Consider the following 56538-nt stretch of genomic DNA (forward strand, 5'->3'; position numbering starts at 1 on the left):
GCGGCGAGGCCGCCCGCGACGACCCCGAAGACGGGAATCACGAACGGCGCGGCGAGGACGAAACAGACCGCGAACATCGCCGCGAGCGTCCGCGCCGACTTCAGTTCGCCCACCGGCGCGGAGCCCATGAGGCCGCTTATCGGGTCGCCGATGGTGAGCATGAGCATCCCCGGCACCGCGATGTGTGGGCCGAACACCAGCGCGACGGCGGTCTGGCTGTAGACGTACAGCGCGTAGCCGGCGACGTTGTCCTGTTCGTACTCGCGGGTGAGCTCGTCGTAGACGACCCATTCGAGGCCGCCGAACAGCCGGAGCAGTTCGAGGACGCTGACGACCGCCGCGAGGAAGACGAACAGATACCCGAGGGTACGCCACTCGACCAGCCCGAGGAGGTACAAAAGCGGCATCCCCGAACCGCTCGCGTGGACCAGTCGCCGCTTCACCTCGGCGGTGCTCGGTCGCCCCACGGCGGGTTACGCCTCGACGACCTCGTTCTCGTCGAGCACGTCGTCGAACGAGGCGGTGCCGGCGCGCAGGCCGACGAGCGTTCCGACGAGGTCGTCGACGGGCAGTCGGACCTGCTTGCCGCTGTCGCGCTCGCGGATGGTGACGGTGTCGCCGCCGTCGCCTTCGAGCCCGTCGCGGTCGATGGTGATGCAGAACGGCGTGCCCACCTCGTCCTGTCGGCGGTAGCGCCGACCGATGCTGCCGGAGTCGTCGTAGACGACCGCGAAGCCGGCCGCGCGGAGTTCTTCGGCCACGTCGTCCGCGAGGTCGACAAGCTCGTCGACGTTGCTCACGAGCGGGAAGACGCCGACGTTCGTCGGCGCGACCGACGGCGAAAGCGAGAGGTAGCTCCGCGCCTCACCGTCGACCTCGTCGGTCTCGTACGCGTGCGCGAGGAGCGTGTACACCGTGCGGTCGATACCGAACGAGGGCTCGACCACGTGCGGCGTGATGTGCTCGCCCGCCTCTGTCTGCGTCTCGACCGAGAAGTTGGCCACGTCGGCGTCGACGGTGATTTCCTCGCCGTCGACGTCGAGGGTCACCTCGTCGGCGTCGAAGGCGTCGGGGTCGCGCTCGGCGAGCGTCTCCAGCGCCTCGGCCACGTCGGCGGCCTGCGCGCCGAACTCGGGGCCGAGCGTCGCCATGTCGGGGTCGACGACGGCGCGCTCGACCGTCTTCGGCTCGTCGTACTGCTGGAAGACGGTGAAGTCGTCGTCGCCGTACTCGCCGTGCTTCGAGAGGTCGTAGTCGCTGCGGTACGAGAACCCCGCGATCTCTATCCAGTCGCCGTCGACCTCGCTCTCGGCGTCCCAGCAGTCCGAGGAGTAGTGGGCGCGCTCGCCCGCGAGGTGCTGGCGGAAGCGGAAGCGGTCCATGTCGACGCCGACCGTCTCGTACCACTCCTGGGCGATGCCGAGGAAGTAGCCGAGCCACGCGTTGCCGATGATACCGTCTTCGACGGCCTCGCCGATGGTCGTCTCGACGTAGTCGCCGCCGTCGGCCTCCTGTTCGGTCGCGGGGTACAGAAGCACCTCGACGTCCTCGACCGCGGAGAGGTCGGCCTCGTCGCGCTCGGGGTCGATGAAGTGCTCCAGTTCGGCCTGCGTGAACTCGCGGGTGCGGACGATGCTCTTCCGCGGCGAAATCTCGTTGCGGTAGGCGCGACCGACCTGCGTCACGCCGAACGGGAGGCTGTTTCGCGCGTACTCCTTGATGCGCGGGAACTCCACGAAGATGCCCTGCGCCGTCTCGGGCCGGAGGTAGCCCGGCGTCGACGAGCCGGGGCCGATGTTCGTCTCGAACATGAGGTTGAAGTCCTCGACCGACTGGCCGGCGAGGTCCGCGCCGCAGGTCGGACAGACGAGGCCGAGGTCGGCGATTTTCTCCGCCGCTTCCTCGGGCGACAGCGTCTCCGCGTCCTCTAGCTCGGAGTTGTCCTCGATGAGGTGGTCCGCGCGGTGGGACTCGCCGCACTCGGCGCACTCGACGAGCATGTCGTCGAAGCCGTCGAGGTGGCCCGACGCCTCGAAGACGGGTTCGGGCATGATGGTCGGCGCTTCGATTTCGAGGTTGCCCTCCTGGACGGCGAAGCGCTCGCGCCACGCCTCCTCGACGTTGGACTTCAGGGCCGCGCCCTGCGGGCCGTAGGTGTAGAACCCGCCGACGCCGCCGTAGGCCTCCGAGGAGCCGAAGAAAAAGCCCCGGCGCTTTGCGAGTTCGGTGAGCGCGGCGGACTCGTCGCCCTCACTCATACAGCGCCTCCAGCAGGTTGACGTCGCGGACGACGCCGATGAGTTCGTCGCCGGACACCAGCGGAATCTGCTCGATGTCCTCGCGAATCATCGTCTGGGCGGCGTCCTTGGCGGTGACGCGCGTCGCGACGCTCACGAGGTCGTCGGTCATGAACTTCGAGACCGGCTCGGCCGGAATCTCGACGTTCCGGGTCGGGATGTAGCGGTTGCCCACCGCCTTGATTCCCTCCCACATCCACTCGTCGTCCTGGTTGGCGACCGAATCGCCGGTGCCGGCCTCGCCTTCGACGACGCGGGCGACCTCGATGATGTCGACTTCGGTCACGATGCCGGCCAGCGAGGCCTCGTCGTCGAGGACGATGGCGTAGGGCACGTTCGCGTAGAAAATCTCCCGCTCGACGATGTGGAGCGGCACGTCGACGTACGTCGTGTTCACGTCGCGGGCGGCGACGTCGCCGACCTCGGTCTCGCCGTCGATGTCGCCGCGGGCGATGGCCCGGACCACGTCGGTGACGGTGAGGATGCCCTCGATGGCGTCGCCGTCGACGACGGGGATTCGGCGCGCGCCCTCCGAGACCATCGTCGCGGCCACCGCTTCGAGCTCGTCGTCGGCGCTCGCGGTCGGCACCTCGCGGACGAGCACCGCCAGTTGGTCCTCGTCGGGGTGCTCGATGAGGTCCTCCCGAGAGATGAGCCCCCGGTACTTCGTCCCCTCGTCGGTCTCTTTCACCACAGGAACAGAAGAGAACCCACGCTCTTGGAGGTATTCCAGAACGTCGTCGCGGGTGCCCGGCAGGGACACCGTCACGACCTCCTCGCCGCGGGTCATCGCGTCGGCTACTTTCATACACCCGCTTTCTTTCCCCCGCCTAATGTACTCTGCGAACGCTTTCGCCTCGTTGGCAGGCGTCCGCCGCCGCTCACGGGCGCGTCCACGACGCGGGCGACGACCCGCGGACGGCGCGGCCTCCGGCTCAGTTCTCGCCGGCCGCGTCGTCGCCGCTGTTCGGCGCGTACCGCCGAATCGCGTCGAGGTTGGGGAAGAACTTCTCGGGGTCGTCGTGTTCGACGACGCCCACGACGGTGCCGTCGAGTTTCTGGAGGTAGGTGTACATCCGCCCCTCCTCGACGGCGACGGTCGCGCACTCAAGCGCCTCGCGGAGGTCCCACGCGCCGGCGATGAACACCGCGGTCTCGGCGTCCGGCGAGAACAGCGCCGTCACCATGTAGACGCGGCCGTCGTTCTCCGCGCGGTACACCTCGTACTCGGGGAACGAGGTCGCCTCGAACAGGTCGGAAACCGTCTCGGCCTTGTCGCCGGGGATGACGTACGCGAGGCCGAACGCCCCCTCGTCGCCCTTCCCGCTGGAGGGACCGAACGGGCCGCTGTCGCCCGCGGCGATGCGGACCGTCGTCCACCCGTCGTCCTCGAACTCGTCGGCCATCGCGGTCATGTCGTCGAGCGTCGCGCCCCACGCCTCGCGGCGACGGTCCGCCTCGCCGGCGATGCGTTCGACCTCGGGCGTCTCGTCGTCTCCGAGTTCGGCCATACCCGTTCTGGACGACGTGTATGGTAAAAGGCATCGAAGGTCGCGGGCGGTCCGGGGCCGGTCAGTAGTTGATTTCGAAGACGACCTCCATCGCGTAGGAGGTCGCGAGGATACAGACCGACGCGAGGAGGAGTTTCACCCCGCTCGACGGCCGCTCGTCGCCCGTCGCCGGTCGCAGTCGCGGCGGCAGTATCGCGTCGAGGGCGTCCCCGACGAGCTTCTCGACGCCGACGGGCTCGTCGCTCCCCGAGAACAGGCCGCCGTCGCTGTCGCCGTTGCCGCCGTTTCCGCCGTTTCCGTCCCCGCGTTTCCACGCCGCCTTCGGGCGGACTTTGAGCGACGCGTAGCCGAACATGGCGAACCCGAGAAAGAACATGAGCCACTTCGCGCCGGGCAGTCCGTTGCCGGCGAGCGTGCTCACGACGGCGGTCACGACGAACACCACGCCGGTGAGCGAGACGGCGTAGACCACGGCGTCGATGGCCTTGACGCCGAGTCGGCGTGGGTCGAACTCCATGGCTATCGGACGAGCGTCTCGAAGACGGTCGCCGGCTCCTCGTACTCGGCGTCGTGGCGGTGACAGAGGCTCAGTCGCCCCCGGTCGCCGACCGCGAGCTGTTCGGGCCGCTCGTGGTCACAGACGCTTCCGAACTCCTCGCGGAGGTAGGTCCGCGCGGCGTCTTCGTCGTCGTTTTCGGCGTAGTCGGCGGCCTCGCGGACGTGGGTCATCACGTCCGACGGCACGTCGAGGTCGCCGAACAGTTCGGGGATGATTTCGTCCATGCCGGCGCGGTGGCTCTCGCGGCCGAGCAGTTCTCGAACGCGGTCGCCGAGCGACGGGTCGGCGCGCGAGCGCTCCCGAAGCACCTCGCGGAAGACCTCGATGCGCTCCCAGACGTCGGGGTCCATGTCCCTGTACGCCGCCGGGCGAATCTTCACCGGACAGCGCGTCGAGAACGGACAGCCCGCCGGCGGGTCCCGCGGGCTCGGCGGCGTCCCGCGAAGGGTGATGCGGTCGCGCTCGACCGTCGGGTCAGGCTCCGGAATCGACGACAACAGCGCGTGGGTGTACGGGTTCGCCGGCTCGTCGAACAGCTCGTCGGCCGGGCCGATTTCCATCATGTTGCCGAGGTACATCACGGCGACGCGGTCGCAGATGTGGCGGACGACCGCGAGGTCGTGGGCGATAAACAGGTACGTCAGCCCGAACTCGTTTTGCAGGTCTTCGAGCAGGTTGAGAATCTTCGCCTGCACGGACACGTCGAGCGCCGACACCGGCTCGTCGAGGATGATGAACTCCGGTTCGAGCGCGAGCGCGCGGGCGATGCCGATGCGCTGGCGCTGGCCGCCGGAGAACTGGTGGGGGTAGCGGTAGTAGTGCTGTTCCTGCAGGCCGACGGTTTCGAGCAGTTCGCGGACGCGCTCGCGGCGTTCGGACGGCGTCTTCCAGTCGTGGACGTCGAGCGGCTCGCGGACGATTTCGCCGACGGTCATCCGCTCGTTGAGGCTCGAATCGGGGTCCTGGAACACCATCTGCACGTCCTTGCGGAACTGCTTGAGGTCGGAGCCGGACAGCGTGGTGATGTCCGTGCCGTTGAGTTTGACCTCGCCCGCGGTGGCCTCTTCGAGGCGCATCAGCGTGCGGCCGAGCGTGGACTTCCCACAGCCGGACTCGCCGACGAGCCCGAGCGTCTCGCCGCGCTGGATGTCGAACGAGACGCCGTCGACCGCCTTCACGGGATTGCTCCCGAGGAGGCCGCCGTCCTCGTAGTAGGTCTTGAGGTCGTTGACTTCGAGAATGGTCTCTCCGCGCGCCGTCGTGGGTCGCTCTTCTTCAGTGGGTGTGGTACTCATCGCGTGTCACCTCCGCGCTGTCCGCCCTCCCGGTGGACGGCGACCGCCTCCTCCGTGGGGAGGTCTTCGGGGTACAGCAGACACGACGCGCGGTGGTCGCCCGCGCCGTCGCCGACGTCGACGGGTTCGGGGTGGACCGTGTCGCACTCGGCGAACGCCTTCGGACACCGGGGGGCGAACCGGCAGTACGTCGGGTCCTCGTTCGGCGTCGGCACGTCGCCCTCGATGGTCGCGAGGCGCTCGTTCTCGTCGAGTCCCTGTCCGGGGATGGAGTTGAGAAGCCCCTGCGTGTAGGGGTGTTTCGGCGATTCGAACAGTTCGACGACGGGGGCGCTCTCGACGATTTCGCCCGCGTACATCACGTTGACGCGGTCGGCGATTTCGGCGATGACGCCCATGTCGTGGGTGATGAACATGATGCCGAGGTCGCGCTCTTCTTGAAGCTCTTCGAGGAGCTCCAGAATCTGCGCCTGGATGGTCACGTCGAGCGCGGTCGTCGGCTCGTCGCAGATGAGCAGTTCGGGGTCGCACGCGAGCGCCATCGCGATGACGGCGCGCTGGCGCATCCCGCCGGAGAACTGGTGGGGGTACTCGCGGACGCGACGGTGGGCGTCCGGAATCCCGACCGCTTCGAGCAGTTCGATTGCCTCCTTCGTTGCCTTCGACCCGCTCAGCCCGCGGTGGAGGCGAAGCGCCTCCTTGATCTGGTTGCCGACGGTGTAAACGGGGTTCAGGCTCGTCAGCGGGTCCTGAAACACCATGGCGATACTGCCGCCGCGGATGGAGCGCATCTGCTTCGGCGACTTGTCGAGGAGGTCCTCGCCGTCGTACATGATGCGGCCGTTCTCGATGCGGCCGGGGTTCTCGACCAGTCGCATGATAGAGCGGGCCGTGACGGACTTGCCGGAGCCGGACTCGCCGACGATGCCCACGGTCTCGCCGCGGAAAATGTCGAACGAGATGCCGTCGACCGCTCGGATGACCTCCTTGTCGGTGTAGAACGACGTCCGGAGGTTCTCGACGGAGAGCAGGGGCTCGCCCCCGGTGCGGGTCGAACGCGCCTGTTCGGTGCTCATGCGCCACCTCCCGTGGCGGCGGCCTCGTCACCGGTGTCCGCCTGCGGGTCGATGGCGTCGCGGATGCCGTCGCCGAAGGCGTTCAGCCCGGTCACGACGAGCGTGATGAGGAGGCCGGGAACCAGCGAGATGTGCCACGAGGGGCTCGCGACGTACTGCTGTCCGTTGGCGATGAGCCGCCCCCACTCGGGGGTCGGCGCGGTGATGCCGAGCCCGAGATACGAGAGCCCGGCGACGCTAATGATGATTCCACCGAGACTGAGCGAGGCGTAGATGAGCATGTAGCTGAACACGTAGGGGGCCATGTGCTTGCGCATGACCTGCGTCGGCGTCTGTCCGAACGACTTCGCGGCGTCGATCCAGTCCTCCTCGGACACCTGGAGCGCCGGGCCACGTATCGACCGCCAGATGAACGGCCAGTAGACGACGCTGAAGATGAGGATGATGAGCACCGCGCCGTCGTACAACTCCCTGACCCAGGTGTTCTGGAAGATGACGAGCATCAAGATGAGGACCATGATGACCGGCAACGCCTGTACCGAGTCGGAGACTAACACCGTCGCCAAGTCCGCCAGCCCCTTGTAGTACGCCGTTATCATGGCCAAGCCGAGTCCGATGAGCCCGGCGATGCCCATGGCGACGACGGCGATGGTCAGGGATATCCTGGCCCCGAACACCACCTGTGTGAACAGGTCCTTCCCGTTCGTCGCCGTGCCGAACGGATGGAACCGCCCGTAGTCGTCGTACGTCAGCGGCGCGACGTTCTCGTCACCCGCGCCCTGCGACCCCGAGCCGAGGTTGGCCTCGCCGACGAGGACCGTCTCGGTGCTCTGGGTGTCTTCGCTCCAGTAGGTGACCTCGTAGTCGTACGGCTGGAGGATGTTCCGCTCCATCGTGGTCGGCCCGAGCGCGGGCGCGAATACCGCCATGACCACAAACGTGATGACGATAACGAGCCCGAACTTGCCCCAGGAGTGACCCCGGAAGCGGTTGACCACGTCGTCCCGCGGCGTCCAGTCGACGCGGCGGTAGTGGCGGCGGAATCGGGTGTAGCCGTTCCACGCCCACGCCAGCACTGCGAAGGCGTACGCGTAGACGAACGCGACCCGGATGAACCACGCGACTGCGGGCGAGAGCCCGAGGAAGGTGTTCTCGTAGCCCGTTCCGTTCCAGTAGCCCTGGTTCGGAATCACGTCGCGGGAGACGAGCGTCGGAACCGCGTTGAACGCCGCCTGCAACGACTGGACGGCGGACGCGCCGGGGTCACCGGGGAGGAGGTTGACGACCACGCCGGCGACGGCGCCGACGACTTGGAGGATAGCGCCCAGCTCGACGCCGATGAGGACGGCACCGACGGCGGCCCAAATCAGCGCTGGCTGGGGGTTCTCAGCGACTCGTTGTCGGAGCGGAATCTCGGTTTCGGTTGTCGTGCTCACTGTGATTCACCCGTCGTACCCGACGCGCGGGTCGATAATCGTGTACAGGAAGTCCTGCAGGATGTTCGTGCCGACCAGGATGAGGATGAAGATGAACATCAGCGTCCCGATGAGCGGCAGGTCCCCGTTGATGGCGGCGTTGAAGAACAGCCACCCGAGGCCGTTGATGGCGAAGACCGTCTCGACGAACACCGACCCGCCGAGAAGCAGGAACGCCTCGCCCGTGATGATGGGCACGAGCGGGATGAGCGCGTTCCGGAAGATGTGCTTCCAGACGAGCGAGCGCCCGGAGACACCCTTCGCGCGGGCGGTCTCGACGTAGTTCGAGTTGATGGTTTCGAGGACGGCGGTGCGGCCGATACGCATCTCGTTACCCATCGACGCCGACCCGAGGACCAGCGCCGCCGGGGCGATCTGCTTCGTCGCCCGGATGAACGACTCGGTCCACCCGCCGGGGTCGGCGAGGAACTGCTCGACCGGCGATTGGAAGAAGCCCAGCGCCGGCGGCGTGACGACGTTCGTCCTGACGATCCACGTCTGCCACGTGAACAGGCCGTTCGTCCACGTCCCGAGCTGTGAGAGGGCCGTGACGAGCATGATTGCCAGCCAGAAGTTCGGCATCGCGCGCCAGACGATTCCGCCGAAGGAGGCGACGTAGTCGGACGGCGTGTTCGGGTTCAATCCGGCGTAGAAGCCGAGCGGAATCCCGACGAACAGCGCGATGAGCACCGACCAGAAGCCGAGCCAAATCGTCCGGGGCGCGTAGATCTCGATGAGTTCGTACGCGGTCGTCCCGGGCGCGATGACCCACGACTGGCCGAGTTGGAAGGTGAACAGCTCGTACATGAAGTCGAGGTACTGACTCCAGAGCGGCTGGTTCAATCCGAGGTTCGTTCGAATCTGTTCTGCCGCCTGCGGGTTGTATTGCGTCCCCAGAATCGCCGACACGGGGTCGAGCGGCCCCAGGCGGATGAGGGCAAACGTAATCGTCGTCCCGAAGATGACGACAGGAATCGACATCAGTACCCTGCGGAGGAAGTACTGCCATCGACTCATGGCATCACCTCGCAGACCGTTCGAGCGGACATTATTGTAAGGGTTTACTGAGTGGTATGGTTATGTCTTGCGCTTCGAAGTCCCAATACTGCTGTTTCAGCAACTCTAACGCCAGATTATGCCACATAGTAGCGACTAACTATACGCTTGTCAAAAATATCCGGGAGTTCGATTCGGACGGGACGCGAGGGCGTGCCCGTGTTCCCCGGCGTTATCGGTTGAGGGTGACGTTGTTGAGCTTCTGACGGCTCGGACCCATCCCACCGAACGGCTCGATTTCGACGGTGTCGTACCAGAACGCCTCCTCTTTCTGGTTGTAGATGGGCAGCATCGCAACGTCCTCCCAGTTGGCCAGCTCGATGTTGACGTAGGCCTCGTCGCGGACCTGCTGGGCCTCGTCGGTCGGAGCCGGGTTGTTGACGACCTGCTGGTAGGCGTCGGTCGCCTGTTGGGCCGCGTCGCCGTTCTCGCTCGTCCAGTTGACGTACGAAATCGGACCCTGCTTGGACGTGTCCGTCTGCGGCGGGTTCATGAGCTGCAGGAAGTTGTCCGGGGCCGGCCAGTCGGCGATCCAGCCGAGGGTGTACGCTTCGAGCTGGCCGTTGCGGCCGCGTTCGAGGAGCGTCGAGAAGTCGGCCTTCTGAATCTGCATGTTGACGTGGGCGGACGCGAGCTGGTCGCGGAGGATGCTCGCCATCTCCTCCCACGCGTTGGAGTTGTACTGGGTCCACTGGACCTCGAACTGGTTGTCCGGGCCGTAGCCGGCCTCCTCCATGACCTGTCGGGCGGCCTCGATGTCCGTCTCGCCCGCGCTGTACGGGTAGTCGGAGCTGACGAGGTCGCTCGCGGCCTGCGCGCCGCCGGGGAAGATGGTCGGGGGCGTAAAGAGTTCCGCCGCGGAGCCGCGGCCCTTGAACACTTCCGAGACCATCTGGTCTTGGTTCAGGACGTAGGCGAACGCCTGACGGACCGCCTTCGGGACCTTGTTCATGTTGAAGCCGACGTAGTAAATCGACAGCGTCGGGACGCCGACGTAGTTGAGCGTCTTCCCGTTGCGGACCGGGCCGTACGTCCCGATTTCGCGGCCGTACTCGTCGGTCGACTCCACCTGGGCCAGTCCGGGGTCGTACTGCGCGGTGGGCAGCGTGAAGTAGTCCGCGTTCTCGTTCATCGCGTAGTTGTAGCGGGCCGTGTCGTCCTCGATGACCTGCCAGCGGACGTTGTCGACCTGCGCGGCCTGCCCGTAGTAGTCGTCGTACTTGGAGACGGCCGCGGCGGTGCCCTGTTCCCAGAAGGCGAACTCGAACGGACCCGCGCCGATGGGGTTGTTCGACGCGAACTCGGTGTACTCCATCTGGCCGTCGTGGCCCTCGATGTCGCCGAGGACGCCCTCGGGGAGGGCGGCGAAGGAGGTGTAGGCGAACATCTCAAGGGTGTCGTGGAACGGCTCCGAGAGGTTGACGACGAGTTCGGTCTCCGTCTCGCCGACTTCGAGGCCGAGCGAACCGGGTTTGTACACCTCGGTCTCCTCGCCGTCCTGCGTGACGGTCTCCGTCTCGTGTTCGACGCCGACGGAGTCGAGGATGAAGTAGGCGCGGCGGCTGTTCTCGGAGGCCGCGAGGCGCTCCCACGAGTAGATGAAGTCGGAGGCGGTGACCTGCTCGCCGTTGTGGTAGGTGGCGTCGGCGAGCTCGAACGTGTAGGTCGTGAAGTCGTCGGAGACCGTGTAGTCCGCGGCGAGTTCGTTTTCGACCGTCGGGAGGGCGTTCTGGTAGGACATCAAGCAGTCGAAGACCTGCTGGATGAGGATGCCCGACGACGTGTCAGTCGCGGCGACGGGGTCCATCGTCGTGATGGTCCCCGAGAGGATGCGGTTGAACACCGAACCGGACAGCTCCGTGCCCGTGTCCTCTTGGGTCGTCGCGGTGGTGGTTCCCTCGCCACCGGATTCGGTCGTCGTCTCTTCACCGTCACCGCCGGTACAACCGGCGAGGGCGGCGGCCGTGGCGGCTCCACCCGTTGCCTTCAGAAAGCGGCGACGCGAGAGTTTGTTAGTGTCTGGCATTCAGACCAAAATTTTCGGGGCGCGTGGATAAACTTACCGTATTCGATTTGTTTGATATAGTGTAGCGTGGAAGGGATGTAGTTCCATACCCAAGCGGCGAAAACTGCCACGAGAATCCCTATAGAACTCGTTTGAGGTTTCACCCTCAGTTTTGGGGCTGAGCCGGCCGTCCCGGTCCGTCTCGCCCCGTCGTTTCGGTCCACTTATATAGGGGTGTCACTATGTATCATACATGACGCCGGATGCGACGGCTTCCGTCGACGACTTGGACGCCGAGGTCATGGCCTCGGTGGATCGCTCTCAGACGGGCCAGCGTCTTATTATCGCGGATATCTCCCGCGACGACGCGTGGCTCGCTTCTGACGTAGCCGACGCGCTCGCGCTCGACGAGTGGCGATAACCGCTCCGGCCCCGCTCGCCTCCCCGGCGAGCAGACCATTCACATTTTAGTCCGACTCGCTCGTGGTACGCTACATGAACGCTCGAGCGGTGACGGTGAGCGAGGAGTACCTCGCCCGCCTCGAACACGGTGCGGACTGGCGCGAGGAGATCGAGGAGTTCTGCGCGCGCAAGGGCATCGAGTCCGCGTGGTTCAACGCCATGGGCGCCGTCCAGGACGCCGAACTCTGGTTCTACGACCAGACGGACCAGGAGTACCAGTCCGTGACGTTCGACGAGCCGCTCGAAGTCGCCGCCTGCGTGGGTAACGTCGCGCTCCTCGACGGCGAGCCCTTCGCACACACGCACGCGATTCTCTCCCGACGCAGCGGACAGGCGCTCGCGGGTCACCTCGACTCGGCGACCGTCTTCGCGGGCGAACTGAACCTCCGCGCCTTCGAGGAACCGCTCGAACGCGACCACGACGCGGTGACCGACCTCGACCTCTGGCTGTAACCGTGCGCGAGGAGGACTCCCGGTACTTCCGTCGCATCGAAGCCCGCCTCGACGAGGCGTTCGACCTCGCGGAGGCCGCGAAGGCGACGGGGTACGACCCGAAGACCGAAGTCGAGATTCCGGTCGCCAAGGACATGGCCGACCGCGTCGAGAACATCCTCGGCATCGACGGCGTCGCAGAGCGCGTCCGCGAACTCGAAGGCGAGATGTCCCGCGAGGAGGCCGCGCTCGAACTCGTGACCGACTTCGTCGACGGCAACGTCGGCGACTACGACTCCCGCGAGGGCAAAGTCGAGGGCGCGGTCCGCACCGCCGTCGCCCTCCTCACCGAGGGGGTCGTCGCCGCGCCCATCGAGGGCATCGACCGCGTCGAAATCCTCGAAAACGACGACGGCACGGAGTTCGTCAACGTCTACTACGCCGGTCCGATTCGCTCGGCGGGCGGCACCGCGCAGGCGCTGTCCGTGCTCGTCGCCGACTACGCCCGCTCGCTTCTCGACATCGACGAGTACAAGGCCCGAACCGACGAGGTCGAGCGCTACGTCGAGGAGATAAACCTCTACGACAAGGAGACCGGCCTCCAGTACTCGCCGAAGGACAAGGAGTCGCGCTTCATCGCCGAGAACATGCCCATCATGCTCGACGGCGAGGCCACGGGCGACGAGGAGGTCTCGGGCTACCGCGACCTCGAACGCGTCGACACCAACTCCGCCCGCGGCGGCATGTGTCTCGTCATGGCCGAGGGCATCGCCCTCAAGGCCCCGAAGATTCAGCGCTACACCCGCCAACTCGACGAGGTCGACTGGCCGTGGCTCCAAGACCTCATCGACGGCACCATCGGCAAGGACGACGGGAAGGCCGCGAAAGCCGACGACGCGGGAGAGGGCGAAGCCGAGGGCGACGAGGCGGACGCCGACCCGGACGCCGACGACGCCGAGAGCGAGGCCCCCGACGGGCCGACTCGCGTCGAACCCGCGACCAAGTTCCTCCGCGACCTCATCGCGGGCCGCCCGGTGTTCGGCCACCCCTCCGCGCCCGGCGGCTTCCGCCTGCGGTACGGCCGCGCCCGCAACCACGGCTTCGCGACCGCGGGCGTCCACCCCGCGACGATGCACATCGTCGACGACTTCATCGCCACCGGCACGCAGATCAAGACCGAGCGCCCCGGCAAGGCCGGCGGCGTCGTCCCCGTCGACTCCATCGAGGGGCCGACGGTCAGACTCGCCAACGGCGACGTGCGCCGCATCGACGACCCCGAGGAGGCCGAGGAGCTACAGAACGGCGTCGAGAAGATTCTCGATCTCGGCGAGTACCTCGTCAACTTCGGCGAGTTCGTCGAGAACAACCACCCGCTCGCGCCGGCCTCCTACGTCTACGAGTGGTGGATTCAGGACTTCGAGGCGACCGAGGCCAACGTGCAGGCGCTCCGCGACGACCCCGCCGTCGACCTCGAAGCGCCGTCGGTCGAGCGGGCCCTCTCGTGGGCGACGGAGTTCGATGCCCCGCTCCATCCCACCTACACCTACCTCTGGCACGACATCTCGGTTGACCGGTTCGACGCGCTCGCCGACGCCGTCGCGGCCGGCGAGGTCGTCGCCGCCGAAGCCGACGGGGGCACGGCCGCCGCGCTCGAACACGAAAACGAACCCGAGCGCGGACTGGAGGGCACGCTCGTCCTCGACAACACGCCCGAGATTCGGGAGGCGCTCGAACACCTGCTCGTCGCCCACCGACAGACCGACGAGACGCTTCGCGTCCCCGTCTGGCGACCGCTCGCCCGGAGCCTCGGCCTCACCGACGACCGCGAGCGGACGTGGGAACTCGCCGACCTCTCCGAGCGCGCCCGCACGTGGGACGGCGGCGACAACGCCGTCGAGGCCGTCAACGAGGTCGCGCCCTTCGCCGTCCGCGAGCGCGCGCCGACCCGCATCGGCAACCGCATGGGCCGCCCGGAGAAGTCCGAGCGCCGCGACCTCTCTCCTGCGGTCCACACGCTGTTTCCCATCGGCGAGGCCGGCGGGAGCCAACGCGACGTAGGCGACGCCGCCAGACACCGCGGCGAGTCCGGCAAGCGCGGCCAGATTTCGGTCCGCCTCGGCCGGCGCAAGTGCCCCGACTGCGGCGCGTTCGGCTTCAAGTCGAAGTGCCCCGACTGCGGCGGCCACACCGAACCCCACTACGAGTGCGACGACTGCGGGACCGTCCTCGAACCCGACGAGTCCGGCCGCGTCTACTGCGAGCGCTGCGACTGGGACGTCGAGAGCGCCGAGTGGCAGGACATCGACCTCAACACCGAGTACCGAAACGCTCTCGAACGCGTCGGCGAGCGCGAGTCGTCGTTCCAGATTCTCAAGGGCGTGAAGGGGCTCACCTCCGCGAACAAGACGCCCGAACCCATCGAGAAGGGCGTCCTGCGCGCGAAACACGACGTGTCGTCGTTCAAAGACGGCACCGTCCGCTACGACATGACCGACCTGCCGGTCACCGCGGTCCGCCCCGAGGAACTCGACGTGACGGCCGACCACTTCCGCGAACTCGGCTACGAGACCGACATCGACGGCGAACCCCTCCGGTTCGACGACCAACTGGTCGAACTCAAAGTCCAGGACATCGTCCTCTCGAACGGCGCGGCGCAGCACATGATGCAGACCGCCGACTTCGTCGACGACCTCCTCGAACAGTTCTACGGCCTCGACCGGTTCTACGAAATCGAAGAGCGCGACGACCTCATCGGCGAACTCGTCTTCGGGATGGCCCCTCACACCTCCGCCGCGGTCGTCGGCAGAGTTATCGGATTCACGACAGCAGCGGTTGGATACGCGCATCCGTACTTTCACGCCGCGAAACGCCGGAACTGCTTCCACCCGGAGACGAAGGTCTGGTACCGAGACGAGACCGACCGGTGGCGATACGACGAGATTCGAACGCTCGTCGAGGAACGGCTCGATGACCCGGAGACCGACGATTTCGGGACGCTCGTTCAGGAACTGGACGGGGACGTGTACGTTCCGTCTCTGACCAGAGATGGTCGAGAGACGATTAAACCGGTCGGAGCCGTCTCCAAGCACGTCGCACAGGACCACCTCGTCCGCATCGAGACCCGCGGCGGGAGAGAACTAACGGTCACCCCGGACCATACGGTGATTCGAGCCGACGACGGCGGATTCACGCGCATTCCCGCGCACGAACTCGCCGAAGGCGACGCGCTTCCGTCGCCCAAGCGCGTCGACATCGACGCGGACCCGGCCCAGTTCGACTTGCTCGCGGAGTTCCTGCACGGCGAGTCGATACCGGCCGAAGACCTGATGATTCGGGGGCTCGGCCCGGACCGAATCCGGTCGCTCTTCGACGAGCATACCGAAGCGAGCGGCTACCTGAAACCGGTCGCCGAGCGACTCGGACGGAGCGATTCGACGGTTTACAACTGGGTCTCTCGCGACAGCGTTCCGGCCTCGGTATTCGTGGAGATCCTCGGAAACGTCGAAACGGTCGTCGACGTGCTTCCGCGTGAGCTTTCTCTCGGTGTCCGTCGCGACACCGCGACCGTTTCGAGAGTGCTCGATATCGACGAATCATTCGGAACTGTACTGGGGTACTACGCCGCAGAAGGATTCACGAGGGCATCGCCCGGAAACTTCTACCAGACGACAATCTGTATCCCGGACGAACCCGCCCGCGAACGCATCCTCGATACCGTTAGCGAAGCACTCGGCGTCGACGCGTTCGAGGAAAACGAGTGGAAGGTCACGGTTTCGAGTCGACTCGTCCAGTCGCTGTTTGCGGACGTTATCGGATGCGGGTCGCGTGCCGAGGACAAACGCGTCCCGGACTCGGTACTCACCGGCCCCGAGCCGGTTCTTCGGTCCTTCCTGTCGGCGTACTTCTCCGGCGACGGAAGCGCGTCTTCGGACCGCGTGGAGATTCGCGCGCACACCGTGAGCGATGACCTCAAACGCGACCTCGTTGCCGCGCTCAAACGCTTCGGCATCGCCTCGAAGACCTACTCCGAGCGCCGAACGCCACAGACGGGTGCGGTGGCGGAGTTCTACGACGAAGACGAGGTCCCGACGTTTGACTCGTGGGTCCTCAAACTCACGTCGGAGAACGCGGTTCGATTCGCCGAGGAAGTCGGTTTCCACCTCCCCCGAAAGAGCGAGGCGCTGGCGAGCGCGCTCGACGACACGGACGTCCGAGGCCAGCGCCTCTTCTCGGACGGCGGGGATACGTGGCTCGACGAAGTCGTCTCGGTCGAATACCTCGAAAGTGACGTCGACCACACCTACTCGTTGACCGTCGAAGACACCAACTCTCTCGTCGCCAACGACCTCCACGTCGCGCAGTGCGACGGTGACGAAGACTGCGTCATGCTCCTCATGGACGGTCTTCTCAACTTCTCGAAAGAATATCTCCCCGACAAGCGCGGCGGGCAGATGGACGCGCCGCTCGTCATGTCCTCGCGCATCGACCCCTCGGAAATCGACGACGAGGCGCACAACATGGACATCGTGCGGCAGTACCCCCGCGAGTTCTACGAGGCGACGCTGCGGATGGAAGACCCCGACGACTGGGAGGACGAGGTCACCATCGCCGAGGAGTACCTCGGAACCGACCGCGAGTACACGGGGTTCGACCACACCCACGACACGACGGATATCGCCGCCGGCCCGGACCTCTCTGCGTACAAGACCCTCGGGTCGATGATGGACAAGATGGACGCCCAGCTGTTCCTCGCGCGGAAACTCCGCGCAGTGGACGAAACTGACGTGGCCGAGCGCGTCATCGAGTACCACTTCCTCCCCGACCTCATCGGGAACCTCCGCGCCTTCTCGCGGCAGGAGACGCGGTGTCTCGACTGCGGCGAGAAGTACCGGCGGATGCCGCTTTCGGGCGATTGCCGGGAGTGCGGCGGCCGGGTGAACCTCACGGTCCACCAGGGCTCCGTGAACAAGTACATGGACACCGCGATTCAGGTGGCGGAGGAGTTCGACTGCCGCGACTACACGAAACAGCGGCTCGAAGTGCTCGAAAAGAGCCTCGAATCGGTCTTCGAGAACGACAAAAATAGGCCATCGAGTCTTGCGGAATTCATGTAATCTACGCCGCCCGGGAATTGTTAATATCTGGTGAAAAAGATTTAATATCCCTGTCTGCTAATGGAGTAATGAATCAAGGACCTAGTGGGGGCACGCTTTGAACGTGTCCCCCGTGCAAATAGGTATGTCTGTGTATTTGTGCCGCTGTTAAAAGCGGCGGTGCGACAGACAGCCTAAGCGTTGTTCACTGGAGCGTAGTTGATGACTACGCTGCAACTGAACAGCCATGCATAGGTTGGCAACGCTGGGGTAGTGCGCTCCGCCCGTGCTACTACCGCTTGACAGTCTCAACGTTATTGCATCACGTTCGTTCAAGAACGTGGTGTACTGACAACGGTTGTTCATTCATCGTATCGTGCGCCACTGGTTGCACGGCACTTCATAGCTGCTTCTGTGGCGAGATTTCTTCATCCCGACCACCTGACACCCGGTCGGTTATCCGAATCCGCAGAGACGGAGGTGTCGAAACTAACTAATCAACCATGTCTGCCAAAGAAACAACCACAATCACCGTGAGTACCGACTTTAGGGACGCTATTTATAATCAAAAGTGTCCGGGTGAATCGTACGAGGATGTGCTACGTGCGCACCTCCCCGCCGACCTGATCGAAACCGAACAGTAAGCCGTGTGCGTTTTGCTAAGCCAATAACCGAACACAAAGTGGATAGTATAGCAATCGCCGTCCGGGTGTGGATGTGTAGGAGCAACCACCCGTTTGACGGCGTCACACAACTACGCGGGAGTGACCCCGCGCATCTAGCGAATTAACTGCTTTAGAAATGAGTTCTTCGACAACTACGACGAGAGGCATCGACGCGATAGACCAACACCGTGACGACCTCGCGGACCTTGCTAACTCCGACCTCCCCTGTGCCTACCTTGCTGAGGCGTTGCTGGAGGTGAGTGAGTCGTGAAGGGGTACAGGAATGGGGATTCCGTCGAATACACGTACGAGAGCGACCCACAAAGTCGTTACGGTCCTCGGTTTTGTGACGGGTGTTTCACTCCAGCGTTCACTCACGTCGACGGCGTCGCCTTGTGTCGAACCCACGCAAACCGGGTGATTCGTGATGAGTGACCGGGACGTCCTCGCGGAGCGATTACAGGACGCGGGCTTACTCGAAAAGCGTCTAATCCCTGTTAAGGACGGCGAGAAGCGGTCGCCCGTCTACCACAATGACGCTTCAAACCGCGAAAGTGGGTTTGGATCCTTAACTGGAAACTACGGTGTGTATGCCGGAGCAACGCCCGACGGCGGGCGCTGGTTAATCGACGTGGATATTGACGACTACTCTGACTCGGCGGATTCTGAGGCCCTTCAAGCCGTCAATGAGTTGCCTGAGACGTTCACCGTTGCAAGTCCACACACCGACGGTGTGACGGGCGGGCACAGGTACTACTACATTGACTCGAAGGACGTTCACAAGTCCATCGAGACTGTTGCCAACGCGAAGAATCCCGGCATGAGTTGGGGAGAGATTCGCGTTCACAACCAGTACGTGGTCGGTCCCGGTTCCCAACTCGATGGGTGTGGGAAAGACTGGTGCGATGAGTGTTCCACGCCCGACGGCGGTCGATACGAAATTGCAACTGACGCGCCGATTGCTGAGATTACGCTTCCCGAGTTGTTCGACGTACTACGGGCGGACCAAACGCCGGAGGATGCGTCACAAGGCGCTGGTGGTGTGGATACGACGCGAGACACACCTAATGCTGACGGCGACACCTCACGGGCGCGCGCTGTCACTAAACACTACGACAACATCAGCGATTATCTGTTGTATGGTGCGTCTGACCGGAGCGAACAGGACTTCCACGTGTGTTGTCGTATGATTGAACACGGGGTTCCTAAGTCGGAAGTCTATCAACTTCTTGCGGACAATTCAAACAGCAAGGTCGACTCTCCAGACGCCTCACGAAACTACTGGCAACGGACGTGGGACCGTGCGCGCAAGTCTGTTGGGTCCGATGCGAATACCGAAACGCTCCCCGGTGAAACACGTTCTGACGGCGGTGTTGCAACGACGGCGTCACCAATGAATGGTCCACAGAACGCCGTGAGTGGCGGCGAGTGGTCGCACGTGTACCAGCAATACGTCAGTGCATCTGACGCAGATGAACGCAAACCTGCCCGATTCGCGGCCACAGAACTACTGTCTGAGGACCACCATTGGGCTAACCTCGAAGAAAATGACGTCCTGTACGGCTACGATTCCGACCGGGGAATCTACCAGCCTACGGGCGAGAAACAAGTTCGGGAGTTGTTGGTTGCTAACCTTCGGGAAGAATATAATAGAACAGAGAAGTCTGAGATCCTAGACCAACTACGCGGCCGACACACCGTGAGTCAGGACGAAATGGGTGGCCCGGCGGACCACATCCCCGTACGGAACGGTGTTGTGAGGGTGCAACCCCAAGGGTTGGGACTACAAGAACACAATCCAGAGCATCTATTTCTTGGGTCGGTCGAAGCCGAATACGACCCCGGTGCCGAGTGTCCGCAATTCCGTGACTTCTTACGTGACGTCGTTCCGCGTGGGAGTGATAGAAAGAAGCTCCAAGAATACGCGGGCTACACGTTGCACCATTGGGGCTTGCCGTACCACAAAGCCCTGTTTCTAGTCGGACCAACCGCAAGCGGGAAGTCCACCTTCCTCGATACGATCCGGGCGGTCTTAGGGTCGAATACTGTGGTGAGTCTCACACCACAGGAATTGACTGGAGAACGGTTCGCCGGCGCGGAGTTGTTCCAGAGTTGGGCTAACTTCCGAAACGACATTCCTAGTTCGCTAATCACCGACACAGGCGCGTTCAAGGAGATAACCGTTGGTGACAGTATCAAGGCCGAACAGAAATTCAAGGACCCATTCCGGTTTGAACCGACGGCGAAACATCTGTTCTCTGCCAACCAACTCCCCGACGCCGAAACAGATGATGAGGCGTTTTACCGCCGTATCCTGTTGGTTCCGTTCCCGTCGACCGTCCCGAAGGCCGAACGTGACCCACACCTCGACGAGAAACTCCAGTCGGAACTCTCTGGTGTGCTTAACTGGATGCTTGAAGGCCTCCAGCGATTGATGCGACAAGGAACGTTCACCGGCGACAGAACGCCCGGAGAGACACAGAGAACGTGGGAGAAGTGGGGCAACACAGTCGATCGGTTCCGTGAATTGTGTCTGGAGGAATCCAGCGGTGATTCCCTCCCCAAGAGTACGGCGCACAAGGCATACCATCGGTTCTGTGAAGCTGAAAGCCTCCCGGCTGAGACTCAGCACAAAATGACGCGCCGACTCAAGAATGAAGGCATAGCCGACGGCAGAGCCACAGTCAATGGCAAACAACAGCGCGTCTTTGTCGGGGTCCAACTCACGAGCAAAGGTGAGAGTTACTTGAACGACACAGGCGACGACTCACGGAACAGCGGACTTAGACACTTTGACTAACCCGAAACAAAAGTGTCTTTGGGGTCTTAACCCATTCAAACCCTTCTAAACCACAGTATCGGGTGGTCCGTTAGACACTTTTGTCTCATTAATCGCGTACGCGGGTGTGCGTGTGCAATGGTTCAAAGTAAAGTGTCTAATCAAACCGGAGGACGTGGGTGTGAAGGGCTGAGACGGCTACAAACCGCAAAGACACTTTGTTTTAGCGGATTGTGCAATGACCCTTCGTGGCGAGCACTTGGTATCGTGTGAGAACGAACCGGCGGAATCCGGGTAGCTAATTGTACTAAGATGAATCCGAATTCGAAAGCGAACGCAGTAGCAAAGGCAACGAAAGATGCGACGGCGGCAGACGTGAAGGCGAGAGTGTGGAAATCAATCGCCAAAAATGCGGTTGGCGGGGTCGACGCCGAACGCATTTTCGAGGAAGCACTTACTGACCTTGTCGAGGACGTCGACCAGCGACAGAAACAGGCCGACGTGCAGGCAAACACGAAGGAAACGCTTCGGGCGGCTGACTTCGGAACGGGGGAGATGTTCTAATGCGTGTAGGGACTGGTGACAAGCGGGCTGTGGACTCACTTCCTGATGAGACGGAGACGGCTGTGTGGGCTGGTGACAGCGGCCTCCGATGTACGAATCCGACGGATTACGAGGATTTCTTCGGGGACGACGTCGATCTCTCGCCGGTCACGAAACCGGACGGCCGTGAGGGGCCACCGACTGTCGTGTTTGAACCGGGCGATGAGCTTCCGTTGGAGATGGCACAGGGACTTTACTCGTCGTTCTCGGACCGTGTGATTGCGTTCGACGGCGATGGAAACCGGCTTGATAGGCCGGACAAATCTGAGAACGAAACAGCGGTAGCACAGTGGACAAGCGGCTTAGCAGTCCGATGATGCCGAACGTTCCGTTCACCGGCCGGGAGTTGCTTACGGTCGGTATGCTCGGATTGTTCTTGTGGGCATCGCTGATGTACGTTTCAGCGGCGATTGAAGTCTCTGCCTCGCCGGTTGTGACGCTTATCCTCACGATGCATATCGTGACGAGTGTTCTGGTGTGGGGAGATGAGGCCGCAGATACGGCGTGACTATCCGCACCATTGCCCTTCGAAAAGCGCACAGAACAGCCACAGAACGGCTGAATTGAGTTTTCCCCACGGGGGGTACGATGAGTCAAAGCAAACCAGAAAACGAACCAGCGGTTCCAGCAATCCCTGAGAACGCGAATCGTGGCGAAGTCCTCGATTTGCTGGAGGACGCGATTAACGAAACCCACCGGAAAATCGAATCCGGACGTGTGTACGACCCTGAGAACGAGAAAGTTCGGCAGGGGTGGATGCGTGTCTTAGGGTATCTTGCTGGTCAGTATCGACAATTGCTGAAAGACAAAGACCTCGATGAGTTGGCGGAACGCATCGAGGCGTTAGAAGAAGACCAATGAAGAAACACGATATTGAGAATCGAGTTGAAGACCTAGAAGAGTCCGAGGAATCAGAGAAAAGCATTGCAGAGCTGTGGGCGGAAGTCTTGGCTGAGGCGGACGGACGTGAACCCGTGGAGTCAACTGAAACCACGACGGACATGAGTGAAATTCTAGACGAGTAACACCGCGTTCCAATGACCCCACGCCGGGCGAGGATTGTGTTGCTCATGGTATCGTTTCTGCCGCGAAGTTACTGATGTCGTTGTCCGAGAGTGACAATGAGGGTTAGCACTTTTTCATAATCGCAAGATGGCGATACGGTGTAGCTACTAAGCGGTCTTTTCATACGCAAATACCCTCGTTCTTCGCCGGCTATACTGTCTAGAATCTGACGGATTCTATTCGTTCAGTTTCTCCAGTAGGGCTTTCTTCACTTCGGGGTCCTCCAAGAGGTGGTCTAGCGTATCTATCTTCCCTTGTGTGTCGGTATCTTCGGGGTCAGTTTGCGCATACGACTGTTTCACGTCACCGCCAATCTGTTGCTGTGCCTGTTGTGCATCGGGTGTGTAGACAGTCCCACATTTCGAGCAGGCCTTCGCACCGGGCGCAAGAGGGTTGTTGCAGATCCGACACACGTCCGGAGTAAACGACGATTCTTCCTGTGGTTCACGGATTCCGAAGCCTTCCTCAGCCTTTCGGGCGTGGTCATCACCGGAGAGGTGTGCGTACGTGGTCTCCATGACCGTACTATCAGCGGCGTGTCCGATGAGATACTTGATTGTGTCATTGGGGAGGTCATGGTCCCGCTTTGCGATAGTCACGAAGTTGTGACGCATCATGTGCGGGTGCATTGGTTTTGAGATCTCACTTGCCTCTTTGATATTCTGCATAACCTTCCGAATAGTCTCACCACTAACCGGCGTGGTTGGGTCGACGGCAGAATAACTGGGACGGGCGGTGATTAGATAGTGCTCGTCATCACTGGGGTCCGGGTGGTAGTTGTTCAGCCAGTCTTGGACTGTGGCCTTTGCCGCAAGGAGTGGTCGCTTCCCATTCCGCTCGTCAGCCCCTTTCAGTCCATCCACGTTCGGGTTTAGACGGAACGTACCTTCTTGTGGGTTCACGTCCCGGATTCGGAGCGTCCGAAGGGCCTCGCGGCGCTGACCTGTGTAAATCAGTAGGTCGAAAATCAGCAAGTCGCGCGGGTTTGAAATGGAATCACGGGCGGTGTGGATTTCCTCGCGCGTCAGCATATCGTTAGGGTCGACCGACGTGTCTTTCTTGTCGAATAGCGGAATCTCGGCTGGTTCAATCCCGAAGTCGTGGTACCCATAGAACTTGCGTAGTGCGGCCTGATAACTCCGGAGCGTTCCTTTCTGAAGGCCTTTGTCCTGAACGCTAGGGTGGCTCCCGTCGTACATCTGCTGAACCGCCTGCTTTAATTCATCCACAGACGCCGTTGTTAGGTTAGCATCCCGTGCAAAGACGTTCAGGCGGTACAACCACGATGTGAGGGTTCCGGGTTCACGGTAACTCTCCCCGGCCGGCTTAGCGACCATGACATTGTGCTCGTCGTACGCATTGATTAGTTCACGAATCGCCTCAGCGGTATCTTGGTCGACTTCCCCACGTTCGACGTAGTTCTCAAAAGTCTGTTTCCGACGTTCGTACTTCTCTCGCGGTGTGGTTCCCATGCCTTCACCAACGGGCTATCGACTTAAATAATATGGGAATTCACCAAACGTCAATACGCTATTCGACAAAAACAAACAGTCCGGCATCGCGGACTTCATGTGAGTCTACGGTCGGTTTTTCCTCCAGGTTTTGCGAGTCGAGCGGCGTAGTCGCTCGGCGTCTCAGTCCCGAGCAGGTCCCAACCCGTGGAAGCCGTCGGCGGCGACGACGTACACCGCGCCGTCGACGGGGACTGCGGCGGAGACGCCCCGTGAAATCACGTCCGCCACCTGCACTTCCGGGGTCTGATGTGCCCACAATTGACGTTCTTCCCCGGTGTCGTACGCTGCTAGCCGTCCCTGTTCACCGGAGACAACCATTGTTTCTCGTGCGCGCGCGTGCGGAGCGCCGGAGAAGCGCGCCGCCGCCTCGCGTCCGTCGTCGCGCGACAGCGTCGCGGTCTCTCCGTCGACCGCGACGTGGAGCACGTCGTCGGCGACGACCGGCGCGCCGCTTCCCGGCGACCGCCATCGTTCGGTGCCGTCGGTCGGGGCGAGCGCAAGGAGTTCGTCGTCGCGGGTGGTCAGGTACGCCGCCTCTGTCGTCGCGACCGGCGTCGTCCACTCGCTCGTCCGCGCCTCGACGCGGAAGCGCCGCTCGCCGGTCGCGAGGTCGACGGCGTGGACGGCGTCGCCGGTGACGACGAACACCGCCCCGTCGGCGACGGCGGGCGCGCCCTTCGCGTCGCTTTCGAGGTCGTAGCGCCAGCGTTCGCTCCCGTCGGCGAGTTCGAACGCCCGAAGCTGGGTCGGGACGCCGTCGAACCCGCCGCCCGAGACGACGGCGACGCCGTCGCCCACCGCGGGCGGGCCGTGGATACCGTCCATCTCGGGGCCGCGCCACAGCACTTCGTCGCGGTCGGCGGCGAGACAGAACGCCTCGATGAAGGTCGTGACGACGACCCGGTCGCCCGCGACGACGGGCGGCGAGTTCACGCCGTAGCCGACAAGCGGGGTCGCCGCTCGCTCGGCCATGGTCGCCGGGTCGCGTCGGACGAGCGCTCGCCTGTCGCGCCCGCGCCCGTGGAGGTTGTAGAGACGGTCGCCGTCGAGGACGGGCGAGCCACCGGCGTTCAGTCGCCAGTACTCCTCGGCGTCGGCCGGAACCGAGACGTCGGGGTTGTAGCCGGTGTTTCCCGCGTCGAAGCGGTACTGCGGCCACGCCCCCGACGGCGAGAGCGAGGGGTCGCCCGGCGGCGTGGCCGTCACGCGCTCGTCGGGCCCGGACGTCGGACCGTACGTCGTGGTCGGTTCGTCGGTGGTCGTCGCCTCGGTCGTCGGACTGGGTGACCCGCCGTCGCGGCCGAGGCAGCCGGCGACACCGAGCGACGCGCTTCCGAGCAGTTGGAGGTATCGGCGACGGCTCCGAGGACGGGACATACTGCCGAATCTATGACGGGACGGTAAGTGCTTTATCGCATCACGAAATTCTATATCGCGGTATCGGATTTATCATTTATATATACGGGCGTCGTTGCTCCATCCCGTCGACGGACGGTTGGTCGGCGTCGACGCCGATTCGGCCGTTCCTTTTTATTCGCTCGCGCGACGATTAGTCGCACATGGCTGACGAGACAGAGCCGACGGTGGGAATGACGGTGTACGCGGAGGACGGTAGCGAACTCGGGAGCATCCGCGGCTTCGACGACGACGGGTTCTACGTCACGACCCGCGAGGGGCTCGCGGGGATGTCCGTCGAGCACGAACGCGCCGGCGGCGAGTTCGGCGAGGCCGAGTTGATGTGGCGGTGTAGCGACTGCGGCGAGATGGGCGACCTCGACGAACTCCCCGACACCTGTCCGAACTGCGGTGCCGAACGGGAGAAACTCTACTACTGGACCGAGGACTGAGGTCTCGGACCGATTCGACCGCCGCGCCCGCGAAACTCGCCATTTTTGTCGTCCGCCGAGTACGGGTAGCCATGCGTATCCTCGTCTTCGGCGCGGGCAGTCTGGGCACGCTCGTCGGCGGCCTCCTCGCGTCGGTCCACGACGTGACGCTCGTCGCGCGCGACCCGCACGCCGCGCGGGTGTCGGCGGCCGGTCTCGACATCGTCGGTGCCGAGTCGGCGCACGTCTCGCCGGCCGCGACGACGACCGAGACGGGCCACTCGGCGGATCTCGCGCTCGTCACGGTCAAGTCGTTCGACACCGCGGCGGCCGCCGACGCGCTCGCCGACTGCGACGTGGGCGCGGTGCTGTCGCTCCAGAACGGACTCACCGAGGAGACGCTCGCCTCTCGCCTCGACGCGCCCGTCCTCGCGGGCACGGCGACCTACGGAGCGCGGCTCGTCGAACCGGGTCGCGTCGAGTGTACCGGCGTCGGCCGAATCGTCTTGGGCGCGCTCGACGGCGGCCCCGACCCCCTCGCCGAGCGCGTCGGCAAGGCGTTCCGCGACGCGGGGCTCAACGCACTCGTCGCGACCGACATGCCGCGGCGGCGCTGGGAGAAACTCGCCGTCAACGCCGGCATCAACGCCGTCACCGCGCTCTCGCGGGTCGAAAACGGCGCGCTCCGGTCGGGCGACGCCAACGACCTCGCGCACCGAGCGGCCCGCGAGACGGCCCGAGTCGCCCGATTAGAGCGCGTGTCGCTCCCGAACCGCGTCGCCCGCGAGGCGGTCGACCGCGTCGTCGAGAAAACCGCCGCGAACCGCTCGTCGATGCTACAGGACGTCGCGGCCGAAAAGCGGACCGAGGTGGACGCCATCAACGGCGCGGTGGTCGATATCGCCGCCGACCACGGCTTCGAGGTTCCGACGAACCGGACGCTCGCGGCGCTCCTCCGGGCGTGGGAGCGGGGTGCAGGGATACGTTAAGCATTAGGACCGGCTCCGGTCGCTATTCGAGGTAGCCGAGGTCGCGCAGTCGGTCCTGCGCCTCGTCGTCCATCTGGTCGACCGAGTCGTCCGACACGTCGGTGTCGAGCGCGTCGGTCCACGCGCCGCCGATGGCGTCTTCGAACTCCGCGAGGGCGGCTTCGGTCTCCGCGATTGCCTCGTCTTCGGCGTCGGCGACGTTCTCGGCCTCCTCGGGGTCGGCGTCGATGCGGTAGGCCTCGTCGGGGATGCGGTCGATTCGAACGTACTTGGCGTCGGTCCGCCGCGCCGCCCGCATTCGGGAGTAGAACCGAGAGTCCTCTGGGAGCGTGATGCCGGCGCTCGACGCCTTCTCCTCTAACTGCTTGAGTTCGACCACGGGACGAGAGTACTCGACGAAGGCGTACTCGCCGTCTCGGAGCTGGCCGGGGTCGTCGTTCGATGCTTGCGCGAACTCCCGGTAGTCGGCCGACAGGAGCGAGCGCGTGCGGTCGAGGCCGACCGCGTCGTCGCCGGGGTTCGCGGGCTCTCCGCCCTCGACGCCGAGCGAGTCGAGCACCGTGTGATAGAGGTCGACCAGTTCGACCTGGTCGTCGCGGCGGTCCGCGTCGAGGTCGGGGTGTTTGACCATGAGCGGGACGTTGATGAGCGGGTCGTACAGGCAGAACTCGTGGCCGTAGAGGCCGTGTTCGCCGTGGAGTTCGCCGTGGTCGGCGCAGACGACGACCATGGTGTCGTCCCAGCGGCCGGTCTCTTTCAGGTGGTCGAACAGCCGGGTGAGCTGGTCGTCGATGTGGGCGATTTCGGCGTCGTAGAGGCCGCGGATGTCACCCCACTCGTCGTCGTCAATCTCGTAGGCTCCGGCGTTGTACTCCTTGGAGTTCTGGCAGACCTCGGTCGAATCGACGCCGGGCGCGAAGCGCTCTTTGTACTCCTCGGGCGGGTGGTACGGCAGGTGCGCGTCCATGAGGTTGACGAACGCGAAGAACTCCTCGGAGTCGTCGACGAAGTCGATGGTCTGGTCGATGACCGCGGGCGTCTTCGAGTCCGCGCCCTCGCCGCCGGCGAGGTACTCGTGGGCGGTGTTGCCGAGGCTGACGAGCTTGTCGGCGAGCGTCCGGAGCGCGTCGCTGTCGTTCATCGTCTTCCACGCCTTCGCCAGCGGCCCCGACAGGAACTCGCCGGGCATGACCTCGAAGAAGTTGTCCTGCTCGGAGAAACCGTCGGTCAGGTGCGTGTACGGCGTTATCCACGCGTTAGAGGAGTAACAGGCGGTGTCGTAGCCGGCCGCCGAGAGCGTCTCGGCGAGGGTTGTCGCGCCTTCGAGATAGGGGTTCTCCTGGTCGGCCCCGTGCTGGCTGGGGTACATCCCGGTGAAAAGCGAGGCGTGGACCGGCAACGTCCACGGCGCGGGCGCGACGGCCTGCTCGAAGACGGTCGCCTCGTCGGCGAAGCGGTCGAGCCCCGGCGTCGTCGGGCGGTCGTAGCCGTACGGCGTGAGGTGGTCTTTTCGGACCGTGTCCATGACGACGAAGAGGACGTTCTCGGGCGACTCGGCAGTCATACCCGTGGGTGGGGAGTAGTCGCCGATAAAACTCCTGTTCTCGGCCGCCGCCGCGACGAAAACGCCCGAACCGTCGAGTTAGAACGGAGCCTGCGGGCCCTGGTCGTCCTCGATGTCGGTCGTGTCGTCGCTGGTGTCGCCGGGGAACGACGGACTGCCGCCGCGGCTGTCGCCGCCCATGCCGCCGTCGCCGCCCATGCCGGTGTCGGCGTGGACTTCGTTAATCTCGGGAATCTCCTTGACCATTCGGGTCTTGATGGCCTGGATGGTCATCGGGGAGATACCGCACCCGGAGCAAGCGCCGCCGAGGAGAACGGTGACCTCACCGGTCTCGCGGTCGAGGTCGCGGATGGCCGCGCTGCCGCCGTGCATCTGGATCTGCGGGAAGTTCCGACGGAGGAAGTTCACGACACGCTCTTTGAGGTCGTCCTCGCCGTCCTGCGTCTCCGTGCTCATGCACGCGGCTTCGAGGTGAACGTGCTTAGGCCTTTGGTTCGGGGTTACGCCTCGACGCCGAAGACCCGCCGAAGCTCGCCTTCTATCTCGTCGACGTAGCGGTCGAGGACGGCTTCGAGTTCGTCGTCGTCGATTTCGACCGCCGTCAGTCGCTCCGCGGGGTTTTCGGGGAGCTGCACGGAGAAGTCGCCGTCCTCGTAGAACGGTTCGGACTCGTTGAGAATCTGCTGGTCGACCCCGTGGATGAGCGACGAGTCGAACTCGTCGTTCATCGTCTCGAAGGCGTTCTTGTACGCGCGCTGGAGTTCGGGGAAGTAGTTGGCGTACTTGTCCTCGAACTTCTCGGGGTCGAAGTCGGTCATACTCGGAGCTTTCGCGCTCTGAGCAAAAAATCGGACGATTGGCCGGTGCGCTCCGCGGGTCCGGTCACACCGATGTTACCTGAGACTTTTCTATCTATTAGATAAATATAATAATATATGGAATTAATATGCAATCTAACGTACAAAACAATCGCCCCCGCGGACTTCGGAGTGAGCTAACCGTGTCGCAACAATCCGTCGCTTCGCTCACGCGGTGGAGTCCGGTCCTCGTTCGACTCGCGGTGGGAATTCCGATGGTCGTCTCGGGACTCGGTAAAGTCCTCGCAATCGGGCCGAAAGCGTCGGGAATCCCCGGCTTTTCGGGGTTCTTGGTGAGCCTCGGCGTCCCGCTTCCCATCGTCGCCGCGTGGGGTGTCGGCCTGGTCGAACTCGTCGGCGGGTTCCTGTTGCTCGTCGGGTTGTTCGTCCGCGTCACGGGCGCGCTCGTCGCCGTCAACATGCTCGCCGCCACCGCCCTCGTCCACCTTCCGGAGGGCTACCAGTCCAGTGAACTGACCTTCGCGCTCGCGCTGGTCGCCGTCTCGCTCGTCCTGAGCGGCCCGGGGTCGCTCTCGCTCGAACGGGCGCTGTTCGGCGGCGAACTACTCGCAGACGGTGCGAACCCGGCGGCACGGGCGGACTAAACCGAAGACGCACCCGTTTTTTCTGGTACTCCCTGCTTACGTGGACGCCGACTCGGTTGGTCGCGCTCCCACCCCAGATTCTGTATAGCAACTTCTGGTTCATCGTAGACACTCGGCAGAATCGCGATTCTACGGGGAGAGCGGTTCAGATACAGAAATTTGAGTGACGCGGGGCGTCACTCGATGAGCGGACTGTCCACGCGCGCGGCCGAGAGTTCGCTCGCCGCGAAGATGGACGCTAGTTCGGTTATCAGTTCGTCGTACGACTCGTCGTCCTCGCGCAGCGCGTCGAGTCGCTCGACGGTTCGACGGTCCAGTTCGACCGTCTCTGTTTGTACCTCCGGTTCGTAGCCGACCGGGTAGTCGTATTCGGCCTCGTTCGATCTGGCAGTCGCCATCGTTCACTCCGCTCCGGCATGCGTGCCGGTATCATGGCATACACACGCATACGATATGAGGATTTCGCGGATTTCGCGCCCGAGACCGAACGCGAACCCGGTCTGACGCCGATTCAGCTCTCCGTCCCTGCTCCAAAAATAAACTACACTCCGCTATATCGAATTATCACTGCGGCCGAATCAGGCAGTCATCGCCAGTCTACTGGATTGTTTAAGGACAAACGATTTTATGCTCGATAGATTGTCGAATACTGGATACATGAGCGACTATACACTCGAATCTGGGTCAAATTCTCTCGGAAGTAGAAGCAAACACAACTTCGGACTCGCGGCCGGCTCGATTAACCGGGATTGCGGGCCGCACGAACCCGACCGGTCGCGCTCTCCCGAGGTGTCCGCGCCCCCGTGATGTACGACCGTCGCATCCTCATCGACGCGCTCGCGCACCGGCCGTTGCTCCGGCGGATGGTCAGACCGCTCGTCGCCGTCGCGGCGTTCGTCGTCGCCGGCGTCGGCGGATTCAGCGTCCTCGGCGGTGCGGGCCTCGTCGACGCGGCGTTCTGGCTACTCGACCCGACCAGCATCGAACTCCACTACCAGACTCACGAGGGGCCGGCGACGCTCGTCAAGGCGTACGCCATCGTGATTCTCACCGGCCTCATCGGAACCGGACTGTGGGCCGGCGAGACGTTCGTCTCCGCGGCCTTCGGCGGACAGATACGCGAGGAACTCGACCAGATGAAACTCCACCGAGAGATAGCGGAACTCGAATCGCACGTAATCGTCTGCGGCTACGGAACCTTCGGAAAGACGGTGGCGGCGCGGCTCCGCGAGATGGGCCGCGACGTGGTCGTCGTCGAGAGCAAGGAGGCGGGGTACCAGCGCGCCCGTGACGCGGACCTGCTCGCGGTCGAAGGCGACGCCCGCCGCGAGGACCGACTCACCGACGCGGGCGTCGAGCGCGCCGCGACGGTCGTCGGCGCGATAGACGACTCCAAGGTGAACATCCAAATCGCCATCGCGGCGAGTCGGCTGTCCCCCGACGCCAAACTCGTCGTCCGCGCCGGCGACCAGATGGACGAGGCGCTCGCGCGCCGCGCCGGAGCCGACGAGGTCGTCGTCCCGGAAATCGTGAGCGGCGAGCAGGTCTGTTCGGGCCTCTGAGTCGCCGCGCCGCCCCCGCTCTCGCCCCTGTCCCTCCGTCTGTTATTTGTTCACAGCGCACGCAGTCTTCGTATGCCCACCGACGAGTCCCGCTACGACGACGAGGGCGTCCTGAAGAAGAAACAGTACAAACGCGAGCTAAACCGCCTGCAGGAGGAACTGGTGAAACTCCAGTACTGGATAAAGGAACACGACCTGCGGGTTTGTGTCGTCTTCGAGGGCCGCGACGCCGCGGGGAAAGGCGGCGTCATCAAGCGCATCACCCGCCGGCTCAACCCGCGGGTGGCGCGGGTCGTCGCGCTCGGCAAGCCCACGGAGCGCGAACGGGGGCAGTGGTACTTTCAGCGGTACGTCGAACAGCTTCCGACCGAAGGCGAGATGGTGCTTTTCGACCGGAGTTGGTACAACCGCGCGGGCGTCGAGCGGGTGATGGGCTTCTGTACCGACGAGGAGTACGAGGAGTTCTTACGGACCTGCCCCGAGTTCGAGCGGATGCTCGTCCGCTCGGGCATCGTCCTCATCAAGTACTGGTTTTCCATCAGCGACGCGGAACAGGAACGTCGCTTCCAGAAGCGAAACGAGGACCCGAAGCGCCGCTGGAAACTGAGTCCGATGGACCTCGAAGCGCGCTCGCGGTGGGCCGACTACTCGGAGGCCAAAGACCGGATGTTCGAACACACCGATACCGACGAGGCCCCGTGGCACGTCGTCAACGCCGACGTGAAGCGCCACGCCCGACTCAACTGCATCTCGCACCTGCTGGACCAAATCGACTACGAGGACCTGACGCCCGACCCCATCGAACTCCCGTCCCGACAGGACGATACCGGATACGAGCGGCCACCGATCGACAGTCAAAACTGGGTTCCCGCGCGGTTCGGGTCAAATCCGGTCGACGACTGAGCGTCGCCCTCCATCGCCGGTGGCCGGCTACCAGTGGTTCGCGCCGCTGTCCCGCAGTCGCGCCTCGCGCCAGCACGTCACTTCGAGTTCGTTCCCGTCCGGGTCCGCGAAGTAGAGACTCGTCTCCGCGTCCCGGAACTCGACGCCCGCGCCTGCGAGTCGCTCTCGGAGCGTTTCGAGAAACGACGCCGGCGCGGCGAAGGCGACGTGACCGGCGCGAACGCCGTCGCCGCCGACCTCCGAGAGGTTGAGCGACGCCGCTTGGCCGACGCGAACCCAGTGATACGTCCCGTCGGCGGGGTTCCGCCCGTCGACCGACGGGAGACCGAGCGTCTCCGTGTAGAACGAGACCGCCCGTTCGAGGTTCGAGACGGGGAGTGCGACGTGGTCGAAACCGAGGACGCCGTCTGACATACGCCGGCTTCGGGCGGGCGAGAGATAGGTGTTTCAGTCGTCGTCGCCGTCGGCGTCACCCAACTGCTCGCCGACGATGCGGTCCGCCTCGGCGATGAACGCCTCGACTTCGCCTTTCGGAATCGTCGCGCCCGCGGCGACGTCGTGGCCGCCGCCGTCGCCGCCGACCGACCGCGACGCCTCGCGCATGACCGCCGAGAGGTCCAAGCCCTCTCGGACCATCACGTACGACCCGCGCGAGGAGACTTTCACCTCGCCCTCCTCGGTGTCGGCGAACGCGAGGACCGGAATCCCGTTTCGGGTCGCGTCGGTGCCGACGGCCATCCCGGCGACGATGCCGACGATGGTCTCGCGTATCTCGTCGCCCGCGTCGAACCACTGGAGGTTGTCCTCGACGCGGACGCCGTGTTCTTTCACCCACTGGAGGCCGTTCGAGAGGTTCTTGCGGTGGTTCCGCAGGAGCCTGCGCGCCCGGTCGAGCGCCGCGTCGCGCTCGCCGAGACAGACCGCGAGGCCCACGTCGGCGCGGTCGTAGCGCGCGGTCGCGTTCAGGAGCGTCGAGAACTCGCTCACGTCGCGGAGTTCGGTCCCCTCGGCCTCCGCGGTGAGCACGTAGGTCGTCCCCACGAGGTCGTCGATGCGGGAGGCGGGGACGCCGCTGGCGATGGCGCGGCGCATCAGGGCGCTGGCGAGCGTCTGTCGCTCGTCGCCGGTGAGGTCGACCCACCGCTTCCACTCGCCGTCGTCGCCGCGGCAGGGAACGTCGAGTTCGGTGAGGAACTCGATGGCACCGGCCTCGTTGTTCGAGATGCCGGGGATGCGAACGTCGGTCGCGTACTGGAGGAGTTTCGGGAGCGCGCGGGTCTGGCGGCCGTAGATGCGGAGGTCGGTGCCCTCCTCGACGACGCCGGCTTCGACGCCCTCGTCGACGATGCCCGCGTTGGCCCCGCGGAGTTCGCCGTTCGTGTCCTGCATGTCGCCGACCGCGCCGACGACCGCGAGGGCGGCGAGGTCGCGGTTATCGATGCCTTCGGGTTCGAGCGCCCGCGCGAGGACGTAGGCCGCGCCCGCGCCGGAGAGTTCGCTCGCGCCGTTGAGGCCGAACCGGAGCGGGTTGAGGTGGTGGTCGGTCTCGACGCCCTCGGCGGGCTGGTGGTGGTCTGCGATGACGGGGTGGAAGTCGCCCGCCGCCTCGTGGTCGGCGACGATGTCGAGTTGGCCGCTCCCGAAGTCCGTGAACAGCACGGTGTCGTAGTCGGTCGCCGCGATGTCGGCCACGGCGGCCGCGTCGAGTTGGCGGCAGAACACCGTCTCGAAGGGGATTTCGGCGCGTTCGAGCGCGGTCGAGGCGATGCCGGCGCTCGTCAACCCGTCGGCGTCGATGTGCGAGGCGAGGAGCACCCGGTCGGCGTCGCGGAGGCGGGCCGCGCAGGCCGCCGCGTGCTCGGTGAGTTCGGGGACGGGTCCGTCCATTGGTGTGGTACTCACGCCCTCTCCGGCATAAACGCTGGTAGTCCGGCCACGCGACCCCTTCGTTTCCACTCCAGTTCGGCGGGGAGCACGTGTCGTCGTTGCCGCGGTTCGGTATAAGAAGGCTCGCCCGCGGGGCGCGGGGCTGTTCGACCGCGACGGGCGGTCAGATTCGCCGCCGGACGACGAACAGGAGGACGGTCGCCAGCACCGTCGAGCCGGCGACGAGCGCCCAGCCGGCCCCGTAGCCCGTCGACTCCACGACGAAGCCGAAAAGCGGCGGGGCGACGAGGCCGCCGAGGTTGAGCGCGGTCTGGCCGCCGGCGGTCGCCGCGCCGATGTCGCCGTCGTCGACGACGCCGCTCAGACAGGAGTAGAAGACGCCGGTCGAGCCGTGGATGGTGAGGCCGAGCGCGACGGAGACGGCGACGGTGAGCGCGAACGAGCCGCCGGTCCCGACGAGGAGCGAAAAGAGGGCGACCGCGCCGGCCAGTTGGACGAGCGCGACGGTGGCCGCGCCGCGGGGGTCGCCGAGGCGGTCCGCGAGGCTTCCCGCGCCGATGCGGCCGACGCTTCCGGTCACCTGCGTCGCCGCGAGGACGCCCCCGGCGAGGGCGGGACCGGTCCCGACCACGTCCTGCACGTAGAGGACGGTGTAGCCGAGCATCGAGAAGATGGATGCGCCGATGAACAGCGCGGCGGCGACGAGCGCGACGTAGGCGCGGTTGCCGCCGAGCCCGGCGAGTCGGGGTCGTTCGAGCCGTCCCGTCCCCGGGTTCCCGCGGTAGCGCGTCGCGAAGACGAGCGCGTAGCCGGCGGCGAAGACGGCGATGGCCCAGAACCCCACCTGCCACGCCGCGATGACGGCGACGCCGGTGACGACGAGCGACGACGCCCCGCTACCGAGGGTGACGCCGACCTGTTTCAGCCCCATGGCGAGGTTCTTGCTCCCGGCGGGCGCGGCCGCGACGATGCCGCGGTTTGACGCCGGCATCGCGGTCGAGTAGGCCGCCCCGAGGAGCGCCACCGTCACGAGCAACAGCGCGTACGACGGCGGCGCGAACGTGACGCCGACGAGCGCGACCGACAGCGCCAGCAGGCCGACGACCATCACGGGCTTTTCGCCGTAGCCGTCGACGGCCGCGCCGCTCGGGAAGAGAAACACCGTGTAGCCGAGCAGGCCGGCGGTCAGAAAGAGGCCGACCAGCGACTCGGAGACCGAAAACGCGTCGCGGACGAAGCCGGTCGCCGCGAAGATGGCGTAGTAACAGAGGCTCGCGGCGGTCTGCCAGCCGGCGACCGAGCCGACGGCGCGCCACGAGCCGTCTCCCGTCTCGGCTCCCGTCACGCCGCTCCCTCGCTTCCCGTCACGTCACTCGTGATACGTCGGCGCGGCGGTCTCGACCGCGGCGACCGCGAGCGCTTCGAACGTCGCCTCGTCGGGGACGACGGTCACGTCGATGCCGTGGGATTCCGCGGTGTCGCGGGTCGGCGGCCCGATTGCGCCGACGACGGCGTCGTTCAGGCCGGCGATGGCTTCCTCGCGGATACCCCGCTCCGCGGCGGCGTCGAGGAAGTGTTCGACCGTGAGCGACGAGGTGAACAGGGCGGCTTCGAGGTCCCCGGCGGCGGCCATCTCGGCCGACTTCCCGGCTCCCTCGGGGCGGACGAGTCGGTAGAGAACCGTCTCGTGAACGTCCGCGCCCGCGTCGCGCAGGCCCTCGGTGAGGACCGGACTGCCGTGGTCGCTCCGGGCGACTTCGACCGTCGCGCCGTCCACGTCGGGCGCGAGGTGGTCGACCAGCCCGGCCGAGGTGTACTCGTCGGGGACGCGGTCGACCGTCCAGCCGGCCTCGCGGGCGGCGTCGGCGGTCGCGGGGCCGATACAGCACAGCACCGCGTCGCCGGGCTCCCAGCCGGCCTCGTCGAGGAGTTCGACGCCGGTCTTGCTCGTCAGGACGACGAACGCGCCGGGTTCGGGCGTCGCGCCGGTCGGCTCGATTGCGAGCATCGGGTCGGGCACGGGAGTCGCGCCGAGCGAGTCGAGGAGTTCGACGGCGCGCTCGATGCGGTCGTCGTCGGGGCGGAAGACGGCCGCGCGGACCTGCTGGCTCATTCGTCTCCTCCAGCACCTCCGTCGGTCGCGTCGGCCTCAGCGATGGCGTCCGCGCCGCCGCCCCGCAGGAACTGCTTGACGCGGTCGCGGGTCGCCGCGACCTCGCCGATGACGGTGATTGCGGGCGGTTCGATGTCGGCCTCGTCGCGCACGTCGACGACGGTGTCGAGCGTGCCGGTGGCGACGCGCATGTCGGGCCACGTCGCCCGCTCGATGAGGGCGACGGGCGTGTCGCCGTCCATCCCCGCCTCGCGGAGTTCGGCGGTGTACAGCGGGAGTTTACCGACGCCCATGAGGACGACGAGCGTCCCGCCGGTCGCGGCGAGGGCGTCCCAGTCCACCGCGGACTCGTCTTTCGCCGGGTCCTCGTGGCCGGTGACGAACGACACCGACGAGACGTGGTCGCGGTGGGTGACGGGGATGCCCGCCGAACCGGGGCCGGCGACCGCCGAGGTGATGCCCGGCACGACCTCGAACGGAATCCCGTTGTCGGCGAGGTGCTCCATCTCCTCGCCGCCGCGGCCGAACACGAACGGGTCGCCGCCCTTCAGGCGCACCACGTCGTTGCCCTCGCGGGCGAGTTCGACCAGTCGGTTGTTCGTGTACTCCTGCGGCGTCCACTCGCCGCCGGCGCGCTTGCCCACGTCCTCGCGCTTTTCGGCCGGAATCATCCCGAGAATCTCCGGGCCGGGGAGCTTGTCGTGGAGCACCACGTCCGCCTCGTCGATGAGGCGGGCGGCCTTCATCGTCAGCAGTTCCGGGTCGCCCGGGCCGCTGCCGACGAGGTGGACCGTGCCGACGCCCTCCGCGGACTCCCCCGAGTCCCCGTTCGAGCGGTCGTCCCCCGTCATCTCACTCCTCGGCCTCCTCGCGGGCGGCGTCGACTAACTGGCCGGCACCGCGGTCCCGGAGCGCCGCCGCGAACTCGCTGGCGGCGTTGGCGTGGTTGCCGACGGGGAGGTCCCGAGAGGCCTTGATGGACTCCGAACCGTCGGTCGCGAGCACCTGCACGTCGACGTGGACGTGTTCGCCCTGCAGGAGGGCGTGGACGCCGACCGGGGCGATACAGCCGCCGCCGAGTTCGGCGAGGATGGTCCGCTCGACGGTCGTCTCGACGCGGGTCCGCGGGTGGTCGAGTTTGTCGCGGATGAGGTCGATGACCCCCGAGTCCGCGGCGGTCACGGCGATGGCTCCCTGTCCGGGCGCGGGGACGAACGTCGCCCGCGGCAGGCGCTCGTAGTTCACCTTCTCGGTGAGACCACTGCGCTTGAGGCCCGCCTCGGCGAGGACGATGGCGTCGTACTCGGTTTCGACCTTCCGGCCGAGCGCCTGCCGTTCGAGCTCGGTGAGGCCCTCGAACCACTCGTCGGCGGTCTCGTCGAACGCCTCGTCGTGGTCGGTCTTGCCCTTCTTTTCCTGCCGCTCTTTGTCGTTTTCGACGCGGGCCTCGTGTTCGCGCTGGAGGTGCGTCGCCAGGAGTTTCTCGATGCGGGTGTCGACGTTGCCGCGGAGCGGTTCGACTTCGAGGTCCTCGCGGTAGTTCAGCAGTTGGGCCTGTCGGCGGAGCGACGACGTGCCGACGACGGCCCCCTCCGGGAGGTCGTCGATGTCGTGGCCCTCGGCCGTCACGAGCACGTCGCCGGCCGGCGCGCGCTCGGGCACGCCGGCGACGACGAGGTCGGCGGGCTTCTCGGTCGGCATGTCCTTCATCGAGTGGACCGCGGCGTCGACCTCGCCGTCGAGGACGCGCTCGTCGAGCGCGCGGACGAACGCGCCGGTCTTGCCCAGTCGGTGGATGAGCTCGTCCTGAATCCGGTCGCCCGTGGTCTCGACTTCGACGAGTTCGACGTCGAGTCGGCGGCTCGCGAGCGCCCCCTGCACGCTCGCGGCCTGTGCGCGAGCGAGCGCCGACCCTCGCGTCGCCAAGCGAAGTGTTGTAGTCATACGGGTCAGTCCGGCCCCCGCGTTGAAAAGCCCACCAGTTCGCTCCCGCGCGCCGGGTCGAACCCGAACGGAAGACCGATACGGTCCCCGCGCGACGACCCGGACGATGCCCGCCTTCGATTCGGCCGTCCGGCAGGTCGGCGACCTCGTCGTCGTCGCGCTCCTCCTGTTCGGCCTGACCTCGGTCGTCGCGCCCCTCGACGTGTTCCTCTCGTCGGTCGGCGTCGAACCACCGTGGTTCGCCGGCCTCGCCGCGGCCGCGCTCGTCGCGCTCGCGCTCCTCCTCGCGCGCCCCCTCCGCCTCCGACTCGTCGCTCGCGTCTGGGGCGTCGGCCTCGTCGTGACCGCCCTCTGGATTCCGCTGTTGATTCTCCTCGAACTCCGCGGGAACCCGGCCGGCGTCCTCGTCTCGTGGGCGGTCTGTCTCGGCGTCGGCGTCGCCCTGACCTACCCGCCGCTGTGGCGGGCGGCCGAGGCGCGACTCCGGGTCGAGTGAGCCGGGTCCGCGTCGGGGTCACGTCGGGGTCGCATCGGCTTGCATTTGCGCGAGCGAACGCCGGTCGCTCGGGCCGGCTCGCCCCGTCGCTCGGCGTGCCGAACGGTTTTCGGTCTCCGCGGCGACGACTCGAACGTGAACAGGTCCCTCCACCCCGCGCTCGTCTTCGGCGTCGCGTTCGTCGTCGCGCTCCCGCTCGGATTCATCTTCGCGCCGGACCCGACCGGCGTCGCCCCGCTTTTCCTCACCGCCGGACTGACCGTCGTCATCGGACTCCCGGCGTACCTCGGACTCTCTCGGGCGACCGGACCGGAATCGTGAAAAAAGCGCGCGGCCGGTGAATCGTCGATTCGGGTTATAGCGCCGCTTTGTACGCTTCCAGCGTCTCCTCGATGTCCTCGTCGGTGTGGGCGTAGGAGACGAACTGCGACTCGAACTGGTTCGCCGTGAGGAACACGCCGTGGTCTTTCATCTCCTGCCAGAAGACGCGCTCCCAGCGGTCGGTCTCGGCGTTCGACACGTCCGCGCCGGTCTTCGGACAGGCGTCGTAATTGGGACACGACTCGACCTGCGCACAGCCGTCGGCGCAGGCGTCGGCGCGCTCGGCCGCGCCGTGGCGCGTGAACACCGTCTTGAACATCGAGTCCGTGCCGACGACGGTGTACTCGGGGGCCTGGTCTTCGAGGATGTCGGTGATGCCCGCCCGAAGCTTCTCGCCGAGGCGGTTGACGTGCCCGTACACGTCGTTTTCGGCGGCGTACTTCAGGTACTCGTGGCCCGCGGCCATCGTGACCGGGTGGCCCGAGAAGGTGCCCGACTGGAACACGTCGCCGCCGGGGGTGAACTGCTCGACGAGCTCGGCCTTCCCGCCGACCGCGCCGACGGGGAAGCCGCCGCCGATAATCTTCCCGAACGTCGTGAGGTCGGGCGTGACGCCGAACTTGCCCTGCGCGCACTGGAGGCCGCCGACGCGGAAGCCGGTGATGACCTCGTCGAAGATGAGGAGCGCGCCGTGGTCCTCGGTCACGTCGCGGAGGGCTTCGAGGTAGCCGTCGACCGGGTGGACGATGCCCGTGTTCGCCAGAATCGGCTCGGTCAGCACCGCCGCGATGTCCTCGCCGTGTTCCTCGAACACCTCGCGGACCGTCTCCTCGTCGTTGAAGGGGACGGGGATGGTGTGGTCGGCGAACGACGAGGGGATGCCGGGCGTCGAGGGCTTCGCGCCGCCGGGGCCGCCCTCGACGAGCGTGGACTCCTGTGCGCCGTGGTAGCCGCCCTGCATGACGACGATTTTGTCGCGGCCGGTGACGCCGCGGGCGAGGCGGACCGCCGAGACGGTCGCCTCCGTGCCGGAGTTGACGAACCGGAGCATCTCGACGGAGGGGACGTGCCGCGCGACGAACTCGGCGTGTTCGACCTCGATTTCGGTCGGCGCGCCGTACATCGGCCCGGCGGCGGCGTGCTTCTGGACAGCCGACTGGACGGGCTCGGGCGCGTCGTGGCCGTAGAGGAGCGGCCCGTAGCCCATCACGTAGTCGACGTAGCGGTTCCCGTCGGCGTCGATGACGTGCGCGCCGTCGCCGCGCTCGACGAAGAACGGGTACGGTTGCGTCGCCCGGACCGAGGAGTTCACGCCGCCCGCGAGCACGGACAGCGCGCGGTCGTACAGCGCCCTTGACTCGTCGTGGTTCATGCGCGGCGGTTCGGCCGCTCGCGGGAAAGACCTTACTGGGCCGGCCGCACCTGCCACCGGCGAACCACCGGACGGGGAGACGCCCGCTCGACTGGAACTCGGGACCGTGGCGACCTCTCGGCTCGCTCCGGCGGCGACCTATCGGGCCGTCCCGTCGGCGGCGGCGTCAGCGCCCTCGGCGTCGCCGGCGTCCTCGACCGACCCGGCCAACAGCAGACCGACCGCGTCGTTGAGCGCGTGGATGCAGACGAGCGCCACCACGTCGCGCACGAGGAGGTACATGACCGTCGTCAGGAGCGCGGGGACGGCGATTCTGGCGACCGCGCCGCGCTCCCAGCCGACGGCGTGGCTCGCGGTGAACGCGGCGAACGAGACGCCGCCCGCGAGGAGCGGGCTACCGGTGAGTTCGAGCAGGCGCTCGATAGCGTAGCCGTGGAACAGCACCTCCTCCGTAATCCCGGCGGTCCCGGCCACGAACAGCCGGTGTCTGACCGACAGCGAGGCCAGTCCGGCCATCCCCTCGTCGAGACCGCCCACGCCGAGTCGGTCGAAGACGGGCGTCGTCACCGCGTTCGCGACGAAGAGGACGAAGACGCCGCCGCCGACCACCGCCACGAACGCGAGGGGGGCAAGCGAGCGGCCGGTCATCGACGACAGCGGCCGCCCCTCGACGACGAGGACGTAACCGCACAGGAGGGCGAAGACGGCCCACTTGTTCGCGTCGCTGACGAGGAGGTCGGCGCGGAGGCCGTCGGGTTCGGCGAGGTACCGGTCGGCGAGCAGGCCGACGGCGGCCATCCCGAACAGCGCGACGGCGAGTCCGCCGAGGACCGCGACAGTCACCACGTGGAGCCACCGCTCATCGTCACGACGCTCGGTGCGGAGCGGAAAAACGGTTTCGCGTGGGGTCGGCGCTCGGCCCGCGAGGGGCCGCGGGTATCTTCGACCGAGGGAGGACGCCCGTCGACCGCGACCGACGACGAGAGACCGGGACGACCGCGACCGACGACGAGAGACCGGGACGACCGCGACCGACGACGAGAGAACGGCCGCGAGATTCAGACGGCGTCGCGTCCGGTCTTGCCGGTGCGGACCTGAACCGCGCTCTCGACCGGGAGGGTGAACACCTTTCCGTCGCCTTTCTCGCCCGTCTGGGCGGCGTCGGCGATGGCGTCGACCACGTCGTCTGCGGGGATGTCGGCGACGACGCACTCGATTTTGACCTTCTGGTGGAGGTCGACGGTGTACTCCTCGCCGCGCCACTGGCTCTTCTTCGCGGGCTGGGAGCCGCGGCCGGAGACGTTGGTGACGGTGAGCGACGGCGCGCCGATTTCGGCGAGCGCGGTCTTCACGTCCGAGAGCTTGTCGGGGCGGATGACGGCCATCACGAGTTTGATGTCGCCGTCGTTCGGAAGGTCGGAATCACTCATGGTTAGTCCTCCCGTCCCGTCGTCATGAATCCATCCCCGCTCGGGACGCCGGAGCCGTCGGTGCGGATGCCGGTGTCGGCGTCGGGCGAGCCGAACTCGGGGTAGGTGTCGACGCCGTGTTCGGCCGTGTCGAGGCCCTCGCGCTCGTGGTCCGAGGAGACGCGGACCTGTCCGACGGCGCGGAAGCCGCCGAAGACGACCGCGGTCGCGACGAACGTCCAGATGGCGATGACGCCGACGCCGAGGACCTGCGGGACGGCCAGCGAGACGAACGACGCGCCGTCGTGCCACAGCGGGACGGCGAACACCGGGTAGAGGAGCGTCCCGAGGACGCCCGCGGAGCCGTGGACGGGGAAGACCGCACAGACGTCGTCGATTTGGAGGCGCTTTTCGACGAACTCGAAGACGACCGGGAGCTGCGCGCCGGCGAGGAGGCCGACGACCAGCGCGCCCGGCCAGACGATGTCGTCGGCGATGGCGGTGATGCCGACGAGGCCGGCGAGGACGCCGTTTGCGACGTAGAGCGTGTCGACCTTGCCGGTCTTGTACATGGCGACGCCGCCCGCGCCGATTGCGCCGGCGGCCATGCCGAGGGTGGTCACGAGGGCGACGCGGCCGACGTAGGCGAAGGAGCCGAGCGTGACCCCGCCGTCGGCGTACGCGAGGGGCGCGGCGGCGGTGCCGACGTTGAAGCCGTACCAGCCGAACGCGAGGATGAGCGTGCCGAGGACGGCGAACGTGATGGAGTGGCCGGGGATGACGTTCGCGGTGCCGTCGGGCTTGAAGCGGTCCATGCGCGGGCCGATAATCCACGCCGCGGTGAGGCCGGCGATGCCGCCCATCCCGTGGACGATCATGCCGCCGGCGAAGTCGTGGAAGCCGAGCGCGTCGAGGAAGCCGCCGCCCCAGGTGAAGCCGACGACGACGGGGTAGATGACGCCCGCGATGAGGATGGTGTACGTGAGGTACGCGCGGAGCCGGGCGCGGCCCGCCACGGCACCCGAGACGATGGTGGCGGCGGTCATGGCGAAGACGGCCCCGAACAGCCAGTCGACCCACGCCGTCGTCGCCGAGGCGTCGGGCGCGTAGAGGCTCATGAACGCCCCGGTGATGTCGGTGATGTCCAGCGCGGAGCCGCTGGTGAGGGCGGCGACGATGGACGACACGGCCGCGCCGAGCAGGAAGAACACGATGACGCCGATACTCCACGTCAGTAAGTTCTTGGTCAGTTGGTTGGCGACGTTCTTCGCGCGGACCTGCCCGGCTTCGAGCATGGCGAAGCCGGCGTGCATGAAGAAGATGAGGAACGTGACCGTGAGGACCCACACGAGGTTCACGCCCTCGACGACCGTCGCGAGGTCGGTCTGCAAGGGTGTCAACATACGGTGCCTCCGGCGAACGGTTCGAGCTGGGAAGTTGGACAGTCGTTCATATTGGTGCTCGATTCGCGACCGAATGTCTCGCGAACCATGTGAGATGCTATCTACAGACGTTCATATAACGGTTCGCGTTGACAAACGTATAGAAAAAGGAGTTCTGAGAGACGTATGTCCGATATAAGATGATGTATGTGTTGTATAAGGGCGTAAGGTCGCCACTTAGTGTACAAATGTTGCCGAGCAATCCTACGAACGTAGTGTCGGATTAGTAATAGAAACGGCGTGGGGGCGTTCATCGAACCCCGGTCGGATGCGCACTCGCGCGGACCGCGGCGAGGGCGGCGAAAGGAGACGTCAGGTCGGTTTCGGTCGTCCGTGCGCGCTCAGACCGCCGGATTGCCCTCCTTGCCGGTGCGGACCTGGACCGCGCTCTCGACGGGGAGGACGAATATCTTCCCGTCGCCTTTCTCGCCCGTGTGGGCGGCGTCGGCGATGGCGTCGACCACGTCGTCGGCGGGGATGTCGGCGACGACGCACTCGACTTTGACCTTCTGGTGGAGGTCGACGGTGTACTCCTCGCCGCGCCACTGGCCCTTCTTGGCGGGCTGGGAGCCGCGGCCGGAGACGTTGGTGACGGTGAGCGACGGGGCACCCGCCTCGGCGAGCGAGGTCTTCACGTCCGAGAGCTTGTCGGGGCGGATGATGGCCATCACCATCTTGATGCCCTGTTCGTCGGCCTCGTCGCTCATTGGTCGTCACCCCCGTTGGCTTCGACGGTCTCGTCTTGCTCGACGCCGCCGTCGGTGCGGACGCTGCCGCCGTCGGTCGCCGTGGGCGAGCCGAGCGCGCCGTCGGGGCCGGCGTCGCCGACGAATTCGGGGTAGACCGAGACGCCGTGTTCGCCGGCGTCGAGGCCTTCTTCTTCCTCTTCTTCCGAGACGCGGAGACCGAAGATGGCGTCCGTGATGGCGAAGACGATTGCCGATGCGAGGATGGTCCACGCGGCGATGACGGCCACGCCGACGACCTGCATCACGAACTGCATCACGGAGAAGCCGCCCACCGCGAAGACGGGGATGAGCGCCGTGCCGACAGCGCCGGCGACGCCGTGGACGGCGAAGACGCCACACACGTCGTCGATTTTGAGCGAGTCGACGGTCCAGCGGTACGCCGGCAGGACGATTGCGCCGCCGAGCGCGCCGAGGATGAGGCCGCCCCACCACGTGACGTGGGGGACCGCGCCGGTGACCGCGACGAGACCGGCGAGCAGGCCGTTCGCCATCCAGAGGGGGTCGGGCTTGCCCTGGTAGCTCGTCGAGACGATCATCGCGGCGACCGCGCCGGCGCCCATGCCGAGGGTCGTCACGAGGGCGACGCGGCCGAGCGCGGCACCCATGAACTCCAGTCCGCCGCTTTCGGTGACCGCGAGGACGGTCGCCTGGGTGCCGACGTTGAAGCCGTACCAGCCGAACGCGAGGATGAGCGTGCCGAGGACGGCGAGCAGCATCGAGTGGCCCGGGATGGGCTGGCTGTCGCCGTTCGAGTCGAAGCGGCCCTTACGCGGGCCGACCATCTTCGCGCCGACGAGGCCGGCGACGCCGCCGCACATGTGGACGACGGTCGCACCGGCGAAGTCGAGGTAGCCGACGCCGAGGGCGGCACCGATGTAGCCGCTTCCCGAGAGGAGGCCGCCGGACCACGTCAGGCCCTGCACGACGGGGTAGATGATTCCCGTGATGGTCGCCGCGAAGACGATGTACGCGCGGAAGTCCATGCGCTCTGCGACCGCGCCGGAGACGATGGTGGCGGCGGTCATGGCGAAGACGGCCCCGAACAGCCAGTCAATCCACGCGCCGGAGTCGCCGATGTACGAGAACGCGGCGGCGGCGTCGAAGCCGCCGGGCGACGTGAGGCCGCCGACGATCGTCGCGACCCCCGCGCCGACGAGGAAGTAGACGAGCACGCCGAGCGCCCAGTCGGTCATGTTCTTCATCAGCACGTTGCCCACGTTCTTCGCGCGTACCTGCCCTGCCTCTAAGAGCGCGAAGCCCGGCTGCATGAAGAAGATGAGGAACGAGACGACGAGGATCCAGACGTAGTTGACCCCCTGCGCGACAACGCTCGGGTCGACCTGCAGTGGAATCACGACTGCCCACCCCACGCGGCCTCCGGTGACCGTTCAGTTACTTTTTCTCCGTATCCGTGTGGATTCTGGTGCTTCATCACGGTTCGGCTTCATGGTGAGTCAGTACATAAAGTGTGGGGTTGGTTTTGTCAAATTTAGCAAGGCGTAATACCACAACTGCACAAAATAGGCTAGAATATTACGCATATAAGGTTGTATATCGTCCAAGGATTTTGAGATTCTCCGGAGTTCGGTGGACGAACGTTCAGGAAAATGTTGCCTAACAAGTGTGTTTTGGCCGTGCGCGCCCCGGTATCGTTTCCCGTGGTTCGGCCCTCGAACCGCGTCGTTCCGCGGGTCGAGCGGCCGTCCGAGAGCCGGCCGGCTCACCCGCCCGCCGTCTCAGTCGAGTTGCCGCGCGACGCGCTCTGCGAAGTACGTGATGATGAGGTCCGCGCCCGCCCGCTTCATCGAGAGGAGCGACTCGCGGGCGACCTCGTCGAGGTCGAGCCAGCCCTTCTCGGCGGCGGCGTGGAGCATCGCGTACTCGCCGGAGACGTTGTAGGCGGCGACCGGGTGGTCGTAGCCCTCGCGGATGGCGCGGACGATATCGAGATACGGCAGGCCCGGCTTGACCATCAGCACGTCCGCGCCCTGTTCCACGTCGAGTGCGACTTCGCGAAGCGCCTCGCGGGCGTTCGCCGGGTCCATCTGGTAGTGTCGTCGGTCGCCGAACGCCGGCGCGCCGTCGGCCGCGTCGCGGAAGGGACCGTAGAAGGCGCTCTCGTACTTCGCGGCGTAGGACATGATTGGTATCTCGTCGTGGCCGGCGTCGTCGAGCGCGGCGCGAATCGCGCCGACCATCCCGTCCATCGAGGCCGAGGGTGCGACCATGTCCGCGCCCGCCTCGGCGTGGGAGACGGCCGTCTCCGCGAGCAGGTCGAGCGTCGGCCCGTTTTCGACCGTCAGCGTCGGGTCGTCCTCGGCGTGGTCCTCCAGCACGCCGCAGTGGCCGTGGTCGGTGTACTCGCAGAGACACACGTCGGTGATGACGTAGGCGTCCGTCTCGGCGGTGATGGCGCGGACGGCCTCCTGTACGACCCCGTTTCGCGCGTACGCGCGAGACCCCTCGGGGTCCTTCGACTCGGGGATGCCGAAGACGATGACGGCCTCGACGCCGGCCTCGCGCACCTCGGCGACGCGGTCGGCCGCCTCGGCGACGGGCACGCGCTCGTGGCCCGGCATGGACTCGATGGGGACGCGCTCGTCGGTCGTCGCGTCGACGAAGACGGGCGCGACGAGGTCGGTCGCGTCGAGCGTCGTCTCCGAGACGAGCGGGCGAATCCCGTCGGTTCGAAGCCTGCGGGGGCGGTCGGTGAACTCCATACGCGGGGTTCGGTCGGCGGCGGCAAAATGCCGTCGCTCCCGTCGGTTCGCGCCGCGTTATCCAAACCATAATGAACACGATGCCGCTCGAAACACACAGGACATGAGTGCCTTCACCGCCCAACTCCCCCACTTCCTCCGGGACCTCCTCGCGTCGGACCTCGCCCTCGTCGCCCTCTTTTTCGTGTTCGTACTGGAGGGCGCGATGCTCCTCTACGTCGCGCCGAGCGAACTCCTCGTACCCGGGGCGCTGGCGCTGGTCGGCGACCGACTGTTGCTCCCGATTCTCGCCGTCGCCGTGCTCGGCGCGACCGTCGGTCAGGTCGCGCTGTTCCTCGTCGCCAAGCGGGGTGGCCGCGAGTACCTCCTGTCGCGGTCGTGGTTCCGCGTCGGCGAAGACTCCCTCGACCGGTTCGACGGCTGGTTCGACCGCTGGGGCCCCGTCGTCGTTCCGCTGAGCAACGCGATGCTGTTCACGCGCGGGATGCTCACCGTGCCGGCCGGGCTGTCCGGGATGTCGGCGAAGCGGTTCGTCGCGCTCTCGGCGCTCGGGACCGTCGTGTTCGAGAGCGCGCTCGCGGCGCTGTACGTGTTCGGAGGACAGGTGCTCGCGTGAGCGGACGCGGGGCCGCGCGCGGCGACCCGGCGCGGCGGCGGTAGGCGGGCGTTAGTGGAGGGACAGCGGCGGGGCGGCCGTCACTTTGTTCGGTTAATATCGAGTTTTTCCTTCAGAGCGGCGAGTTCCTCGGATTCGGCGAGTTCCTCGACCCGCTTGCGGAAGTGTCGCTCGCAGAGGCCGACCTTAATGTGGTCTTTCTCGGCGGCGTATGCGGCCTCACGGTCGCAGTAGTGACACTGCATACCGCCCCTTCAGTTCCGATGGGATTTAACTCTACGCCCCACGGCACGTTCCGTGTTATTCACGGACTAACACGGTTAGAGACCGTCTACCGCCGCGGCGAACCGGGCGAAGTCGGTCTCCGGCGGCCCGGCGCGGCCGAGCGTCTCGTCGTGGGCGTCGCTCCCGCCCGTGGCGAGCAGGTCGTAGCGCTCGATGGCCTCGTCCACGAGGTCGCAGTCGACCGCGAACCCGTAGGGGTAGTAGCGCTCGACGGCGTCGAGGTCGGCACAGAGGTCGAGCGCGCCGGCGGGGTCGCGGTAGCGAAACGGATGCGCGAGACCGACCACGTCGCAGGCGTCTCGCAGGGCCGCGACGCCGTCGTCGAACGTCGGGAGGTCGCGCGGGACGTAGCAGGGGCCGTCCGCGCCGATGAGTTCGTCGAACGCGCCCTGGTAGTCGTAGGGCGCGTCGCTGGCGTCGATTGCGCGGGCGACGTGCGGCCGGCCGACCCCGTCGTGGATGTCGATGTCGAGGTCGACCCCGGTTTCCGCTTCGACCGCCGCGACGATTTCCCGCGCCCGCTCGACGCGGTTGCGCTGGAGTCGGTCGACCGTCTCGACGAGAGCGGGCCGCTCCCTGAGGCCGTAGCCGAGGAGGTCGACCCGGCGGTCGCCGGCGTCGACGCGCAGTTCGATGCCGCGGACGACTGTCACGCCGTCGCGTTCGACCACCGGCGCGTCGAGGTCCGGGTGGTAGCGGTCGTGGTCCGTCACGGCCACCACGTCCACCCCGCCCGCGCGGGCGGCGTCGGGGAGCGCGTCGACGGTGAGCCGACCGTCCGAGGCGGTCGTGTGGAGATGAAGGTCCGCGACCGGCGGGCTGTCGTCCATGCATCGTGGTCGGGGCGAGGGGGAGACAAACGTTGCGCCCAGTGTGTCATTAAGGACGATTAAGGACTCCAATGCCACTAATCATATACATGGAAAATCATTAAGAATGTGGGCGGCACAGTCGTGGATGTAATGCGCCTGAACGGACTCGGCGACGCCATCGATCGCCACGAATACCCGATTAGCTCGACCGACTTCGCCCAGCGGTACGGCGACAAAGTAATCGAGCTACAGAACGGCCAGGAGACCGTCGCACAGATTCTGGCCCGTCTCGGCGACGAGACGTACACGTGCCCGCAGGACGTGCGGGACGCCCTCTTCACCGGCGTCGGTCACGAGGCGATCGGTCGTCGGTACTACAGCGACCGCGACCCGTCCCCGCTCGGTGAGAACGGACCAGAGATGGTCTCGTTCTGAGGTCGGTTCTCGTCTCACTCCGATTTTCTTTCTGACCGCGACTCCTGAGCCGTCGGCTCGGCGTCTCGCTCGTCGAGTCGTCGACGACCCGTCAGTCAGAGAGCCACGGCAGGTCGACCGGAACGGACCCTTTCGAGTAGCCTTCGACCTCGCCCGACGGCCGGAGGCGGAAGACGACGGCCGGCCGGTGCCGAACGTCGGGCTTCTCGCCCATGATGGCGGCCCAGTCGTCGTCGGGGAACGACGAGCAGTCGACGAACAGCGTCACGCCGCCGCCGTGTTCGGCGAGTTGACCCTCGCCGTTGGTCTTGGTCTGGGCCGTGTCGCGGATGGCGGCGACGGGGTTGCTCACGGAGCGTCGGTTCGGCGGGAGCGGGCGCGTCACCTCGATGAGCGCGCCGCCCGCGCGGGTGTTCTCGGCGCGGAAGTCGATGGAGTGGCCGGTCGCCACGGCGATTTCGGGCGTGATGTCGTAGCCCGCCTCGTCGAGGAGGTACGCCACGTCGAACTCGCCCATCGCGGCGGCCATCCGTATCGGGTCGAAGTACTCCGAGGTGCCGAGCTTTCCGGCCATGACCTCGCGGTACTCGTCGAGGACGCCCGTGGCGAAGAACGACTCGTAGAACGCAAGCGCCTCCTCGCGGGTCGCGTCGGGAAAGCCCGCCGCGTGGTCGTGGAAGAACTCGCGGGTCGTCTCGCGGCCGTCCTTCGAGAGGAACACCGGGAGGAAGAACCACGAGAGGTGCGGATAGGGCTTCAGCCACGGCGACTGGTCGAACAGCTCGGCGATGAGTTCGCGCTGGGCCCACCGGGAGATTTCGAAGGGAGCCTCGTCGAACCCCTCCTTGTCGGTCCGCCACAGCGAACTCGGGGTCTCGGTGTTGCCTATCCAGTAGGCGTGGTCGTCGGTCCACGCGAACAGCGCGGTGTCGCCGTTGTCCATGTCGAACCGTCGGGCCTCGTAGCCGTCGGGCGGTGCGTACCACGGCGCACCCATCTCTGCGCCGAGGTTGGCGTCGAGCGGCTGGAAGACGTCGCGGGCGATGCGCGACTCGTCCCAGCGTCCGGGGGCGTAACGAAAGCGAAGCGGGCGTGCCACACACGGTGTAGTTCGGCGATTGCTTTTACCCTTTCCCGCCGCGGCCCCTGATTTCGGTTCCGTCCACCCCGCCTCCGAGCTCAGGAACCCCGAACCGCCACGAATATCACGATTGTGAATCGCTCCGATAGTTATATGTGCTACAGTCACACATGGTAAGTCGAACCATGTCAATGGGGGCATACGACGAAGCCGAACACGAACGCCGCGAGCGGATGACGAGTCAGGTCGAACCCGGCACCGACGACGACCGGAAGACCTACCGCGGCAGTGTCGAGTACGACTCCGGCGACTCGACCGACGCGCTGCTCGAACAGTTCAAGCGGATGAAGTCCGACGACTGACCGTTCCCCTCGTCCTGTTCCTGCGTACCCTCACGTCCTCGTCAGCGCCGCCGCCGTCACCGAGACGACGGTCACGGCGACGACGTGTCCGCCGACCGCGAGCAAAAGCACCGGCTGGTCCGCGACGAACGGGAGCAACAGCACCTGCGCGACCGCGAAGCCGACGTTCAGCAGGTTCACTCGCCTGACCGTCCCGGCGGTCGGGCCGTCGAACCGGTAGCGGACGGCTCCCCAGAGACCGACGACCGCCGCCCACCACGACGTGCCGATTCGGTAACAGAGGTCCCAGAGGACGAGCAGCGTCAGGTAGACCACCACGACCGGCGGTTCCGGGCCGAACAGCGTCGTCATGAGCGGCGTCCCCGGCTGTCGCGGGTCGAAGACGAACAGGTGCGTCACGAGCGCGACGAACGCGAGCACGCCCAGCACGACCTCGATGCTCGACCCGAAAAGCAGGCGTCGATAGGGCGCGGGCACCCTCGCGGCGCGGGTCCACTCGCCCATGCGGAGCATCACGACGCTCCCCGCGGCCGCGACGACGATGGCCGCGGTGCCCGCGACCGCCGCGGCCCACAGGTCGTACACCCACGCGAAGACGAGCACCGCGGCCTCGAAGACGGCGATTTGGAGGACGATAGCGCCCGCTTCGCCGATGTTCACGCCCGGGAGCGCGCCGACGATGCTCTCGTACACCCACGTCTCGCCGTACTCCGGGGCGTCGTTCATGTCCCGCTCCTACGGCCCCGCGGTATATCAATCGCCGCTGCGCTGGGGGCGCGCTCGCGGGCGGTTCGCGTCCCGCTCACGTCGGGGTCGTCGGCTCCGGTTCCACGGTGTTCTCGCGCTGTTCGCGCTCCTCGCGGAGCGCCCGCTCGACCGCGGCGTCGAACGGCGTCTCGTCCACCGCGACGATGTCGCGGATGCGGTCGTCGCCGACGACGACGGGGTTTTTCAGCCCCTCGATGAGCGGCCGGGCGACGCCCGTGTCCACGTCGGTCACGAGCCCGATCCAGTACGACGAGAGCCGCGGCGTCAACACGGGGACGGGGACGATTCGGGGCGCGTGGCCCAACTGCGCGCCGACGCGCTGGAGCATCTCCCGGTAGGTGAGCACGTCCGGGCCGCCGATTTCGTAGGTTTCGCCCGCCGTCTCGGGGTGGTCGAGGACGCCCGCGAGGTAGGCGACCACGTCCGCGATGGCGACGGGTTGACACCGCGTCTCGACCCACTGCGGCGTCACCATGATCGGCAGGCGCGTGGCGAGTTGGCGGACCATCTCGAAGCTCGCGCTCCCCGCGCCGACGATGATGGCCGCCCGGAGGGTCGTCAGTTCGGGCGCACCCGACGCGAGGATGTGTTCGACCTCGCGGCGCGACCGCAGGTGCGCCGAGAGTCGGTCGCGGTCCTCGCCGAGGCCGCCGAGGTAGACGATTCGCCCGACGCCGGCGTCCTCCGCGGCGTCGACGAAGTTGCGGGCGGCGAGGCGGTCGCGCGCCTCGAAGTCGCCGCCGGCGTGCATCGAGTGGATGAGGTAGTACGCCGCGTCCACCCCCGCCATCGCGGGGGCGAGCGTCGCCGGTTCGAAGATGTCGCCTTCGACCACCGCCGCGCCGGGCGGACCGTCGTAGCGCGCCGCGTCGCGGACGAAGACGACCACGTCGTGGCCGGCGTCGAGGAGGAGGGGCACGAGGTGCCGGCCGACGAACCCGGTCGCACCGGTCACGAGCACTTTCATGTCGTACGATAGCGCCGCTCACGATGTTAACGTGTCGCCCGTCCGACCGACCGACGACTGCCCGCGACCACTCGTCGGTCCGCCGCCGCCTCCGGTTCAGCCGTCGCCGCGAACCGCGTCCCACCCGGGCGTCTCCGGCGCGCCGCGAGCGACTTCGACCTCGTCGGGGTCGGGTGCCTCGTCGGCCGCGCTCCCGAGGCGACCGGCGACCGCGTCCCACGCGGCGACCGCGTTTCCCGCCCACGACTCGCTTTCGAGCGTCTTCGCACGCGCCCGCGAGGCGCGGTCGCCGTCGACCTCGGTCGAACCGGGGTGGGACCCGACCGCGACGCCGACGAACTCCGCGCGGTCCTCCGGCGTCAGTTCGCGGGTTTTGAGGTGGTCGATAGTCCCCGCCAACCGCTCGGGGTCCGGGTGGACGAACACCTTCGCGCCGAGGGCGTGGGGGCCGAGGAGCAGGCCGTGGAGGTCGTCCGGAGGCGCGTCGTCGAGCAGGCGCTCGCCGCCGTGGTGTCGCTCGACGCGCTCGCACTCGGTCTCCTGTTCGAGGACGAGGTTGTGACCGGGGTACTCGGCGCACTCGTCGGGGTAGAACTCGGTGTCGTGGATGCGGCACTGGAGGGTCTCGGGGTCGAGAAACGCGCAGGCGCGGAGCCACGTCCGCTCCAGTCCGAACGGTCCGACGGGCTTCGGTGGCTTGCGCATGCCGACGAAGAACGCCGGCTTCCCGGCGATTGCGGCGACTTCGACCCCGTCGATTTCGACGCCCTCGCCCGGCGACGCCTCCCACAGCCGCGGGGTGAGAACGTCGCCCAGCCCGGCATCGACGAAATCCCGAACCTCGTCGCGGGTCAGCGGGACGAGGTTGTAGGTGTCGTCGAGCGGCGCGCGCGGCCCGCGGCGCTCGTGGTCGAGCGGGACCGGCGCGACCGGTCGCCAGTCGATACAGCAGCCCGCACAGCCTTCGCAGTCGACGCGCATGCCACGAAAATTATACGCCAACCGACAAGAAGCTCCCGGCGGGTCGGTGGTGTCGGCCGATTCCGTCCCCGGCGACGCGGCGGGGCGCTTTTGCCGCCTCGGGCCCTCGGTTCCCTCATGACTTCCGAACCGTGCGACGCCTGCGGGAAGGGCGTCCGCATCGCCGGCGGTATCGGCGACCTCTGGAACTTCCCCACCTCATCGTCCGGCGGGATGACGCTGGAACTCGTCGACGGCTCCGAGCACTTCCTCTGCTTCGACTGCATGGAGCGACTCCCGGGCGACCGCGAACCGACGGCCGAGGACGTGGCGGCGCTTTAGGCTCGGCTTTCTCGGGTCCGGCGATGCCGCGACCGCACCCCGGAGCGGTGGATTTAGGCCCGTCCGAGGACTCCATCGACCGTGGACCCGTCGCGCATCATCGACTCGTTTCCGGCTCCCAGTTTCCGCGGCGCGCAGGAGCGGGCCCTGCGCGACATCCGCGACGCCTTCGCCGACGGCAACGACGTGGTCTTGGTCCGCGCGCCGACCGGGAGCGGGAAGTCGCTTCTCGCCCGCGCCATCGCGGGGTCGGCGGCGACCGTCGACGAGACCTCGCCCGCGCAGGCGACCGACGCCTACTACACGACCCCGCAGGTGTCGCAACTGGACGACGTGGCCGAGGACGACCTGCTTTCGGACCTCAAGATAATCCGCGGTAAGTCCAACTACAACTGCATCATCCGCGGGGAGGAAGACACCCCCGTCGACCGCGCCCCCTGCGCCCGCAAGCGCGGCTTCGACTGCTCGGTCCGGCACCGCTGTCCGTACTTCTCCGACCGCGCTATCGCGTCGAACCGCCAAATCGCGGCGATGACGCTCGCGTACTTCATGCAGACCGCCGGCTCCGACGTGTTCAGAAAGCGCGACGTGGTCGTCGTCGACGAGGCCCACGGGCTGGCCGAGTGGGCCGAGATGTACGCGACTATCGACCTGAAGCCCCGGACCGTGCCGGTGTGGGACGACATCGGCGTCCCCGACGTGGCGGCCGCGGGCGACCCCGTCGAGCGCGCCTCGCGCTTCGCGGAGGCGCTCGTCGGCGTCTGCAAGCGCGAGAAAGACGAGTTGCTGACGAAGTCCGAACTGACGCCCGAGGAGGCCGCCCGCCGCGACCGCCTGCAGGAACTCATCGGCGAACTGCAGTGGTTCGTCGAGGACTACCGCGACCCCCAGAGCCCGACGACGTGGGTCGTCGACCAGCACGACGGCGAGGGGTCGCCCATCGCCATCAAGCCGCTCGACCCCGCGAAGTACCTCAAACACACCGTCTGGGACCGCGGGAACAAGTTCGCGCTCCTGTCGGCGACCATCCTCAACAAGGCGGCGTTCTGCCGCTCGGTCGGCCTCGACCCCTCGAAGGTCGCGCTCGTGGACGTCGAACACACCTTCCCCGTCGAGAACCGGCCGCTGTACGACGTGACACAGGGGAAGATGACCTACGAGCACCGGGACGAGACGCTGCCCAAAATCGCCCGGCTCGCCGTTCGCCTGATGGCGAAACACCCCGACGAGAAGGGGCTGATTCACTGCCACTCGTATGCGATTCAGGCTGAGCTTCGCCGCCGCCTCGCCGAGATGGGCCTCGGCAACCGCGTCCGCGGCCACGACCGCGACGACCGAAACGTCGAACTGGAGACGTGGAAGGCGACCGACCGCCCGGAGGTGTTCCTCTCGGTGAAGATGGAGGAGGCGCTGGACCTGAAGGGCGACCTCTGTCGCTGGCAGGTGCTCTGCAAAGCGCCCTATCTCAACACGAACGACTCCAGAGTCGCCCGTCGCCTCGAAGACGGCCAGTGGGCGTGGTACCGCCGCGCCGCCCTCCGGACCGTGATTCAGGCGTGCGGCCGGGTCGTGCGCGCGCCCGACGACTACGGCGACACCTACGTCGCCGACAGCAGCCTGCTCCAACTGTTCGACAAGACGCGGACGGACATGCCCGACTGGTTCGCCGCGCAGGTCGACCGGATGACGAAACCGGACCTCCCCGAGTTCGACCCCGTCGCGGCCGGCGGCCGCGGAGGCAACGCGGGTAACGCGACCGGCGGGACCGCGAACCTCGGCGGCTCGGCGAGTCGGTCGTCCGGTACGTCCGGGTCCGGCTCGGGCTCCGGTTCGCGGCGCGACTCGACTCGCGGTTCGGGGTCCTCGGGAAGTCGTGCGGGCGGCTCCGGCGGCGCGTCGGCCGGCGGTTCCGGTGGCCGTAGCGGTGGCCGCTCGTCCGGCGACTCCGACGACGGCGGCCGGAGCAACCACCCGCTTTCCGACGTGTGGGGCGAGTGACTACAGGACGAACGCGGCCGCGGAGAACAGCGACGACCCGATCATGAGCGCGACGAGCGTCAGCGCGAGGAACTGCTGTCTGTCCATGGGCGTGCGTCGGCCGGCCGGTAATTAACGTTTCTGAACCGATTTCCACGGGTGATAACCGCGTTTCGGTCGGCGGGTCGCCCCGATGGTGTCATGCCATTACGTCCCGTCTGAACGGCAAAAATCGCCACAGTGTCCAAGAGAGTCGCCGCCTCCGATACATTTCCTCAATGATTGTTAATGGTCTTAGCTGTTTGACGAACGAGTCTCGGATATTTGGTGACGCATGTAAAGCTATAGTTCACCTAACTTTGTCTTTGACACGCTTTCTCACGAAATAGTTAACACCAATGCCCCTGAATGATGGAGTATCGGCCATGCACACCAACGCACTCGCCACGGCGATGACACTGTATCGTAGTGGGGCACTCACACTCTCGCAGGCGGCCGCTCGCTCCGGCTACTCCGAAGACGACCTGCTCCTCGCCCTCCAGCGCCACGGCGTGCCCGTGCACGAAGACGACGCGCCGACCGCGTCCCTCTCTGCGGACCGGCCGGCCAGCGCCGACTGATTCTGCTCCGTCGTTCGATTATCTCCCGTTCCTGAGCGACCGCTTTTCGCGTTTCGTTGCCGGACCGCTCACGATTCGTAAAAACGCAAACGCCGTCGCAACCGCGGTCCGTCTCTCCTCCTTGGGCGGCTTACTCCTCGCCTTCGCCCTCGACGACTTCCTCGGGGAGGATGTGCAGTCCCGACCGGCTCTTGAGGACCGGTACCATCGCGGCGTCGGGGTCGAAGTAGTCCGGCCGCGGGATGGTCTTCGCCTCGTACGTCTCGGGGTCGAGCACCTGCACGGCGTGTTCGTCCTCGACGGTGACGACGGTGGTCTCTTCTGCGTCCTCGACGGAGCCGAGGTCCTCGGCCTCGGGGCGCTCGCCCTCCTCGAACTCCGACTCGTAGGGGTCGCCGGAGGTGAGTCGCGTCCCCTTGAGTCGCCCGCGGTTGCTCCGCACCAGCACCGGGCCGTCGCCGTCCTCGGGGTCGATGACGTCGCCGGCGGTGTACCGCGGCAGGCGGGCGACGAAGGTGACGCGGTAGACCTCGTTGCCGTCGCCGTCTTCCGTGACGAGCGTCGGGTGTTCCTCGATGGTGCCGCCGAAGCGCTCGCGAATCTGCTTCGCGACGCCGCTTCCCATCTGGTTGGTCGATATCTTGATGTTCGGGCCGTCCGGCGTCCG

58 protein-coding genes (1 of these 58 running past the window's edge) are annotated in these 56538 nt (G+C 66.2%); 22 read left to right on the forward strand and 36 right to left on the reverse strand.

The window, feature by feature from the left end:
- The 10 genes from BN996_RS03335 to BN996_RS03380 all read right to left on the reverse strand — a co-directional run.
- Positions 1-467 (reverse strand): dolichol kinase (locus tag BN996_RS03335; RefSeq protein WP_089777307.1); only part of this gene is annotated, 467 nt, incomplete at its 3' end.
- 6 nt (positions 468-473) lie between these two features.
- Positions 474-2258: a glycine--tRNA ligase gene (gene glyS, locus BN996_RS03340; protein ID WP_089777159.1), complete on the reverse strand. Its 1785-nt coding sequence runs from the start codon at positions 2256-2258 to the stop codon at positions 474-476.
- A complete protein-coding gene (locus BN996_RS03345; RefSeq protein WP_089777160.1) occupies positions 2251-3105 on the reverse strand; it encodes a CBS domain-containing protein in 855 nt (284 codons plus the stop codon). Before BN996_RS03345 ends, glyS begins: the two co-directional genes overlap by 8 nt.
- A 127-nt stretch (positions 3106-3232) precedes the next feature.
- Entirely contained in the window at positions 3233-3808 is a 576-nt protein-coding gene (locus BN996_RS03350; protein ID WP_089777161.1) for a DUF7529 family protein, read from the reverse strand.
- A 61-nt stretch (positions 3809-3869) separates the two neighbouring features.
- Positions 3870-4325 carry a DUF7555 family protein gene (locus BN996_RS03355; protein ID WP_089777162.1) on the reverse strand — a complete coding sequence of 152 codons (456 nt, stop codon included), beginning with the start codon at positions 4323-4325 and terminating at the stop codon, positions 3870-3872.
- A gap of 2 nt (positions 4326-4327) precedes the next feature.
- On the reverse strand, positions 4328-5662 hold the full coding sequence (locus BN996_RS03360; RefSeq protein WP_089777163.1) for an ABC transporter ATP-binding protein: 1335 nt from the start codon (positions 5660-5662) through the stop codon (positions 4328-4330).
- Positions 5659-6738 (reverse strand): ABC transporter ATP-binding protein, encoded by a 1080-nt coding sequence (locus BN996_RS03365; protein WP_007275832.1) that lies wholly within the window; start codon positions 6736-6738, stop codon positions 5659-5661. The genes BN996_RS03360 and BN996_RS03365 overlap by 4 nt, the downstream gene beginning before the upstream one ends.
- Entirely contained in the window at positions 6735-8174 is a 1440-nt protein-coding gene (locus tag BN996_RS03370) for an ABC transporter permease (RefSeq protein WP_007275833.1), read from the reverse strand. Before BN996_RS03370 ends, BN996_RS03365 begins: the two co-directional genes overlap by 4 nt.
- Positions 8175-8180: 6 nt before the next feature.
- A complete protein-coding gene (locus BN996_RS03375) occupies positions 8181-9230 on the reverse strand; it encodes an ABC transporter permease (RefSeq protein WP_004968800.1) in 1050 nt (349 codons plus the stop codon).
- A 211-nt stretch (positions 9231-9441) separates the two neighbouring features.
- Complete coding sequence (locus BN996_RS03380) at positions 9442-11295, reverse strand: ABC transporter substrate-binding protein (RefSeq protein WP_089777164.1); 1854 nt, start codon at positions 11293-11295, stop codon at positions 9442-9444.
- Between the two features lie 232 nt (positions 11296-11527).
- On the opposite strand from BN996_RS03380, the gene BN996_RS19965 reads away from it, so the two are divergent.
- From BN996_RS19965 to BN996_RS19970, 9 genes are all read left to right on the forward strand, one after another.
- Positions 11528-11695, forward strand: a complete 168-nt coding sequence (locus tag BN996_RS19965; protein WP_167344094.1) for a DUF7556 family protein — start codon at positions 11528-11530, stop codon at positions 11693-11695.
- 74 nt (positions 11696-11769) lie between these two features.
- Positions 11770-12189, forward strand: a complete 420-nt coding sequence (locus BN996_RS03385) for a PPC domain-containing DNA-binding protein (protein ID WP_004968803.1) — start codon at positions 11770-11772, stop codon at positions 12187-12189.
- A gap of 2 nt (positions 12190-12191) precedes the next feature.
- A complete protein-coding gene (locus tag BN996_RS03390) occupies positions 12192-17282 on the forward strand; it encodes a DNA polymerase II large subunit (protein WP_089777165.1) in 5091 nt (1696 codons plus the stop codon).
- Positions 17283-18353: 1071 nt separating this feature from the next.
- Positions 18354-20726 (forward strand): phage/plasmid primase, P4 family, encoded by a 2373-nt coding sequence (locus BN996_RS03395; RefSeq protein ID WP_089777166.1) that lies wholly within the window; start codon positions 18354-18356, stop codon positions 20724-20726.
- 291 nt (positions 20727-21017) lie between these two features.
- Entirely contained in the window at positions 21018-21269 is a 252-nt protein-coding gene (locus BN996_RS03400) for a hypothetical protein (RefSeq protein ID WP_226908684.1), read from the forward strand.
- Positions 21269-21625: a hypothetical protein gene (locus BN996_RS03405; RefSeq protein WP_004065015.1), complete on the forward strand. Its 357-nt coding sequence runs from the start codon at positions 21269-21271 to the stop codon at positions 21623-21625. The genes BN996_RS03400 and BN996_RS03405 overlap by 1 nt, the downstream gene beginning before the upstream one ends.
- Positions 21622-21816 carry a hypothetical protein gene (locus tag BN996_RS03410; RefSeq protein ID WP_226908685.1) on the forward strand — a complete coding sequence of 65 codons (195 nt, stop codon included), beginning with the start codon at positions 21622-21624 and terminating at the stop codon, positions 21814-21816. The genes BN996_RS03405 and BN996_RS03410 overlap by 4 nt, the downstream gene beginning before the upstream one ends.
- An 80-nt stretch (positions 21817-21896) precedes the next feature.
- Positions 21897-22169, forward strand: a complete 273-nt coding sequence (locus BN996_RS03415; RefSeq protein ID WP_049916581.1) for a DUF8136 domain-containing protein — start codon at positions 21897-21899, stop codon at positions 22167-22169.
- The gene (locus BN996_RS19970; protein ID WP_167344095.1) at positions 22166-22333 is read left to right on the forward strand and encodes a hypothetical protein; all 168 of its coding nucleotides are present in this window, start codon (positions 22166-22168) and stop codon (positions 22331-22333) included. The genes BN996_RS03415 and BN996_RS19970 overlap by 4 nt, the downstream gene beginning before the upstream one ends.
- A 216-nt stretch (positions 22334-22549) precedes the next feature.
- Here the strand turns inward: BN996_RS19970 and BN996_RS03420 are convergent, their stop codons facing one another.
- On the reverse strand, positions 22550-23845 hold the full coding sequence (locus tag BN996_RS03420) for a tyrosine-type recombinase/integrase (protein WP_089777167.1): 1296 nt from the start codon (positions 23843-23845) through the stop codon (positions 22550-22552).
- A 162-nt stretch (positions 23846-24007) separates the two neighbouring features.
- A complete protein-coding gene (locus BN996_RS03425) occupies positions 24008-25264 on the reverse strand; it encodes a PQQ-binding-like beta-propeller repeat protein (protein WP_089777168.1) in 1257 nt (418 codons plus the stop codon).
- Positions 25265-25446: 182 nt separating this feature from the next.
- Here BN996_RS03425 and BN996_RS03430 point away from each other — a divergent pair, with 182 nt between their 5' ends.
- Together BN996_RS03430 and BN996_RS03435 are read left to right on the forward strand one after the other, a co-directional pair.
- Positions 25447-25734 carry a DUF7130 family rubredoxin-like protein gene (locus BN996_RS03430; RefSeq protein WP_089777169.1) on the forward strand — a complete coding sequence of 96 codons (288 nt, stop codon included), beginning with the start codon at positions 25447-25449 and terminating at the stop codon, positions 25732-25734.
- Positions 25735-25805: 71 nt separating this feature from the next.
- A complete protein-coding gene (locus tag BN996_RS03435) occupies positions 25806-26702 on the forward strand; it encodes a ketopantoate reductase family protein (RefSeq protein ID WP_089777170.1) in 897 nt (298 codons plus the stop codon).
- A 22-nt stretch (positions 26703-26724) separates the two neighbouring features.
- Here the strand turns inward: BN996_RS03435 and BN996_RS03440 are convergent, their stop codons facing one another.
- The 3 genes from BN996_RS03440 to BN996_RS03450 form a co-directional block, all read right to left on the reverse strand.
- Entirely contained in the window at positions 26725-28266 is a 1542-nt protein-coding gene (locus BN996_RS03440; protein WP_089777171.1) for a sulfatase, read from the reverse strand.
- Between the two features lie 78 nt (positions 28267-28344).
- Complete coding sequence (locus BN996_RS03445) at positions 28345-28722, reverse strand: NifU family protein (protein ID WP_004045112.1); 378 nt, start codon at positions 28720-28722, stop codon at positions 28345-28347.
- Between the two features lie 44 nt (positions 28723-28766).
- Positions 28767-29084, reverse strand: a complete 318-nt coding sequence (locus tag BN996_RS03450; protein ID WP_089777172.1) for a DUF5783 family protein — start codon at positions 29082-29084, stop codon at positions 28767-28769.
- Between the two features lie 182 nt (positions 29085-29266).
- Between BN996_RS03450 and BN996_RS03455 the strand changes: the two genes are divergently transcribed.
- On the forward strand, positions 29267-29728 hold the full coding sequence (locus tag BN996_RS03455; RefSeq protein ID WP_226908686.1) for a DoxX family protein: 462 nt from the start codon (positions 29267-29269) through the stop codon (positions 29726-29728).
- A 176-nt stretch (positions 29729-29904) separates the two neighbouring features.
- Here BN996_RS03455 and BN996_RS03460 read toward each other — a convergent pair whose 3' ends face one another.
- Positions 29905-30126, reverse strand: a complete 222-nt coding sequence (locus tag BN996_RS03460; protein ID WP_089777174.1) for a DUF7557 family protein — start codon at positions 30124-30126, stop codon at positions 29905-29907.
- A 408-nt stretch (positions 30127-30534) separates the two neighbouring features.
- Here BN996_RS03460 and BN996_RS03465 point away from each other — a divergent pair, with 408 nt between their 5' ends.
- Both BN996_RS03465 and ppk2 read left to right on the forward strand, forming a co-directional pair.
- Entirely contained in the window at positions 30535-31290 is a 756-nt protein-coding gene (locus BN996_RS03465) for a potassium channel family protein (protein ID WP_089777175.1), read from the forward strand.
- 72 nt (positions 31291-31362) lie between these two features.
- The gene (ppk2, locus tag BN996_RS03470) at positions 31363-32193 is read left to right on the forward strand and encodes a polyphosphate kinase 2 (RefSeq protein WP_089777176.1); all 831 of its coding nucleotides are present in this window, start codon (positions 31363-31365) and stop codon (positions 32191-32193) included.
- Between the two features lie 27 nt (positions 32194-32220).
- Here the strand turns inward: ppk2 and BN996_RS03475 are convergent, their stop codons facing one another.
- The 6 genes from BN996_RS03475 to hemC form a co-directional block, all read right to left on the reverse strand.
- Positions 32221-32607 carry a VOC family protein gene (locus tag BN996_RS03475; protein ID WP_089777177.1) on the reverse strand — a complete coding sequence of 129 codons (387 nt, stop codon included), beginning with the start codon at positions 32605-32607 and terminating at the stop codon, positions 32221-32223.
- A 33-nt stretch (positions 32608-32640) separates the two neighbouring features.
- Positions 32641-34080, reverse strand: a complete 1440-nt coding sequence (locus BN996_RS03480; RefSeq protein ID WP_089777178.1) for a RecJ family nuclease — start codon at positions 34078-34080, stop codon at positions 32641-32643.
- Between the two features lie 163 nt (positions 34081-34243).
- Positions 34244-35425, reverse strand: a complete 1182-nt coding sequence (locus BN996_RS03485) for an MFS transporter (protein WP_089777179.1) — start codon at positions 35423-35425, stop codon at positions 34244-34246.
- Between the two features lie 24 nt (positions 35426-35449).
- Positions 35450-36193 (reverse strand): uroporphyrinogen-III synthase, encoded by a 744-nt coding sequence (locus tag BN996_RS03490; protein WP_089777180.1) that lies wholly within the window; start codon positions 36191-36193, stop codon positions 35450-35452.
- Positions 36190-37044: a uroporphyrinogen-III C-methyltransferase gene (cobA, locus tag BN996_RS03495; RefSeq protein ID WP_089777181.1), complete on the reverse strand. Its 855-nt coding sequence runs from the start codon at positions 37042-37044 to the stop codon at positions 36190-36192. The genes BN996_RS03490 and cobA overlap by 4 nt, the downstream gene beginning before the upstream one ends.
- A gap of 1 nt (position 37045) precedes the next feature.
- Complete coding sequence (gene hemC / locus BN996_RS03500; protein ID WP_193310927.1) at positions 37046-38119, reverse strand: hydroxymethylbilane synthase; 1074 nt, start codon at positions 38117-38119, stop codon at positions 37046-37048.
- A gap of 124 nt (positions 38120-38243) precedes the next feature.
- Between hemC and BN996_RS03505 the strand changes: the two genes are divergently transcribed.
- The gene (locus BN996_RS03505; RefSeq protein WP_089777183.1) at positions 38244-38633 is read left to right on the forward strand and encodes a hypothetical protein; all 390 of its coding nucleotides are present in this window, start codon (positions 38244-38246) and stop codon (positions 38631-38633) included.
- 135 nt (positions 38634-38768) lie between these two features.
- Positions 38769-38954: a hypothetical protein gene (locus BN996_RS03510; RefSeq protein ID WP_188423386.1), complete on the forward strand. Its 186-nt coding sequence runs from the start codon at positions 38769-38771 to the stop codon at positions 38952-38954.
- 34 nt (positions 38955-38988) lie between these two features.
- Here the strand turns inward: BN996_RS03510 and hemL are convergent, their stop codons facing one another.
- The 7 genes from hemL to hemB all read right to left on the reverse strand — a co-directional run bounded on the left by hemL (position 38989) and on the right by hemB (position 46646).
- The gene (gene hemL, locus BN996_RS03515) at positions 38989-40326 is read right to left on the reverse strand and encodes a glutamate-1-semialdehyde 2,1-aminomutase (protein ID WP_089777184.1); all 1338 of its coding nucleotides are present in this window, start codon (positions 40324-40326) and stop codon (positions 38989-38991) included.
- Between the two features lie 138 nt (positions 40327-40464).
- Positions 40465-41172 (reverse strand): CPBP family intramembrane glutamic endopeptidase, encoded by a 708-nt coding sequence (locus BN996_RS03520; protein WP_007275868.1) that lies wholly within the window; start codon positions 41170-41172, stop codon positions 40465-40467.
- 212 nt (positions 41173-41384) lie between these two features.
- Entirely contained in the window at positions 41385-41756 is a 372-nt protein-coding gene (locus BN996_RS03530) for a nitrogen regulatory protein GlnK1 (protein ID WP_089777186.1), read from the reverse strand.
- A 2-nt stretch (positions 41757-41758) separates the two neighbouring features.
- Entirely contained in the window at positions 41759-43138 is a 1380-nt protein-coding gene (locus tag BN996_RS03535; protein ID WP_089777187.1) for an ammonium transporter, read from the reverse strand.
- Between the two features lie 380 nt (positions 43139-43518).
- Positions 43519-43884, reverse strand: a complete 366-nt coding sequence (locus tag BN996_RS03540; protein ID WP_089777188.1) for a nitrogen regulatory protein GlnK1 — start codon at positions 43882-43884, stop codon at positions 43519-43521.
- Positions 43881-45296, reverse strand: a complete 1416-nt coding sequence (locus BN996_RS03545) for an ammonium transporter (RefSeq protein ID WP_089777189.1) — start codon at positions 45294-45296, stop codon at positions 43881-43883. The genes BN996_RS03540 and BN996_RS03545 overlap by 4 nt, the downstream gene beginning before the upstream one ends.
- 366 nt (positions 45297-45662) lie before the next feature.
- Positions 45663-46646, reverse strand: coding sequence for a porphobilinogen synthase (gene hemB / locus BN996_RS03550; RefSeq protein ID WP_089777190.1), 984 nt, complete (start codon positions 46644-46646; stop codon positions 45663-45665).
- Positions 46647-46749: 103 nt separating this feature from the next.
- Between hemB and BN996_RS03555 the strand changes: the two genes are divergently transcribed.
- Positions 46750-47262 carry a DedA family protein gene (locus BN996_RS03555; protein ID WP_089777191.1) on the forward strand — a complete coding sequence of 171 codons (513 nt, stop codon included), beginning with the start codon at positions 46750-46752 and terminating at the stop codon, positions 47260-47262.
- A gap of 80 nt (positions 47263-47342) precedes the next feature.
- On the opposite strand, the gene BN996_RS19975 is transcribed toward BN996_RS03555, so the two are convergent.
- Both BN996_RS19975 and BN996_RS03560 read right to left on the reverse strand, forming a co-directional pair.
- Positions 47343-47507 (reverse strand): DUF6757 family protein, encoded by a 165-nt coding sequence (locus BN996_RS19975; protein WP_004045157.1) that lies wholly within the window; start codon positions 47505-47507, stop codon positions 47343-47345.
- A gap of 75 nt (positions 47508-47582) precedes the next feature.
- Complete coding sequence (locus tag BN996_RS03560; RefSeq protein WP_089777192.1) at positions 47583-48377, reverse strand: PHP domain-containing protein; 795 nt, start codon at positions 48375-48377, stop codon at positions 47583-47585.
- Positions 48378-48509: 132 nt separating this feature from the next.
- Here BN996_RS03560 and BN996_RS03565 point away from each other — a divergent pair, with 132 nt between their 5' ends.
- Positions 48510-48794, forward strand: coding sequence for a DUF5789 family protein (locus BN996_RS03565; RefSeq protein WP_004968845.1), 285 nt, complete (start codon positions 48510-48512; stop codon positions 48792-48794).
- A 91-nt stretch (positions 48795-48885) separates the two neighbouring features.
- Here BN996_RS03565 and BN996_RS03570 read toward each other — a convergent pair whose 3' ends face one another.
- A complete protein-coding gene (locus BN996_RS03570) occupies positions 48886-49893 on the reverse strand; it encodes a DUF5784 family protein (protein ID WP_089777193.1) in 1008 nt (335 codons plus the stop codon).
- A 167-nt stretch (positions 49894-50060) separates the two neighbouring features.
- On the opposite strand from BN996_RS03570, the gene BN996_RS19980 reads away from it, so the two are divergent.
- Positions 50061-50237, forward strand: coding sequence for a DUF5786 family protein (locus BN996_RS19980; RefSeq protein ID WP_004968847.1), 177 nt, complete (start codon positions 50061-50063; stop codon positions 50235-50237).
- Positions 50238-50267: 30 nt separating this feature from the next.
- Here BN996_RS19980 and BN996_RS03575 read toward each other — a convergent pair whose 3' ends face one another.
- The 3 genes from BN996_RS03575 to BN996_RS03585 all read right to left on the reverse strand — a co-directional run bounded on the left by BN996_RS03575 (position 50268) and on the right by BN996_RS03585 (position 52953).
- Positions 50268-50963 carry a DUF7530 family protein gene (locus BN996_RS03575; RefSeq protein ID WP_089777194.1) on the reverse strand — a complete coding sequence of 232 codons (696 nt, stop codon included), beginning with the start codon at positions 50961-50963 and terminating at the stop codon, positions 50268-50270.
- A 76-nt stretch (positions 50964-51039) separates the two neighbouring features.
- On the reverse strand, positions 51040-51972 hold the full coding sequence (locus BN996_RS03580) for an NAD(P)H-binding protein (protein ID WP_089777195.1): 933 nt from the start codon (positions 51970-51972) through the stop codon (positions 51040-51042).
- Between the two features lie 96 nt (positions 51973-52068).
- Positions 52069-52953 (reverse strand): YkgJ family cysteine cluster protein, encoded by an 885-nt coding sequence (locus BN996_RS03585; RefSeq protein WP_089777196.1) that lies wholly within the window; start codon positions 52951-52953, stop codon positions 52069-52071.
- Between the two features lie 117 nt (positions 52954-53070).
- On the opposite strand from BN996_RS03585, the gene BN996_RS03590 reads away from it, so the two are divergent.
- The 3 genes from BN996_RS03590 to BN996_RS03600 all read left to right on the forward strand — a co-directional run bounded on the left by BN996_RS03590 (position 53071) and on the right by BN996_RS03600 (position 55871).
- Complete coding sequence (locus BN996_RS03590; RefSeq protein ID WP_004045177.1) at positions 53071-53274, forward strand: DUF7561 family protein; 204 nt, start codon at positions 53071-53073, stop codon at positions 53272-53274.
- 81 nt (positions 53275-53355) lie between these two features.
- A complete protein-coding gene (locus tag BN996_RS03595; protein WP_089777197.1) occupies positions 53356-55272 on the forward strand; it encodes a helicase C-terminal domain-containing protein in 1917 nt (638 codons plus the stop codon).
- 404 nt (positions 55273-55676) lie between these two features.
- Positions 55677-55871, forward strand: coding sequence for a DUF7317 family protein (locus tag BN996_RS03600; RefSeq protein ID WP_089777198.1), 195 nt, complete (start codon positions 55677-55679; stop codon positions 55869-55871).
- 130 nt (positions 55872-56001) lie between these two features.
- On the opposite strand, the gene BN996_RS03605 is transcribed toward BN996_RS03600, so the two are convergent.
- Positions 56002-56538, reverse strand: the 3' end of a protein-coding gene (locus BN996_RS03605) for a 60S ribosomal export protein NMD3 (protein WP_089777199.1). The gene runs 594 nt beyond the window's last position; only the last 537 of its 1131 coding nucleotides appear in the window; its start codon lies off the right edge, out of view; its stop codon occupies positions 56002-56004.

Source organism: Haloferax massiliensis (assembly GCF_001368915.1).
Taxonomy (GTDB): Archaea; Halobacteriota; Halobacteria; order Halobacteriales; family Haloferacaceae; genus Haloferax; species Haloferax massiliensis.

Coding starts and splice junctions, on each gene's coding strand:
- glyS (WP_089777159.1), bottom strand. CDS start 2,258: ATGAGTGAGGGCGACGAGTCCGCCGCGCTCACCGAACTCGCAAAGCGC.
- BN996_RS03345 (WP_089777160.1), bottom strand. CDS start 3,105: ATGAAAGTAGCCGACGCGATGACCCGCGGCGAGGAGGTCGTGACGGTG.
- BN996_RS03350 (WP_089777161.1), bottom strand. CDS start 3,808: ATGGCCGAACTCGGAGACGACGAGACGCCCGAGGTCGAACGCATCGCC.
- BN996_RS03355 (WP_089777162.1), bottom strand. CDS start 4,325: ATGGAGTTCGACCCACGCCGACTCGGCGTCAAGGCCATCGACGCCGTG.
- BN996_RS03360 (WP_089777163.1), bottom strand. CDS start 5,662: ATGAGTACCACACCCACTGAAGAAGAGCGACCCACGACGGCGCGCGGA.
- BN996_RS03365 (WP_007275832.1), bottom strand. CDS start 6,738: ATGAGCACCGAACAGGCGCGTTCGACCCGCACCGGGGGCGAGCCCCTG.
- BN996_RS03375 (WP_004968800.1), bottom strand. CDS start 9,230: ATGAGTCGATGGCAGTACTTCCTCCGCAGGGTACTGATGTCGATTCCT.
- BN996_RS03380 (WP_089777164.1), bottom strand. CDS start 11,295: ATGCCAGACACTAACAAACTCTCGCGTCGCCGCTTTCTGAAGGCAACG.
- BN996_RS19965 (WP_167344094.1), top strand. CDS start 11,528: ATGACGCCGGATGCGACGGCTTCCGTCGACGACTTGGACGCCGAGGTC.
- BN996_RS03385 (WP_004968803.1), top strand. CDS start 11,770: ATGAACGCTCGAGCGGTGACGGTGAGCGAGGAGTACCTCGCCCGCCTC.
- BN996_RS03395 (WP_089777166.1), top strand. CDS start 18,354: ATGAGTGACCGGGACGTCCTCGCGGAGCGATTACAGGACGCGGGCTTA.
- BN996_RS03400 (WP_226908684.1), top strand. CDS start 21,018: ATGAATCCGAATTCGAAAGCGAACGCAGTAGCAAAGGCAACGAAAGAT.
- BN996_RS03405 (WP_004065015.1), top strand. CDS start 21,269: ATGCGTGTAGGGACTGGTGACAAGCGGGCTGTGGACTCACTTCCTGAT.
- BN996_RS03410 (WP_226908685.1), top strand. CDS start 21,622: ATGATGCCGAACGTTCCGTTCACCGGCCGGGAGTTGCTTACGGTCGGT.
- BN996_RS03415 (WP_049916581.1), top strand. CDS start 21,897: ATGAGTCAAAGCAAACCAGAAAACGAACCAGCGGTTCCAGCAATCCCT.
- BN996_RS19970 (WP_167344095.1), top strand. CDS start 22,166: ATGAAGAAACACGATATTGAGAATCGAGTTGAAGACCTAGAAGAGTCC.
- BN996_RS03420 (WP_089777167.1), bottom strand. CDS start 23,845: ATGGGAACCACACCGCGAGAGAAGTACGAACGTCGGAAACAGACTTTT.
- BN996_RS03425 (WP_089777168.1), bottom strand. CDS start 25,264: ATGTCCCGTCCTCGGAGCCGTCGCCGATACCTCCAACTGCTCGGAAGC.
- BN996_RS03430 (WP_089777169.1), top strand. CDS start 25,447: ATGGCTGACGAGACAGAGCCGACGGTGGGAATGACGGTGTACGCGGAG.
- BN996_RS03435 (WP_089777170.1), top strand. CDS start 25,806: ATGCGTATCCTCGTCTTCGGCGCGGGCAGTCTGGGCACGCTCGTCGGC.
- BN996_RS03440 (WP_089777171.1), bottom strand. CDS start 28,266: ATGACTGCCGAGTCGCCCGAGAACGTCCTCTTCGTCGTCATGGACACG.
- BN996_RS03445 (WP_004045112.1), bottom strand. CDS start 28,722: ATGAGCACGGAGACGCAGGACGGCGAGGACGACCTCAAAGAGCGTGTC.
- BN996_RS03450 (WP_089777172.1), bottom strand. CDS start 29,084: ATGACCGACTTCGACCCCGAGAAGTTCGAGGACAAGTACGCCAACTAC.
- BN996_RS03460 (WP_089777174.1), bottom strand. CDS start 30,126: ATGGCGACTGCCAGATCGAACGAGGCCGAATACGACTACCCGGTCGGC.
- BN996_RS03465 (WP_089777175.1), top strand. CDS start 30,535: ATGTACGACCGTCGCATCCTCATCGACGCGCTCGCGCACCGGCCGTTG.
- ppk2 (WP_089777176.1), top strand. CDS start 31,363: ATGCCCACCGACGAGTCCCGCTACGACGACGAGGGCGTCCTGAAGAAG.
- BN996_RS03475 (WP_089777177.1), bottom strand. CDS start 32,607: ATGTCAGACGGCGTCCTCGGTTTCGACCACGTCGCACTCCCCGTCTCG.
- BN996_RS03480 (WP_089777178.1), bottom strand. CDS start 34,080: ATGGACGGACCCGTCCCCGAACTCACCGAGCACGCGGCGGCCTGCGCG.
- BN996_RS03490 (WP_089777180.1), bottom strand. CDS start 36,193: ATGAGCCAGCAGGTCCGCGCGGCCGTCTTCCGCCCCGACGACGACCGC.
- cobA (WP_089777181.1), bottom strand. CDS start 37,044: ATGACGGGGGACGACCGCTCGAACGGGGACTCGGGGGAGTCCGCGGAG.
- BN996_RS03505 (WP_089777183.1), top strand. CDS start 38,244: ATGCCCGCCTTCGATTCGGCCGTCCGGCAGGTCGGCGACCTCGTCGTC.
- hemL (WP_089777184.1), bottom strand. CDS start 40,326: ATGAACCACGACGAGTCAAGGGCGCTGTACGACCGCGCGCTGTCCGTG.
- BN996_RS03530 (WP_089777186.1), bottom strand. CDS start 41,756: ATGAGTGATTCCGACCTTCCGAACGACGGCGACATCAAACTCGTGATG.
- BN996_RS03535 (WP_089777187.1), bottom strand. CDS start 43,138: ATGTTGACACCCTTGCAGACCGACCTCGCGACGGTCGTCGAGGGCGTG.
- BN996_RS03540 (WP_089777188.1), bottom strand. CDS start 43,884: ATGAGCGACGAGGCCGACGAACAGGGCATCAAGATGGTGATGGCCATC.
- hemB (WP_089777190.1), bottom strand. CDS start 46,646: ATGGAGTTCACCGACCGCCCCCGCAGGCTTCGAACCGACGGGATTCGC.
- BN996_RS03555 (WP_089777191.1), top strand. CDS start 46,750: ATGAGTGCCTTCACCGCCCAACTCCCCCACTTCCTCCGGGACCTCCTC.
- BN996_RS19975 (WP_004045157.1), bottom strand. CDS start 47,507: ATGCAGTGTCACTACTGCGACCGTGAGGCCGCATACGCCGCCGAGAAA.
- BN996_RS03560 (WP_089777192.1), bottom strand. CDS start 48,377: ATGGACGACAGCCCGCCGGTCGCGGACCTTCATCTCCACACGACCGCC.
- BN996_RS03565 (WP_004968845.1), top strand. CDS start 48,510: ATGCGCCTGAACGGACTCGGCGACGCCATCGATCGCCACGAATACCCG.
- BN996_RS19980 (WP_004968847.1), top strand. CDS start 50,061: ATGTCAATGGGGGCATACGACGAAGCCGAACACGAACGCCGCGAGCGG.
- BN996_RS03575 (WP_089777194.1), bottom strand. CDS start 50,963: ATGAACGACGCCCCGGAGTACGGCGAGACGTGGGTGTACGAGAGCATC.
- BN996_RS03580 (WP_089777195.1), bottom strand. CDS start 51,972: ATGAAAGTGCTCGTGACCGGTGCGACCGGGTTCGTCGGCCGGCACCTC.
- BN996_RS03585 (WP_089777196.1), bottom strand. CDS start 52,953: ATGCGCGTCGACTGCGAAGGCTGTGCGGGCTGCTGTATCGACTGGCGA.
- BN996_RS03590 (WP_004045177.1), top strand. CDS start 53,071: ATGACTTCCGAACCGTGCGACGCCTGCGGGAAGGGCGTCCGCATCGCC.
- BN996_RS03600 (WP_089777198.1), top strand. CDS start 55,677: ATGCACACCAACGCACTCGCCACGGCGATGACACTGTATCGTAGTGGG.